This window comes from Sphingomonas sp. PSPC2-2 (genome assembly GCF_049897725.1).
Taxonomy (GTDB): Bacteria; Pseudomonadota; Alphaproteobacteria; order Sphingomonadales; family Sphingomonadaceae; genus Sphingomonas.
Genome location: NZ_JAFCWU010000001.1, coordinates 674,284 through 731,776 on the forward strand (window position 1 = coordinate 674,284; position 57,493 = coordinate 731,776).

A 57,493-nucleotide genomic window follows, 5' to 3' on the forward strand; every position below is an offset into this window, starting at 1 on the left:
TCGTGCGTCGCAGCAGGCTCGGGTGCCGAGACCGTAGGTGCCGCCGGGGCGATGTCGGCCTCGGGAGCCGCCAAGGGCGCCGGTTCCTCCGTCTTTTTCGCAGCCGTGAAGCTGAACGCGCGCGACGTTGGGGCCGGAGCAACCGCCGGGCGCGCCTCGGCCTCGATCCCGGTCGCGACGACCGAGACGCGGATCTTGCCCTCGAGTTCGGGGTTGAACGCCGAACCCCAGATGATGTTCGCGTCTTCATCGACCAGTTCGCGAATGTGGTTCGCGGCTTCATCGACTTCGAGCAGGCGCATATCGTCGCCACCGGTGATCGAAACGATGACGCCCTTGGCCCCCTTCATCGACACGCCGTCGAGCAGCGGGTTGGCGATCGCCTTCGACGCCGCCTCGATCGCGCGATTGTCGCCCGAGGCTTCGCCCGTGCCCATCATCGCCTTGCCCATTTCCTGCATCACCGAACGCACGTCGGCGAAATCGAGGTTGATGAGGCCGGGCATGACCATCAGATCGGTGATGCCGCGAACGCCCTGCTGGAGGACTTCGTCCGCCATCTGGAACGCTTCCTTGAAGGTCGTGTTCGCATTCGCCACCAGGAACAGGTTCTGGTTGGGGATGACGATCAGCGTATCGACGTACTTCTGCAGCTCCTCGATGCCCGCTTCGGCGCTCTTCGCGCGACGCGTGCCTTCAAAAGCGAACGGCTTGGTCACCACGCCGACCGTCAGGATGCCCATGTCGCGCGCCGCCTTGGCGATGACCGGTGCCGCACCGGTGCCGGTGCCGCCGCCCATGCCAGCCGCGATGAAGCACATGTGTGCGCCTTCGAGCATCTTGGTGACTTGCTCGATCGTTTCCTCTGCCGCCGCGCGGCCGATTTCGGGACGACTGCCTGCGCCGAGCCCTTGCGTGATCTTCGCGCCGAGCTGGATCTTATGGCTGGCGGTCGATTGCTTCAGCGCCTGCGAGTCCGTGTTGGCGACAAGGAAGTCGACGCCCTGCACATCGGCGCGCATCATGTTGGCGATGGCGTTGCCGCCGGCACCACCGACGCCGATCACGGCGATGCGCGGGCTGAGTTCGTCAACTTCGGGTGGCAAAAATTCGATGCTCATAGTTCGTCTCCACCGTGCGCCCACACCCCGGCGCGAAAAATCTGCTTGAACCTGTTCTGCACCATCGCTTGCGGTCGTTCCAGCGCGAACAGCTAAATCCTGTCGTAATTCTTTAATAATTCGCCCGCGCCGCCGCCAGCAAACGGCGGAACAGCGCAAATCCCTTCGGGCGATGCACCAACTGCTGCTTGCTCGACAAGGCCCGCAGGTCGACCGGGTCCGCCGCCGCATAAAAAGCCAGCCCCGCAAGCGTGGTAAACGCCGGCGTCGCATGCGCTTCCGGCAGGCCGGTGAGGCCGCGCGGCCGCCCAATCCTGACCGAGCGGCCCAGCGCCTGCTGTGCGTAATCGGCGATGCCCTTCAGTTCGGCACCACCACCGGTGAGCACGACTTGACGTCCGACTGGCCCTTCAAACTTCAATTCGGCCAGCGCCTTGCCGACTTCGCCGATCAAATGGTCGAGCCGCTGGCGGATGACGGCGATCAATTGCGCCTTGGTGATGCGCGTGCCGTCGCTGGCATCTTCCTCCGCCGATATCGGCGCGACGTCGATCATCTCGTGATTGTCGCGTGGGCTTGCATTGGCGGAGCCGTGAACGCACTTCATCCGCTCGGCCTGCGCGCGGCGCGTGCCGAAAGCAGACGCGATGTCGTCGGTAATGTCCTGCGCGCCGATCGGGATCGACATCAGCCCGACCAGCATTCCACCCGCGAACAGCGAAACGTTGGTGATCCCCGCCCCCAGTTCGACCAGGGCGACGCCAAGCTCACGCTCTTCGTCGCTCAGGCACGCCATGCCCGTCGCCACTGGCGAGGCGATGATCGACTTCACTTCGAGATGCGCGTTCGCGACGCACAAACCGAGATTGCGCACCGGCGACCCATCGGCGGCGACGACATGGATATGGACGCCCAGCCGGTCGGCGTGGAGCCCGAGCGGTCGCTTCACGCCCGTCAGCCCGTCGAGCGTATAGAGCGCTGGCTGCGCATGCAGCACCATGCGGCCCGCCGGATCGATCGAATCGCGCCCCGCCTGCAACAGCGCATCGATATCGGATTGCTCGACGCGGTGGCCGCCCAGCTCAAACTCGATCGAGGCGACATCGGACACCAGCCCGCCCGCCGAAAAGCTGACCCAGACATTCTCGATATTGGTGCCGGCGATGCGTTCGGCCTGTTCGACCGCTTCGCGCACCGCAACTTCGGTCGCGGCGGCATCGGCGATATAGCCGCGTTTGACGCCCTTGCTCTCGCGCTGGCCGGTGCCGAGCACGATCAGCTCGCCGCCATCGCCCTTCTGCGCGATCATCGCCGACACCTTGGAGGAGCCGATGTCGAGTGCGGTGATCAAACCTTCCGGTGCTGCCTTCGCCATTACGCCATACCCCTGTTGTCCGGCTTCGATACCCTATCCCTCACCGGCTGGCCCCGATTGTTTCGCTTCGATTCGCACTGGCTGCGCGGCCGCCCCGGTTGCCCCCGCCACGGGAGCCGCCGGATCGGTGATCGCCCGGTTCGAAACCGTGCCCGGCTTGCGCGCGACCAACCGCGTCGGATCGCGCATATCGAAGCCAAGCCACCCCTTGCCGAGCAATGGCTTGACGCCGTCGAGCTCGGCAAACTTCACCAAAGCCTTGCCCGCTGCGTCCGCACCCTCGGGCAGTGCCAACGTCTCGCCGGTCTCAAAGGTCAGCGTCCAGCGACGATTTCCGACCCAGGTCGCCGCCTTCACTTGCCCGCGCAGCGCCGGTGCCACGTCGAGCAATTGGCGATAGGCCGGCTCCTGTTCATTGGCGTGCGCGCCGATGACGAGCGGCAAATCGGGCATCGCCTGCGGATCGACCGGCTCCAGCCACGTCCCGTTGGCCGCGATCAGCGCGAGTTGTCCGTCCTTCTGCCAGATCGCGCTCGGTTCACGCTCGACGACATGCACGATCAGCGTGTCGGGCAAGCGCCGCGAGACATGCGCATCCTCGATCCAGCCGCTATGCGCGACCAGATCCTGCCGGATCTTTTCGAGGCTCACCAGCGGCATCGCCATTGACGGCTGGTTGGCCGCGATCTTGTAGATGACATTATGGTCCATCCGGTTGAGCCCGGTGATCTGGATATTGGTGACGCGGAAACCCGCTTCACCGATCGCTTCGCCCAGCGCCGAGCCGACCGCGCCCGGCACCCCGAAATAGGAGGCCGTCGCCAGCCCGACCGCACCGACCACGCCCATGATCGTCCACGTTGCGATGCGGCGCAGCGTCGCTTCGCTGACCGGCAGCATCGCGATCACCCGGTCGATCGTCGAGACCTTGGGCGGGGGACGCCGCTTGGGCTGCACCGGTCGGCGCACGGTGCCGCGCTTGATCGTGGCGCTCATTCCGCCACCCCCTTCAGCGCCTCGTCGAGCAGCGTCTGCACGAGCGCCGGATAGGAAATGCCGCAATGCCGCGCCTGTTCGGGCAGCAGGCTGAGCGGCGTCATGCCCGGCTGGGTGTTGACCTCGAGCAGGAACAGCCCGTCGACACCCTGTTCGTCATCCCAGCGGAAATCCGACCGCGACGCGCCTTTGCACCCAAGCAGCCGGTGCGCGTCGAGCGCGATGCGCTTGCAGGCCGCCGCAATCTCGTCGGGCACATCCGCCGGGAAGACGTGTTCGGTCAGCCCGTCGGTATATTTGGCGTCATAATCGTACCAGCCATTCTTGGGCTTGAGCTCGGTGACGCCGAGCGCTTCGCTGCCCAGCACCGCCGTGGTCAGCTCGCGCCCGCGAATATAAGGTTCGGCGAGCAGCTCCTCGAATTCCAACCACGGCCCCGGCGTGCTGCGCGCGATCGGGCTGCCGTAATTGCCTTCGTTGGTGACGATCGCCACCCCGACCGAGGAGCCTTCGTTGACGGGCTTGAGCACGTATGGGCGCGGCAGCGGGTCGCCAGCGTACAGGGTCTCGCTCTTGACGATGCGCCCGCCCGGCATCGGAATCCCGGCGGGAACGAGCAGCAGCTTGGTCAATTGCTTGTCGATCGCGATGACCGAGGTGGCGAGGCCGGAATGGGTGTATTTCAACCCCATCAGGTCGAGCATGCCCTGCACCGAACCGTCTTCGCCCGGCGTTCCGTGCAGCGCGTTGAACACGATGTCGGGTTTGGCTTCGGCAAGCTTGATCGCGACGTCGCGCCCCATATCGATCGCGGTGACGCGGTGGCCGAGCGACTCCAGCGCCTTTACGACGTCGGCGCCGGTCATCAGCGACACGTCGCGCTCGGCCGACCAGCCGCCCATCAGGACTGCGACGTGCAAACTCACTTTTCGACCCCCACCCGCTGAATTTCCCACTCGAGGGTCACGCCCGAATGCGCCCTGACCCGCGCGCGCACCTCTTCGCCCAGCGCCTCGATCTCGGCGCTGGTCGCCGAACCGAGGTTGAGCAGGAAATTGCAATGCTTCTCGCTGACCTGCGCATCGCCGATGCGCAGGCCCCGGCACCCGGCGGCATCGATCAACGCCCAGGCTTTATGGCCGGGCGGGTTCTTGAAGGTCGATCCTCCCGTCTTCGAGCGCAGCGGCTGCGATTCCTCGCGCGCGGCGGCAATGCGGTCCATTTCGGCCTGGATGACGGCGGGGTCCTCGGCATGGCCGTGGAAGGTGGCGCTGACCACGACACAGCCTTCGGGCAAGGTCGAATGACGATAGGTGTAGCCCAGCTGCTCGACCGCCAGCACTTGCCGCGCGCCCGAGCGCAGCACGACCTCGCACTCCACCAGAATATCCTTGGTCTCGCGGCCATAGGCCCCGCCATTCATGCGGACAAAACCGCCGACAGTGCCGGGGATCGCGCGCAGGAATTCCACACCGCCAATCCCAGCATCGCGCGCGGTGGAGGAGACGAGGATCCCGCTCGCCCCACCGCCGCAGCGCAGCGTGGTGGCATCGAGCAGCTCGACCTTGGCGAAGGGTTTGCCGAGACGGATGACCACGCCGGGAACGCCGCCATCGCGCACGATCATGTTGGAGCCGAGGCCGAGCGCCATTACCGGCGTCGCCGGGTCGAGCGCGGCGAGGAAGGCGCTGAGGTCGGCGACATCCTTCGGTTCGAACAGCCACTGCGCAGCGCCGCCGGACTTGAACCAGACTAGGGGTGCGAGGGGTGCGGCGGGGGTGATGCGCCCTTCAATTCCCCTCCCGCTTGCGGGAGGGGTTAGGGGAGGGAATGACCTGGACGCGTGCGGAACGCCTCCGACAGGCCCTCCCCCAGCCCCTCCCGCAAGCGGGAGGGGGGAAGAAGGGGCAAGGCTGCTCATCGCGCCGCCTCGATGCCAGCCGCCAAGCCAGCCGCCCACTTCGTAATATCGCCCGCCCCCAGGCACACCACCATGTCGCCGGGCTGCACCACCTTCGCCAGCGCCTGCGCCAACGCACCCGCATCGCCAATCGTCGCGGCCGAGCGATGCCCGCGCCGCTTTAGCCCCTCGACCAGCGCCTCGGCATCGACCCCCTCGACCGGAGCCTCGCCGGCTGCATAAACCGGCGCCACGAACACCATGTCGGCATCGTTGAACGCGCCCTGGAATTCCTCCATCAGATCGCCGAGGCGCGAATAGCGATGCGGCTGCACCACTGCGATCACGCGGTTCTGCACGCCCTCGCGCGCCGCCGACAACACGGCGCGGATCTCGACCGGGTGATGGCCGTAATCGTCGATGATCGTGACCCCATTGGTCTCACCCACCTTGGTGAAGCGCCGCTTCACGCCGCCAAACTTGGCGAAACCCTGCTGGATCGTCGCGTCATCAATACCGAGTTCGAGCGCCACGCCGATCGCGGCGAGCGCGTTCTGGACATTGTGCCGCCCCGGCATCGGCAAATCGATGCCTTCGATCGAGCGCGTCGTGCCGTCGCGGTGGCGGATGATCACCTCGAAGCGGTTGCCGCCGGGCGTGGGCGTGACGTTGATGCCGCGCACGTCCGACTGCGCCGAGAAACCATAGGTCACCACGCGCCGGTCGCGCACGCGCGGGATGATGTTCTGCACCTCGGGGTGATCGAGACAGAGCAACGCCGCGCCATAAAAAGGCACGTTCTCGACGAACTCGACGAACGCATCCTTCACCGCATCGAACGAGCCATAATGGTCGAGATGTTCGGGATCGATATTGGTGACGACCGCGATCGTCCCGTCGAGCCGGAGGAAGCTACCGTCGCTCTCATCGGCTTCGACCACCATCCAGTCGCTCGCGCCCAAACGCGCGTTGGAGCCGTAGCTGTTGATGATGCCGCCGTTGATGACGGTTGGATCCACGCCCCCGGCGTCGAGCAGCGCCGCGACCATGCTGGTCGTCGTGGTCTTGCCATGCGTGCCCGCGACCGCGACGGTCGATTTCAGGCGCATCAGCTCGGCGAGCATTTCCGCGCGGCGCACCACCGGAATGCGCCGTTCGAGCGCCGCTTCGACTTCGGGGTTGCCGCGCTTGATTGCGGTCGAGGTGACGATCACCGCCGCATCGCCCAGATTTTCCGCACGGTGGCCGATCGCGACCGGAATGCCCTTGGCGCGCAAGCCCTCCACGACATAGCCCTCGGCCACGTCCGAACCCTGCACGGCATAACCGAGATTCTTCATCACCTCGGCAATGCCCGACATGCCGATGCCGCCAATGCCAACGAAGTGGATCGTCCCGATGTCGGTTGCGACACCCCTCACGCAAAAGCCTCCCGTTTCCCCAGTTTTACCGCGCGCGGCGCGCCGATTGGCATGTCGCCCGGCGTGTCGCCCAGGCTTTCGACCAGATCGGCGAGATCGCGCACCGCATCCGGCCGCCCGCACGACCACGCCCGCCCCGCCGCATTTTGCAACGCTGCGGGGTCGAGCCCGAGCCGCTGCATCTGCTTGGCCAACTCAACCGGCGTAAAATTGCGCTGGTCGATCGTGCGCGCGCCGCCCGCCTGCGTCATTTCGCGGGCATTGGCGGTCTGGTGATCGTCGGTGGCCGTCGGCAGCGGCACCAGGATCGCCGGGCGGCCCGCACAGGTCAGTTCCGCCAGCGTCGAGGCCCCCGCGCGCGCAATCACCACATGCGCCCAGGCGAGTTGTTCGGGCAGGTCCGGCAGATAGGTGGCGAGGTCGGCCGCAATCGACAGTTCGGCATATTTCGCGCGACACGCATCGATATCCTCGATCCGCGCCTGATGCGTCACTTGCAGGCGACGGCGGAAGGCGACGGGCAGCAGCGACAGCCCATCGGGCACAACCTGGCTCAGCACGCTCGCGCCCTGGCTGCCACCCGTGACCAGCACGCGGAAGATGCTGTCCTCTTCCAGCAGCGGATAGGGTTTGGAGCGCAGCGCCAGCACCGCATCGCGCACCGGATTGCCGACCAGATGCGTCTTCACGCGCAACTTCGGGGCCAGCCGCGCCACGTCTTCATAAGAAGTCGCGATCGCATCAACTTTGTTCGCGACCAGCCGGTTGACCCGGCCGAGCACGGCATTCTGCTCATGCACTGCGGTCGGGATGCCCTGATTGAACGCCGCCAGAAGGGCGGGCAGCGCGGGGTAGCCGCCGAAGCCGATCACCGCATCCGGCCGGAAGCTCTTGTAAAGCTCGATCGCCATCGCGCGGCCCTTGAGCATTGCCGACGCCGCCTTGATATAGCCGATCGGGCCGCCGCTCAGCCGCCCGGCGGGCAGGATGTGCGTCTGGATGCCCTCGAACAGGCCGGGAAAGCGCACCCCGCGCTCATCGCTGATCAGCGCGACATAATGCCCGCGCTTGATGAGTTCCGCCGCCAGCGCTGCCGCCGGGACCATGTGCCCGCCGGTGCCGCCCGCCGCCAAAACGAAATGCCGTGCCGTGCTCATACCCCGCTCCGATGCCCGCGGCCCCGCTGGGCGATGTATTTTGATCGCGTGACGAAGGGATTGCGCCGGGTGAACGCCAGCAGCAAGCCCATCCCGATCGACAAAGCGATCAGCGAGGATCCGCCATAACTGATAAAGGGCAAGGTCATGCCCTTGGATGGCGCAAGCCCGGTATTGACCGCCATCGAAATCAGCGACTGCACACCAAATTGCGTAGCAAGCCCTGCCGCCGCGAACAGGCGAAATTCGTCCTCCTCGTCGAGCAGCTTCACGAACACCCGCACCACGATCGCCAGAAACAGCAACGCGATCACCATACATGCGAGCAGCCCGAACTCCTCGCCGATGACCGAGAAGATGTAATCGGTATGTCCCTCGGGCAGACGGAACTTCATCGATCCGCCGCCCGGCCCGGTGCCACGCCAGCCGCCTGCGGTGATCGTGTCGTGCGCCGCATTGGTCTGGAAATGGTCGGCGGCCCCCACCCCTTCCGTCCCCGGAAACAGGAAGGCGTTGATGCGCGCGCGCGCCGTACCATAGAACAGATAGGCGGCGACCAGACCGGCGGGCACCGCCGCGATCAATCCAACGATCACTTTGGGCGATGTGCCCGAAATCATCAGCAGCGCCATCCACACCACGCAGAAAACCACGGTCTGCCCGAAATCGGGCTGCAGCATCAACAGCACCGCGACCAACGCGGTCATCGCGCCGGTGATGAACACGACGGGTAACGCCTCATCCTGCGCGCGCATCGACAGAATCCACGCGACCGTCACGATGAAGAACGGCTTCAGAAACTCGGATGGCTGGAGCAGCGACACGCCAAAATTCAGCCAGCGCGTCGCGCCGTTCTTCTCGACCCCGACCACCGGCACCAGCATCAGCAGCACCAGACAGGCGATCGTCCCGATCAACGCCATCCGCCGCGCAATCGCCACCGGCAGCATCGAAACGACCAGCAACACCGGCAACGACACGCCGACCCACGCCAGCTGCCACCACAGATAATAAAACGGCGGGACATGGTGCTTGTCGTCCGAATAGCGCGTCGCCGCCGCTGGCGACGCCGCGCCAACCGCGACCAGCCCGACCGCGATCAGCAGCAGCGTCAGCAACAGCAGCATCCGGTCGATATCCCAGAACCACATGCCCAGCGCCGAGCGGTCGCCACGTCCGCCGCGCCCCTTCATGCTCCGCCACAATTTCGGGGTCGGCCCGCGCGCCTCGCTCATGCCAGCGCCTCGACCAGGCGGCGGAACTGCTGCCCGCGATCCTCAAAATCGCGAAACTGGTCGAAGGAGGCGCAGGCGGGCGACAGCAATACGGTGTCACCCGGCTGTGCATTGCGCGCGGCGGCGGCAACAGCGGTGGCGAGATCGCCGCTTTGCTCGACCGGCACCCTGCCTTGCAGGATTTCGGCGAAGCGCGGGCCCGACTGCCCAATGGTGTAAGCCCGCACCACATGCCCGAAGTGCGGCGCGCACGCGTCGAGATCATCGGCCTTGGCCTTGCCGCCGAGAATCCAGTGAATGCGCCCAAAGGCGGCGAGCGCGGGCGCGGTCGATTCGGGGTTGGTCGCCTTGCTGTCGTTGACATAGGTCACGCCGAGCAGGACGCGGACGCGCTCCATACGGTGCGCCAATCCCACAAAACTTTGCAGGCCGGCATCAATCGCGGCCTCGGGCACGCCGAGCGCCTGCGCGACCGCAATCGCAGCCAGCGCATTCTGGGCGTTATGCGGCCCCTGCAACGATGGCCAACGCGATTGGTCCATGCACACGCCAGGCGCGATCTTGGTCAGATACCCAGCCCGCGCCGACAGGCTGCGCGCGATGAGCGCCGAGGGGGTATCGCCAATGCCGATGATCGCTTCGTGCGCTGGGGACTGCATCGCGAACAAGCGGGCCTTGGATGCGGCATAAGCATCGAACCCGTCATAGCGATCGAGATGGTCGGGGGTGATGTTGAGCAGCACCGCGATATCGCAGTCGAGGCTCTGCGTCAGGTCGATCTGATAGCTGGAAAGCTCGAGCACATAGACGCCCCCTTCGGGCAACGGCTCCTGCTCCAGGATCGGCAAACCGATATTACCGCCCAAGCGCGACGGAGCGCCGGCCGTTTGCAGGATGTGATCGATCAACGAGACCGTGGTCGATTTACCGTTGGTGCCGGTGACGCCCACCACCTTGTGCGGCGGCAAAGCGGGCCGCGCCTGCGCGAACAGCTCGATATCGCCGATGATCGGCACCCCTGCCGCTCGCGCCTTGGCCGCGACCGGATGGCGGTTGAGCGGCACGCCCGGCGACACGACAAGCGCGTCGAAACCGGAAAGATCGATCGTTTCGGGATCGGCGAACGTCAATCTCTCCCTCTCCCCATCAGGGGAGAGGGCCGGGGAGAGGGGCTGTCCTGGAGTGCCGAACGTGCCGCCTGTTGCAGGCTCCCCCTCTCCCCGACCCTCTCCCCGCAAGCGGGGAGAGGGAGACGAAAGCGCTTCACGCCGCGCCGCATCCGAATCCCACGCCCTCACCGCCGCGCCGCCCGCCAGCAGCGCGCGCACGGTCGCGGCACCAGAGCGCGCAAGCCCCAGCACAGCGTAGCTCTTGCCGCGCCAGAGGGGCGATACGATCACCGGAGCTTCAACGTCGACAGCCCTGCCAGCGCGAGCACGAGCGCGATGATCCAAAACCGGATCACCACGGTTGGCTCGCTCCAGCCGAGTTGCTCGAAATGATGGTGGATCGGTGCCATCTTGAACACGCGGCGGCCAGTTCGCTTGTAGAAGAACACCTGGATGATGACGCTCATCGCTTCGATCACGAACAGCCCGCCGATGATGCCCAGCACGATTTCATGATGCGCCACCACCGCGATCGCGCCAAGCGCGCCGCCAAGGGCTAGGCTGCCGGTATCGCCCATGAACACCGCCGCCGGCGGCGCGTTGAACCACAGGAACGCCAGCCCCGCGCCGACAATCGCGCCGCAAAAGATGGCCAGATCACCCGCGTGCGGCACGTGCGGAATACCGAGATAGGCCGCGAACTTGGCGTTACCCGCCAGATACACGATCAGCATGAACGCGACTGCGGCGATGATGACCGGCATGGTCGCCAGACCGTCAAGCCCATCGGTCAAATTCACGGCATTGCCGAACGCCACGATGGTGAAGGCAGCGAACACGATGTAGAAATAGCCAAGCTCGATCACCGGCCCGCTGTAAAACGGCAAATACAAATGCGTGCCGTTTTCATGCACGATCATCGTCGCGGCGATCCCCGCAATCGCAAATTCGCAGACCAGCCGCAGCCGTCCGGAAACGCCCGCCGTGCTCGCCTTGCGCACCTTGTCATAATCATCGAGGAAACCGATCGCGGCGAAGCCCAGCGTCACGAAGGTGCAGGCCCAGACGAACGGGTTCGACAAATCCATCCACAACAGGATCGAAAACACCATCGAGGTCAGGATCATCAGCCCGCCCATGGTCGGCGTGCCACGCTTGGCGAGGTGCGTTTGCGGGCCGTCGGTGCGGATCGGCTGCCCCTTGCCCTGCCGCACGCGCAGCCAGCCAATGAAGCGCGGGCCGATCAGCAAACCCAGGAACAAAGAGGTTGCGACCGCGCCGCCGGTGCGGAACGACAGATAGCGAAACAGGTTCAGCACGCTCGGGAAGCCGAGATAGGCGGCGATGAAATAGAGCATTAGTGTTCCCCGCTCCGCAGGCCAGCGACAACCGCCGCCAGCCCCACGCCGTTCGATCCCTTGATGAGCACCGCATCGCCCGGTGCCAGCATCGTGGACAGGCTGGCGCGCGCCGCAGCGGCGTCGGCGACATGGACGAAATCGCCCTTGCCCTCAAGCGCGTTCAGCAGCGGGCGCGACCGTTCACCGACCAGAATGCCCGCTTCGACGCCAGCGGCCAGCACCGGTTCGGCGAGGCCCGCATGATAAGCATCGCTGCCCGCACCCAGCTCGCGCATTTCGCCCAGCACGACGATTTTGCGTGCGGCAGGCTCCGCTGCAAGCACCGCGAGCGTCGCACGCATCGAGGATGGGTTGGCGTTGTAGCTTTCGTCGATCACCAGCGCCTGCCCGTCGCCCACCGCGACGGTAAAACGCGCGCCGCGCCCGGCCAGACCGCCCAGTTCGGCCAGCGCGAGCCCCGCCAGCGCCAAATCTCCGCCAACCGCATCCACCGCCGCCAGCACGGCCAGACTGTTGGATACCCAATGCTGCCCCGGCTGGCTGATCGTGAAGCTCAGTTCGCGCGCGCCCACCACGGCGGTGACGAAGGTGCCGCCGCTTTCGGTGCGCATCGTTTCGATGGCGCGGACGTCTGCCCCCTTGTCAAGACCGAAGGTCACGATCCGTGCCGCATACGGCGTCGCCGCAGCGACCAGGCGATCGCGATGCGGGCTGTCGAACGGGACGATCGCGACCCCGCCCGGCTCCAGGCCCTGAAAAATCTCGCCCTTCGCATCCGCAATCGCCGCCTCGTCGCGGAAAAATTCGGTATGTGCCGGGGCGATGGTGGTGATGATCGCAACGTGCGGGCGCACCAACGTCGTCAAATGCGCCAGTTCGCCCGCATGGTTCATCCCCATTTCAAACACGCCGAAGCGCGTTTCGGCGGGCATCCGGGCGAGACTGAGCGGCACGCCGGTATGGTTGTTGTAGCTCTTGACCGAGCGGTGCGTCCGCGCCCGCGCACTCCGCTCCAGCGCGGCGTACAGCGCCTCCTTGGTGCCGGTCTTGCCCACCGACCCGGTGACGCCGATGATCTTTGCCGCCGTGCGCGCGCGGGCGGCGCGGGCAAGGTTCTCCAGCGCGGCCATCGTATCGGGGACGAGGACATGCGGGTGGACGCTCGGCTGCGATACCAACGCGCCCGCAGCGCCGCGTGCAAACGCCTGGTCGAGGAAGCGATGCCCATCGGTCGCAGCCCCGGTCATCGCGACGAACAGGTCGCCGGGGCCGACTTCGCGCGAATCGAACGTCACGCCGGTGGTGGTGAAGTCGCCCGATGCCGTGCCGCCGGTGGCAGCGGCGATCGCAGCGGAAGTCCACAGGCTCATAACTCCCCTCCCGCTCGCGGGAGGGGTTGGGGGAGGGAAGCAAGGGCGGGACAGCTTGCGCCTGTCCCCTCCCCTAACCCCTCCCGCGAGCGGGAGGGGAATAAGAAATGCCCGCTCATGCCGCCATCTCCCGCGCGACGCTGACATCGTCGAACGGCAGCACCAGATCGCCGACGATCTGCCCCTGCTCATGCCCCTTGCCTGCGATCAGGACGATGTCCTGTGGCCCGGCCATGGCGATCGCCGCGCCGATCGCCTCGCGGCGCGATCCGATTTCGGTGGCACCGGGCGCGCCTGCCAGCACCATCGCGCGGATCGCGGCAGGGTCTTCCGAGCGGGGATTGTCGTCGGTGACGATGACATGGTCGGCCATCGCCGCGGCGATGCGCCCCATTTCGATGCGCTTGCCCTGGTCACGATCGCCGCCCGCGCCGATCACCACGATCAGCCGCCCCGCCGCATGCGGCTTGAGCGCCGAAATCGCCGCTTCGAGCGCGTCGGGGGTATGCGCGTAATCGACATAAACGGGCGCGCCGTGGGCCGCGATCACCGCACGCTCCAGCCGCCCGCGCACTGGTTGCAACCGGCCCAGCGCAGCGATCGTCGTGGCGACATCGCCGCCGCACGCAATTACCAAGCCCGCCGAGGTCAGCGCATTGGCGGCCTGATAGGCACCGATCAGTGGCAGCGTAACCTTATAGCTCTTGCCTTCCGCCTCGATCACCAACCCCTGCCCCAGCAAGGTCGGCTCGCGCCCGACAAGCTTGAGCGTTTCGCCCGTGGTTCCGACCGAGAGCACGCGAAGGCCGCGCGCGCGCGCGGCCTCGGCGACGCGGGCCGAGGCGGGATCGTCCGCCCACACCACCGCCGTGCCATCATCGGCGAGCACTTCGCTGAACAGGCGCAGCTTGGCATCAAGATACGCCGCCATCGTACCGTGATAATCGAGATGATCGCGGCTGAGATTGGTGAAAGCGGCAGCCTGCACCGCCAGCCCCTCGGTGCGATATTGCGACAGGCCGTGGCTCGACGCCTCGAACGCAACATGGCTGACGCCTTCGCGCTTCAAACCGGCAACGTTGGACAGGAAAGTGACGATGTCGGGCGTGGTCAGCCCGGTCGAGACGCGGTCATCGGCGGTGGTGACGCCCAGCGTGCCGATCGAGGCGGCGTGGAACCCAGCCATCCGCCACACTTGTCGCACCATCTCGACCGTCGAGGTCTTGCCGTTGGTGCCGGTGACCGCGACCGCAACCTCCGGGAAGGGCGCGAAGAACTGCGCGGCGAGTTGGGCGAAGCGGCGGCGCGGGTTGACATCCGCAATGTGCAGCGCGCCGACGACGTGCGCCTCCGGGCGTGCCACCACCGCAATCGCACCTCCCGCGACGGCGGCGGCGATATAGTCCTCGCCATTGACGACCGCGCCCTGAAAGGCACCGAACACGACGCCCGGCGCGACCTTGCGATGGTCGATCGCAAAACCCGTGACCATCGCATCCGGCGCACCGCCGACCAGCGTTGAAAGCTTCACTGTTCCTCCGCGCCGCTCGGCGGCGTTGCCCCGGCGACGAGAGTCAGCATCGGCCGGAGATCGCTAATATCAACGTCGCGCCTCGCGTCGGGCATCACGCCCAGGATCGACCCGGTCCGCGCGATCACGCGCCCCACCACCGGCGCGGCGTTCCACGCCGCTGTCTTCCAGCCACCAGTTTCCCTGGTGCCTTCGGGCGAATCGAGCATGGCCAGCACCACATAGCGCGGCGCGTCCATCGGGAAAGCGGCAACGAAGGTGGCGACGTTGCGGTGATGGTCATAGCCGCCGTTCGACGCCGCTTCGGCGGTGCCGGTCTTGCCGCCGACGCGGTAGCCGGGCGCATCGCCCTTGCGCCCGGTGCCGTACAGGCAGACGAGCCGGAGCAACTGGCGCATCCGCGCACTTGTCTGCTCACTCAGTACGCGCCGCCCCGCAGGGGCCTGGCCGGGCGCGACCTTGAGCAAGGTCGTCGGCCGCCAGATCCCGCCATTGACCATCGTCGCATAAGCGTTCGCCAAGTGCAGCGGGGTCACTGCGATGCCGTGGCCGTAAGCCGTCGTCATCACCGTGGTGCGGCCCCAATAGCGCGGCCAGATCGGCCCGGCGCGCTCGCGCAGTTCGATCGACGGGCGCTCGCCAAAGCCCATGCCCGTGAACATCGCCGAAAGCTTGTCCTTGCCGAGCTCGTCAGCAATGCGGGCGGTCGCCACATTGGACGAATAGATCAGCGTTTCTGGGATGTTGAGCCAGCGCTTCGGGTCGCCGCGTTCGTCGTGAATCGTGAAGCCACCGACCTTGAGCGGCGCGGTGGCATCGAAGCGGCGCGCCATCGAGGTGATCGTGCCGCTCTGGATCGCGGTCGCCATGGTGATCGGCTTGAAGGTCGAGCCCAGTTCGTACACCGATTGCGTCACGTTGTTGCGCAGCGCATCGCTGGTCGTGCCGGTCAGCTTGTTGGGATTGTAGACTGGCAGCGAGGCCATCGCGATCACCTCCCCGGTGTGCACGTCCAGCACCAGTCCGGTCGCCGCCTTGGCCTGGAAGGTGACCATCGCCCGGCCGAGTTCGCTTTCCATCGCCGTCTGCACGCGCGCGTCGATCGACAGCGCAATCGGTTCGCCGCGGTGGCGCGGATCGGTCAGCCGCGCATCGAAGGCGCGCTCGATCCCGGCGCGACCCATGATGTTGGGGTCGGTCGCGGTCGGCCCGATATAGCCGAGCGCGTGCGCCGCCATCGTCGATTGCGGATAGAGCCGCTCGGGCTCGCGCGCGAAGACGATGCCGGGCTCGCCGAGCGCGTGGATCTCGTTCACCATCGCCGGGGAGGCGTGCTTGTCGAGATAGGTGAACTTGGCCTTCATCGTCAGGCGCTGCAGATACCAGGCCGAATCATGATCGGGCATCGCAGCCGCCAGTCGGTCGGCGAGGCTCTGGCGGTCGCCCAGCAATTCCGCCGGACGCACGCCGATCGTCCAGGCTTCGATGGTGCGCGCCAGTGGCTGGCCGTTGCGATCCAGAATGTCGGCGCGCACCACCGGATTGACGGTGAGCGTCGCCGCACCGGCTGGGGAACCGAGCAGACCCAGCAGTGCGATCCGCACTATCACCAGCAGGAAACCCGCGCCGATCAGCAGCATCAGCATCATCAGCCGCACATGCGCAACCGCGACCAGCGCGTGACGCTGATCGCTCGATCGCCTGGCCGGAAGGGGGCGCGCGACGAGTGTGCTCATCGCGCCGACCGGCTTTCCGCTCGAGCGCCGCTGCGCAAATCCCCGATCATGCTATCGTCGAGCAAAGCCCGGTCGAGCATCGCGACCGCAGCACGCGGCCTGGGCGGCGCGGCGGCTGCCATCGCCGCGCGCGGTGGGGGAACGGCGCGCTGGATCACCGCGCGCTCGTCTCGCGATGCGGGTGCCACGGCTGTGGCGGGTTGCGGGGCGGGAGACCGCTGGCTGGTCATCGCGGTAACGGGCGCTGCGGGCACGAACGAGGCCATCTGCACGGCGGGCGTTCCGGGCGCAGGGGCGCTGCCCGGTTCGATCGAAGCGAGCGCTGCTTCGTCCTGCACAAACTGCCCCTCGGCCGGTGCGACCAGCCCGAGCGTCTCGGCATTCCATTTGTCGAGCTGCGCGAGGTTGGCGCGGGTGTCGAATTCGGTCTCCAGCGCGCGGATATCCCGCCGCGCACGCTCGATCTCGCTCGCAGTGCGGTCAAGCTTCTTGCGTTCCGCCGCAACCTGCAACGGCACGAGCAGAAAGCCGAGCGCCACCGCGACGCCGGCCAGAAACCATCCGAGACTCTTCCACGCCAGCCCCAGCATTATAACAATCCCTCTGTCCCAGGTGTTTCCGGCCACGCCGCGGCACCGGTACGCCGTGCAGTACGCAAGGTGGCCGACCGCGCACGCGGGTTGCGCGCAATCTCATCGTCACTGGCGCGAACCCCGCGCCCGACCTGTTCGAAGCTCGGAGCGTGCTTCGCCGCCACTTCCGGCAAGTGCCGCGATCCCGATGGCAGCCCGCCCGAGCGCTCGCGCAGGAAACGCTTGACCATGCGATCTTCCAGGCTGTGAAAGGTCACCACCGCCAAGCGCCCGCCAGGAGCGAGTACACGCTCGGCCGCCGCCAACCCGTCGGCCAGCTCGCCCAGCTCGCGATTGATGTGAATACGAATCGCCTGGAAGGTCCGCGTCGCCGGGTCCTTCTTGTCATGCGGTTTGTAGCCGAGCGCACGGCGCACGACATGCGCCAGCTCGCTCGTCCGCGTGATCGGCCGCGCGGCGACAATCGCGCGCGCGACCCGTTTCGCGCGCGGCTCCTCCCCATAGGTCTTGAGCACGTCGGCAATCCGACCTTCGTCGGCTTCGTTGACGAAGTCGGCGGCGCTTTCGCCCTCCTGGCTCATCCGCATGTCGAGTGGGCCGTCCGACTGGAAGCTGAACCCGCGCTCGGCCTGGTCGAGTTGCATCGACGACACGCCGATGTCCATCGTCACACCCTGCACCGGCACGACCTCGCGCGCGGTCAATTCGGCATCCAGCGCGGAAAAAGTGGCAGGAACGAGCGTCAGCGCGCCATCGGCGTCGCGCACCAGCGCCTCGCCTGCCGCAATCGCATCCGGATCGCGATCAAAGGCGAACACGCGTGCGCCACGCGCCAGCATCGCCCGCGTATAGCCGCCCGCGCCGAAGGTCGCGTCGACATGGACCTCGCCGGGCGCAATGGCGAGCGCGTCGACCACTTCCTCCAGCAGCACGGGAATGTGCGGGGCGTCGCTCACAGCGCAATCCCCTTCACCTTGCAGTGATAGCGGCACGCCGCCTGCATCGCCGGATCGACATCGACCGCATCGACCAGCGTCTTTGGATCCCAGATCTCGATCCAGTCAAACGTGCCCCAGAAGAAGGCGTTCTCACCGATATTGGCGTAATCGCGCGGGAAACCCGGCATGATGAAGCGGCCCGAGCCGTCGAACGGCACGGGCTCGCCGCTCGCGCCGCGGCGCTTCAAATTGTAGTTTGGCTCACCCAGTTCATTGAGCTGGCGCGCCTGGATCGCCTCGATCTCGGCCTTCAGGATTTTGACATAGGCCGGGTCATAGGCGCGCAGGCATTTCTGTTGCGGATGGACGCCGACGATGACGGTGCCGCCATCCTTGCCGTCGGCACGCGGGCTGTTGGTCGCCAGCGCTTGTCGCAGCGATGCAGGAATCGCGACCCGGCCCTTGTCATCGACAAGACCGAGGCCGTCTCCCTGATATTCGCTCCGATCGTCCACGCTTACCCCGCACCCGTCGGGCAAGCCCCTCCCGTGCCCAGAATCGCGGGATCGCGACGCTAGGTGCCCGCATGGTCAGCGCATGATGCGCAGGCGAGATGAGTCTGCCCCTGATGGATCAGAAGTAACACGGGGCGAGCCGGGGATACAAGGGGAAACACGGGGATTTGAGGGGAGAGAGCCTCAATCGTCGCGTTTCTTCGGGGATTTTAGGCGTGCCATATCAGCTTGTTCTTGGTGCGTTCGCAGATCGAGGGGTTACAATCGGGGGATTAACCGGCAAAACCGGTCCCGGCGGGGCGTTTTCCCCGAAAATCCCCGGTGAAGGGGGCGTCACCGAACGGGTGCAGCAGCAGCCTTTGACGAAGCAGCATCGCTCTGATTGCTGGCGGGGGTAACGGCACTGGGCGCGACGCCGAGCTCGGCCAGCGGCTCCTTCGCCGAATCGGCGGTATTTCCGGAAACCATCGTCGCGACAACATCGGGACGCGCACTACCGATAGCGGCAACTTGCCGATCGCGACTGACCGTCGCGAAGATCGCGGCAGCGAGGCCGATGAGCAGCAGGACCGCGGCGAGGCCGATCATCCCGACTTTCGCACGCTGCATCGTCTGCGCTGGGTCTTGAGCAAGAATTTTCATAGGCTGTGGCATAAATGTAACGCGTTAACGCGTGCTTGTCGATGCCGACGATTCTCAGCCCCTAAGCCAGGGCGGAACCGCCAAGCCCTTCTCCTCCAGCCAGGCGCGATTATAGAGCGTTGAGAGATAGCGAAAACCGGTGTCGCACAGGATCGTCACCACGCGGCTGCCAGGTCCAAGCTGGCGCGCCAGTCGTACCGCCCCTGCCACGTTTATCCCCGACGACAGGCCGAGACACAGCCCTTCTTCCGCCAGCAGCCGCGTCACCCATTCCATTCCCTCCGCATCCGAAATGCGAAATTGCGTATCGATCGGCGCGCCCTCCAGATTGGCGGTGATTCGCCCTTGCCCGATTCCCTCGGCGACCGAAGAGCCCTCGGCCTTCAACTCGCCATGCGCATAATATTCATAGAGGGCAGCACCGTGCGGGTCGCTGAGCGCGATACAGACAGCCTCGTCCTTTGCCTTCAGCCCCATCCCGACTCCCGCGATCGTGCCGCCGGTGCCAGCCGCGCAGGTGAATCCATCGATTCGCCCGTCCATCTGCGCCCAGATCTCCTCGGCGGTGCCAACGATATGCGCTCGGCGATTGGCGATGTTGTCGAACTGGTTGGCCCAAACCGCGTTCGCGGTTTCCTCCGCGATCCGCCGCGACGTGTGGACGAAATGTGCCGGGTTCGAATAGGGCGCGGCCGGCACCAGCACGAGCTCGGCCCCGAGCGCGCGCAACGTGTCCATTTTCTCGCGGCTTTGCGTCTCGGGCATCACGATGATCGTGCGATAGCCTTTGGCATTGGCGACCAGCGCCAGGCCGATCCCCGTATTACCGGCGGTCCCCTCGACAAAACACCCGCCGGGCTCGATCAGCCCCCGCGCCTCCGCATCCTCGACGATGCCGAGCGCTGCGCGGTCCTTTACCGAAGCGCCGGGATTGGCAAATTCACATTTGCCGTAAATCTCACCCCCGGCCGCCTCGCTTGGCCCCTTGAGCAGGACGAGCGGTGTATTGCCAATAAGGGCGAGCGAGTTTGGGGTGACGTGCATACATCCTGAAATGCCGCGTGTTGGCGACCGGGGCAAGCGAGCGTTGCTTGGGCTCGTGCAAGCGCAAACGCTTAAAGCGACAGGACGGGCCGCCCATTACCCCAATCGGCGCAAAATCCCGGCGGAAAATCGGCGAAAATGTGGAGCTTGTGTTACGGAATTATTGCGGCGCAAAAAATGACGCACCTTACGGGAAACACCACTCTTGACGCCCCGTGCTGCGTGCGCGAAGAAAAATGCCATGACCAAGCGCATCCTCCCCACCGCCGCCCTTTTCCTGATGCTCTCGGCTTGCGAAAACAAGCCGACCGAAGTGTCGACGGTCGCGCCCGACCCGATGGCGTCGGTGCTGGCCAACAAGGCCCCGGTCGAATTGCCGCCCGCGATCCGGAAGGAAGTCACCTTCCGCTGCAAGGACAACAGCCTTGTCTACGTCACCTTCTTCCAGGGCGACAAGCAGGCGCTGGTCAAGGCGACCGAGAAGGGTACGCCTGTCAAGCTCACCGCCGAAAAGGCAGGCGATCCGCTCAAGGCCGATGGCTATGAAATGACCGGCAACGAAAAGGCGGTGACGCTGACTCAGCCGGGCAAGCCCAAGCAGCTTTGCGACATCTGATCTTCGCCACCGGTTGCACGCATCGTCGGCATTCGCCACGATAGGCCGTTCCTGAGCGAGGGGCTAAAACAGTGTCGACGATTGCGATCTACAGTTTGAAAGGCGGCGTCGGCAAAACGACGCTCGCCGTCAATCTTTCCTGGGCATCGGCGACGCTGTCCTCGCGGCGGACGCTGTTGTGGGATCTTGATCCGCAAGCCGCCAGCACCTTTTTGCTGTCGCAACGCGCCGACAACGGCAAGCTCAAGGATCAGGCGCAATCGGTTTTCGCCAAGGATGTCGAACCCGACAAACTGATCGAAAAGACCGCGACGCCCCGGCTCGACCTGATCGGCGCGGACGCCTCATTGCGCGGGCTCGATCTGCTGTTCCACGAACTCGACAAGAAAAAGCGCCTGCAAAAACTGCTGGTCGGGTTGCGCAAGGATTATGATCGCATCCTGCTCGACTGCCCGCCCGGCCTGACCGAGACCAGCGACCAGGTGATGCGCGCGGCCGATCTGATCGTCGTCCCGGTCATCCCGTCGCCACTGTCCGAACGGGCGCTGGCCGAGGTCATCAAGCACCTTGGCACCAAAGCGCAGATCATGCCGGTCCATTCGATGGTCGATCGTCGCCGCAAACTTCATGCCGAGGCACTCGCCCGCCATCCCGATTGGCCCGTCGTGCCAATGGCCAGCCTCATCGAGCAAGTCACCGCCAGGCGGGCCCCCGTCGGCAGCTTCGCCGCGCGATCAGCCGGAGCACAGGCGTTTGCGCACTTGTGGCAGGCGATCGAGCGCCGCTTGGCTGCGTGACCCGCGCCACGGACGACTCGCCCTCCCCTCGCCAAACGCTCGACCCGCAACTGGTGCTGGGGGCCTATTCGGTCGGCGTCTTTCCGATGGCCGACAGTCGCGACGCCGAAGAGGTCTACTGGGTCGAACCGCAAGCGCGCGCGATCCTGCCGCTCGATGGCTTTCATCTCTCGCACTCGCTGCGCAAGACCCTCGCCGCGGATCGTTATCGCGTCACTGCGGACACCGCCTTTGCGCAAACGCTGCGGTTGTGTGCGGAATCGGTCCCGAACCGGCCAGACACCTGGATCAACCCCGGGATCGAACGCGTGTTTATCCAGCTTCACGCGATGGGCTTTGCGCATTCGGTCGAGGTCTGGGACGGAACGACGCTGGTTGGCGGGCTTTACGGATTGGCACTGGGGCGCGCCTTTTTCGGCGAAAGCATGGTCAGCCGCGCCCGCGATGCGTCGAAAGTGGCGATAGCCTGGCTGGTGGCGCGGCTGCGCGTTGGCGGCTTCACGCTGCTGGATTGCCAGTTCATGACCGATCACCTCGCCTCGCTTGGCGCGATCGAGATCAGCCGTAGCGACTATCTGGTGGCGTTGTCGGCCGCGATCGCGGGAGCGGTCGGCTCGGGGGCCTCGGCGTCGGGGGTGGGCGACTTCTTCGCGCTGGATCGAGCGGCCTCGCCGGTGTTGGACAAACCGGTTCCCGCCACGGAGTTCGGTCCGCCTTCGGGGAAGGTCATCGCGCAACTCTTGACCCACACATCATAAATCGGGTGCTGCACAACGTTGAGCGCGGGTCGCTCCTTGAACAGCCACCCCGAAAAAACGCGTCGCCAGTTCTTGTCGCTGCCCGCGACATCAACCTGGACGAATGCCCCGGTATAATGTTCCTGCTCCCACGGCGCGGTTTGCTCGCACGCGCGCAACCGCACTACGACATCACCGATCCGCGCCGCCTTTCCGGGTTTCAGCACGATATCGCGCGACACGCCGTTACGCTTGTTCAACAGTCCCAAGGTCGCGACGCGTTCCGCCATCGGGGTCGCACCATAGCTCGGATCGACTCCGTCCCCGACATCCACCGTGACGATGTTGCTGGCGCTGGTGTCGGCGTCGAGCGCGGTTTCAGGGGTTTCCTTGGGTTCCGGCGCAACCGTTTTCGACGGGCTACACCCGGCCAGCACTGCGGCAAGTACCAGCGTCACGCCGCCCGGCGCGGGACGAATCACGCGTCGGGCGTCCACGCTTCGTAATCGCCGGTCGCGGGGGCACGCACACCGCCCTTTTCCAGCGCGCCGCTCGGGCGATAGGCGGCTACCGTGCCGGTCAAATTGGGCTCGGCCGGCTTTTGCCAAGCGCGCGGCGCAGGCAGCGCGCGCGACGGCACGTCATCGACTTGATGGTGGAGCCAACTGAACCACTCGGGCGCGACTCGGCTCGAATCATTGGGACCGTTGTAGATCACCCAGCGGCGTGGATTGCCCGCGGTATCGCGCCCGCCCTCATAATAGACGTTGCCAAGCGCGTCTTCGCCTACGCGCGCCTTGCCGCGCAGACCAAAGGCAGTGCCCCAGCTCGCGCCGGTCCACCAGGTGAAAGGATTGAGATTGATGCCCATGAAATGCGCTTAGCGCGACCCAGTGCTGCCTTCAACTGCGATCACTGGCTCTTCCGTCCGGCCCAGGCAACATGATCGCCTTCGGCGATGCCAAGGTCGAGCGCGCGGCCCCCGCGAAGTTCCAGCACCGCGCTGACCGGTTCGCCCGACGGGATCTGCGTTTCCGACTGCGGCGCGGTATTTTCGGCGATCCGCGCGATCGTGCCGTCTGCACGGATGAAAATAATGTCGAGCGGGCTCGGCGTGTTCTTCATCCAGAAATTCGCCTCGCGCGGGGGGCCACCCTCTGGCGGATAAGGGGCGAACAGCATCCCGCCATTTTGCGGAATGTCGGTGCGGAACATCAGCCCCCGCTCCTGCTCATCCTTGGTGCGGGCCGTCTCGACGAGGAAGGTATGTTGGCCGTTGGCGCTCTTGATGGTCACCGTGACCGTCTGCGCCGATGCCTCGACCGGATCGGATGCCGCAGTCGTGCCGCTGCAGCCACTTGCCACGCCCAGCGCCGCAACGGCCAACAGCGTTACCCATCGAACGCGCATGATACGGGATTCAGCCTTCCTGTTGCACGACCACTGCAAGGGGGCCTTTATCCCCTGCAACCATCCGCGCAAGCAATAGCTGCCCCGGCTCTACATCGGCCAGCCCAGACCGACGCAACGTCTCGACATGGACAAAAACATCCGCCGAATCGTCATTGCGCACCAGAAAGCCATAGTCTTTCAGTCGATTGAACCACTTGACCGTAACCGGTTCGAACGGGCCCGCTTTATCAAGACCGCAGTCGCGATCCTGCGCGATGGGGGCAGACAGCCGCAGGCGGTCGAGCGGTTCGGCGGCATCGGTCAAATCGATCGAAAGAATCTCGATGGCCTGCAGTCCACGATCTCGCAAAGCCGCCACGCATTCCAGACGCGCGCCTTCGGGAAGGCTGCGCCGCCCGTGCGGGCGCAACACCGAAAAATGAATGAGGATATCGCCCACGGTCGGATCGTCGGCGACCAGGAAGCCGAACCCGCGCGTGATGTCGAACCATTTTAAAACACCCGAATAGACGCGGGTCAACGCGCCGGTCGTAGTCGTCTCCGCCTTGGCCTGTTCCGCGCTTTTCGATCTATCGGGCAACAAAATCGTTTCGTTCAGCATGCCGATACCCCCCCACTCGCTGGCGTAGCACCGACCGCAGGCTAGAGAAAAATCAGACAAGTTCTGTGCGAAACTCCACAGACAGGAAGCGGAATCTATCGGTTTTCGAACAATCGATCGCAATCCTCATCGGGTGCCATCATGGCAATACGACGCGCGAGCGTGAAATCGTGGCCGCCGCGAATCATCGCCGCAATGTGCTTTTCGCGCTCCGTTCGATCCGCCTGTACGCGCGCGAAAGGCCCGATTCGACGGCGGCGGGCAAAGGCCAGCGCGGTCTCTACTGCCCGCGTGGCAACGTCCGGCACAATCGCCGCGCGGTCCTCCTCGGCGAGGCCAGCCTCGCGCAGCGCGCCCGTCACGCGGCGCATGCCCAGCCCGCGCCGCCCCATCGCCGCCGCCCGCGCCTCCCCAAAGGCACGGTCGTCAATATAGCCAAGATCGGCCAGCTTTTGGGCCAGCGCGGCAGGGTCAGCGTCTTCGCCTTCCCATCCACGCTCACGAACCTTCCGCAAAAGGTAGGCGGTCAACCGGCCCCGCGTCGTCGCGAAACGTTCGACATAGCGCAGCGCAAGGCGCTCCAATGCCGCTGCATCCAATGCGGGCGCAATGCGTATCTCTTTGGGATTTGACGGGTTACGGATGGGATCGCGCATGACGCCATCATTGTGCCACAGTCGAACCGGATTTTGAACGCTTGGCATAAGCAGGGGTGCATGCCGAAGGAATTAGAGGCGCAGCGGCCGCGTGCCGTTGCGATCAAGGGCACAAAGACACATGACTATCGATGTTTCGGGCGATCTTTTGGGCGATGCAGAAGTGCGAACCGTCGCAGTGGAAACACCCAAGGCGATCGCGACACCGACCGAGGACACACTGGCGCGACGGTTCGCCGATTTCGACACGCTGGGCGAAGCGCTCGATTATGCGGCAAGCGGACAACGCGGGCTGAATTTTCACGATGCGCGGGGGTCGCTGACGCGGCCCTACCGGTTCGCCGAGCTGCGCGACGATGCGCTGGCGATGGCGCGCCGACTGATCGCAGCAGGGATCGAGCCCGCCCAGCGGATCGCGATCGTCGCCGAGACCAGCCCGGAATTCGCCGCCCTGTTCTTCGGCGTTATCTATGCAGGGGCCTGGCCCGTGCCTTTGCCGCTGCCGACATCGTTCGGCGGGCGTGATTCCTATATCGAGCAGCTGCGCGTTCAATTGACGAGCTGCGATCCGGTGATGCTCATCTATCCCCCGGAACTATCTCAAATGGCGGGCGATGCAGCGGGATTGGCCGGAGTCGCAGGCATGGATTGGTCCACCTTTGCCACCCGTGCAGCGCCTGATGTGGCCCTGCCCCAGCCGCGCGGCGACGACATCGCCTATCTGCAATATTCAAGCGGGTCGACACGCTTCCCGCATGGCGTGGCGATTACGCACCGCGCCCTGCTCAACAACCTCGCAGCGCACGCCCATGGCATGCAGCTGATCGAGAGTGACCGCTGCGTGTCGTGGCTGCCCTGGTATCACGACATGGGCCTGGTCGGCTGTTTCCTGTCGCCCGTCGCCAATCAGGTTTCGACCGATTATCTGAAGACCGAGGACTTCGCGCGCCGTCCGCTCGCGTGGCTGGACATGATCAGCCGTAACCCCGGCACTTCGGTCAGCTATTCGCCAACCTTCGGCTACGACATTTGCGCCCGCCGCATGTCGAGCCAGACCAAGGCGTCCGACCGCTTCGACCTGTCGCGCTGGCGCATCGCGGGCAATGGTGCCGACATGATCCGGCCCGACGTGATGCAGAGCTTCGTCGATTCCTTCAGCGACGCCGGTTTCAAGGCCAGCGCCTTCCTGCCGAGCTATGGTTTGGCCGAGGCGACGCTGGCGGTGTCGATCATGCCGCCGACCGAGGGCATTCGCGTCGAACTGGTCGAGGAAACCCAATTGTCGGGCGTCCCCGTCGGGCAGGACCGGCCACAGCGGTTCCGCGCGATCGTCAATTGCGGCAAGCCCGTGCGCGACATGAAGGTCGAGATTCGCGAAGAAGACGGCACGCCGCTGCCCGAACGCGCGATTGGCAAGGTGTGGTGCTCGGGGCCGTCGGTGATGGTCGGCTATTTCCGCGACGAGGCGTCGACCAATGCCTGCCTGGTCGATGGCTGGCTCGACACCGGCGATATGGGCTATCTCAGCGACGGTTATGTCTACATCGTCGGCCGCGCCAAGGACATGATCATCATCAACGGCCGCAACCACTGGCCGCAGGATATTGAATGGGCGGTCGAGCAACTGCCCGGCTTCAAGGCGGGCGACATCGCGGCCTTCGCCATCACCACCCCCGGTGGGGAAGAAACCCCCGCCGTTCTTGTACAGTGCCGCAGCTCGGACGATGCCGAGCGCCTGCGCCTGCGCGATGAGATCCGCGAACGGGTGCGTTCGGTTACCGGGATGAACTGCGTGATCGAACTGATCCCGCCGCGCACATTGCCGCGCACCAGCTCGGGCAAGCTCAGCCGGGCGAAGGCACGCAACCTGTATCTGAACGGCGATATCAAGCCCTACGATCTGGCGGCGTAACGGCCCGCAAAAAAGTCGGGCGGCTATAACGATCCGCTAACGCTGCTTGCGGTAGTGTCGGTGTCGTGAGCACCGACAGCACCTCTCAATTCGCAACGCCGCGGATCGACGGCCGGGCATTGCTCGGCCTTTACGACCCGGCGGACACCACCGACTGGGGCCCGATTCGCGCGGCCCAGCTTCATGCCGGTGGGCAATTGGCGCTGTTCCTGCTTGGGGCGAATGTCGTCGGTGCAGCGCTCGTCACGCTGATCCTCGCCCATATCGCCCCGTTATGGGCACTGGCAAGTTGGGCGACGGTGGTCGCCGCCGTATCGGTGGCGGTTACCTTTCGCCGTCTCGCCGCGCGCCAGCGGGCGGGCAACGCGGCGGGATTGCGCGATGTACGCGATACCGTGCTGGAAGGCATCGCGCTCGCCGCAGTCTGGTCGGTGCCGCCGCTCGCACTCGGCATGCGGGCCGATGCCGGGACAGCGCTTGGATTGTGGATCGTTCTATCGCTGTTGATGACCGCGTCCGCCACCGCAATGGCTGCGCTGCCGCTGGCGACGCTCAGCTTTCTCGGTATTTTGGGTTCGGCGATTGCGGCGATGCTGTTTTTTGTCGGGGGGCCGCTCTTTGCCGCAGCGGTGCTGCTGTTTACCGCTTTGCTGATGATCGGCTGTTTCAGTCGCGCGCGCGCCCTGGTGCTGATCCGCGCGGGCGAAATTTCGCTGGCGGAGCGTGATGAAACCGTCAGCCTGTTGCTGCGGGAAGCGGAAGACCATGGCGCAGACTGGCTTTGGGAAACCGATGCCGGTCGCCGGGTGGTCCGCGCATCGTCCCGCTTTGCGCATTCGGTCGGGCTCGATCCGGTCTCGATCAACGGCAAGTCGCTGCTGCAGGTGCTCGCCGGGCCGACTTGGGAAGCAGGAAATTTCTCGGCTGGGCTGCGCCAACTGTCCGACAACCTGAAGGGACGTGAGCCGTTTCGCGGCGTTTTGCTGCCGGTGTTGGTCGGCGACACCGAACGCTGGTTCGAGATCGCCGCCAATCCGCGCCATGACGAACGCGGGGCGTTTATCGGCTTTCGTGGCGTTGGATCGGACGTCACCGAACAGCGGGCATCGGCCGACAAGATCAACCGGATGGCACGGCTCGACACCTTGACTGGCCTCCCCAACCGCTTGCTCATCAACGAAGCGTTGGTGCGTGCCATGGCGGATGCGGAAAAATGGGGCAGCCGCTGCGCCTTCATGATGATCGATCTCGATCGCTTCAAGGCGGTCAACGACACGCTCGGCCACCCGGTCGGAGACCGGTTGCTCAGTCGCGTTTCGGAACGACTCGCGAGTTTGATGAGCGACAACGAAATTATCGGCCGCCTGGGCGGCGACGAATTCGCCGTCGTCGTCCGCGACGCCAGCGACACGTTGCGCCTCGAACGCCTTGCCCAGATGATCGTGGACACGCTGTCGCGCCCGTATGAGATCGATCAGCACACGCTCTACACCGGGGCCAGTGTCGGCTTGGCGACCGGACCACGCGACGGGCGGACCGCTGAAATGTTGATCCGCTCCGCCGATCTGGCGCTGTATCGTTCCAAGGACGCGGGCGGAGGCAAGTTCACCAGCTATGAACCGCAATTGCACGTCGCGGCCGAAGAGCGCCGCTTGCTCGAACAGGCGTTGCGCAAGGCGCTGAGCAATAACGAGCTCCATCTCAACTACCAGCCGGTGGTAAACTCCGACACCGGGCTCCTGACCGGCTTCGAAGCTCTCGTACGCTGGACGCACCCGGAACTGGGCGTCATTTCGCCCGCAAAATTCATCCCGCTCGCCGAAGATGCGCGCCTGATCGCCCCGATCGGGGAGTGGGTCTTGCGCACGGCTTGTGCCGAAGCTGCCGGCTGGCCGGGCGAGACGCGGGTCGCGGTCAACGTGTCGCCCGAGCAACTGCACAACCCCGGCTTCGTGTCGATTGTCGCCTCGGCTTTGGCCAATAGCGGCCTGCCTGCCCACCGCCTCGAACTCGAAGTCACCGAAAGCGTCTTCATGCGCGACGACACCGGTGCCGTGAAGGTGCTGGAACGGATTTTGGCGCTCGGCGTGCGGCTCAGCCTCGACGATTTCGGGACAGGCTATTCGTCGCTCGGTTACCTCAGCCGCACGCGCTTCTCGACCATCAAGATCGACCGGAGCTTTGTTATCGGTGCAGCCAAGGGTGTGGCCGAGCCGATCGCGATTATCCGTGCGGTCGTGGTGCTTGCGCAGAGCCTGGGCATGACGACCACCGCGGAAGGCGTAGAAACGGCCGACCAGCATCGCATGGTTCAAGATCTGGGCTGTACCAAGGTGCAGGGCTATTATTTCAGCCGCCCCCTGCCCGTCGCCGAAGCCCGCGCGCTCGCCCATCGTGACGGCCACGAACGCGCCGTTGCATGAGGCATCTTGCGGACTACGCAACCGCTCGCTAAACGGCCCGTCTGATAGGGGTGTAGCTCAGTTGGTTAGAGCGTCGGTCTCCAAAACCGAAGGCCCTCGGTTCGAGTCCGAGCTCCCCTGCCACCTTCCATGCCATAGCAGCTTTGGACAATTCCCGACACTCTTGAGAACTTTCGCCGCGTTAAGCGACTGATATCGCGATTCGGTTTTACAGTAGAATCGTGTTATGCCTCCCACAACTTCGGGGGAGGTTCTTATGGCATCGGGCATCCGGACTTTCGGAATTGACGTTTCCCACTGGAACGGCAAGGTTTCGTGGGATGTGGTGCTGAAACCGGACGCGCCGGTTACGGTCCATTTCGCCTACGTAAAGGCGAGCCAACTGTATCTTGGCGCATCGGGGCATGCCGTCCATCAAAAAGACAGCGAATTTGATGAAAATTGGGCGGCGCTGAAACACCATGGGCTGAAACGCGGCGCTTATCATTATTGTATGCCGGAGTTCACCGCGCAGGACATGGCCGATCTGTTTCTGAGCGTCTACCATCCCAGCAAGGGTGATCTTCTGCCGACGCTGGATGTGGAGGACGAGTATGTCCGCGCCATTCAGGCGGGCACCAAAACCCGGTCGCAACTGGTCGCGCAGATCGTTGAATTCGGCAAAATCCTGGTGACGGCGACGGGGCACCAGCCGTTCCTGTACATCCGCAAGGACATCGCCGATTTCCTGGGCAACCCACCGGAATTTGCCGCGTTTCCGCTCTGGCTCGCCAATTATAACCATCCGCCGACGCCGCCGGTGCCGAAACCGTGGACCGCCTATACGCTGTGGCAATATTCCGAGCAGGGCCACCTCGCGGGCGTACCGGGCAATTGCGATCTCGATTATCTGAACGGCCCGCCCACCTTGCTCGACTCGTTCGTGATCTGACGCGAATGCGGCGGCGATGGCGGTTCCGATCTTCAGGCCGTTGTCGCCCAATCGTGAGGCGAGTTGATTTCGCCTGCCGCCCGCGCTAATGCTTGTCTATTCCGAAATCGGGAATTCTCGTCATCGGGCCTTGGCAGGCCCGGACGGCGGGCCCATGTCCTGATCTTGGCCAAGAAAACATGAGTGCACAGCCCGTGGCGAAGACGACCCCCCTCGAATTCATCCGACAGGTTCAGGCCGAGACCAAGAAGGTCGTGTGGCCGACCCGGCGCGAGACGATCATGACCGGCGTGATGGTCGTCATCATGACGACGCTGCTCGGCCTGTTCTTCTTCGTGGTCGACACCGGCTTCGAGGCGATCGTCAAGCTGCTGCTCAGCCTCGCCAAATAATCTAGGTAAACGAACACATGGCACGCTGGTACATCATCCACGCTTATTCGGGTTTCGAGGGCAAGGTCCGCGATTCGATCATGGCCGAAGCGACCCGCATGGGGCTCGAGCAACTGGTCGAGCAGATCGAGGTTCCGACCGAAACCGTCACCGAGGCGCGCCGCGGCAAGAAGATCTCGGTCGAGCGCAAGTTCATGCCGGGCTATGTGCTCGCCAAGCTCAACATGAACGACGACGTCTATCACCTCGTCAAGAACACCCCCAAGGTGACCGGCTTCCTTGGCCCGAACGGCAAACCGCAGGCGATCCCCGAGGCGGAAGCTGCGCGGATGCTCAACACCAAGGAAGAAGCCGCCGCTGCGCCCAAGCAGAAGATCAAGGTCGATTTCGAAATCGGCGATTCGGTCAAGGTGCTCGACGGCCCGTTCGCGAGCTTCAACGGCATTGTCGAGGAACTCGATTTCGACCGCAGCCGCGTCAAGGTGTCGGTGTCGATCTTCGGTCGCGCCACCCCGGTCGAGCTGGAATTCGAACAGGTCGAACGCAGCAAATAAGCGTTTTTGCCGGGCGCGGCGTCGCAACCGCCGCGCCCGCATTTTACAAAAAGCTGGCGCGCCATGCGCCACGCTTTAGGACCGTCCTTCACGCCCGCCGATTACGGCGGCTGACCGAGAGGGACCATGTCGATCCACCCCGCCCCCACGCCCGCGCACGGCCCCAGCCCCTTTTACTACCATCTCTATTTCCAGGTGCTCACCGCGATCGTGCTCGGCGCGCTGGTGGGACATTTCTGGCCAACGACGGGCGAAGCGCTGAAACCGCTGGGCGACGGCTTCATCAAGCTGGTCAAGATGGTGATCGCGCCGGTGATCTTCCTGAGCCTGGTCAGCGGCATCGCCGGCATGCGCGAGTTGAAGTCGGTGGGGCGCGTCGCGCTCAAGGCGTTCGGTTATTTCCTGTTTTTCTCGACGCTGGCGCTGATCCTTGGTCTGGTGGTCGCCAATGTCGTCCACCCGGGCGCGGGCATGAACATCAATCCGTCAACGCTCGATGCCGGTTCGGTGGCCGGTTATGCGCATCAGGCGCATGAAACGACCTTTGTCGGCTTCCTGATGTCGATCATCCCTAATACGATGGTCTCGGCGCTGACCGAAGGATCGATCCTGCAGACGCTGTTCGTGGCGGTGCTGTTCGGCATCGCGCTGACTTTGGTCGGCGAAGCGGCCGAGCCGGTGCTCGATCTGATCGAGCGGCTCGCCCTGATCGTGTTCCGCATCGTCGGCATCCTGATGCGCGCGGCCCCGGTCGGCGCGTTCGGCGCGATCGCCTTCACCGTCGGCAAATATGGCGCGAGCAGCCTGATCAATCTCGGCGGGCTGGTCGCGACCTTCTATTTCACCTCGATCGTATTCGTGCTGGTCATTCTCGGCGCAGTGGCGCGGCTACACGGTTTCTCGATCCTGCGCTTGCTCGCCTATTTGAAGGCCGAGTTGCTGCTGGTGCTCGGCACCTCTTCGTCCGAGGCGGCCCTGCCCAACCTCATCACCAAGCTGGAGGCGGCGGGGTGCGACAAGGGCGTGGTCGGGCTGGTCGTGCCGACCGGCTATTCGTTCAATCTCGACGGCACCAATATCTACATGACGCTGGCCGCCTTGTTCATCGCGCAGGCCTGCAACGTGCCTTTGTCGATCGGCGACCAGTTGCTGCTGGTCGGCGTGGCGATGCTGAGTTCGAAGGGCGCGGCCGGGGTGACCGGGGCGGGCTTCATCACGCTGGCCGCCACGCTGTCGATCGTGCCGTCGGTGCCGGTCGCGGGCATGGCGCTGATCCTGGGCGTCGATCGCTTCATGAGCGAATGCCGCAGCCTGACCAACTTCATCGGCAATGCCGTCGCCGCGATCGTCGTCGCGCGCTGGGAGGGCAAGCTCGACCGTGCCAAATTGGAGGAGGTGTTGTCGGGCGGGGCGCACCGTTTCGGCTGAAATAGACCGCACCCCCTCCCGTTCGGGCTGAGCTCCCTCCCACTGCGGGGCGCTCGCAAGGGGAAAGCAGCCCTTCGACAAGCTCAGGGCGAACGGGAGGTATGCATGCGCTCGATCTACGCCCGAACCGCCCCCGCTTGCGCCAATCCCCCCAAACGCTACGCTCGCGCTTTACCCGCCCCCCGAGGACCTTCCAGTATGCGCATCTTCGCCCTTCTGCTTGCCGGCACCCTCCTGACCAGCGCTGCGCAAGCGGCCACTCCAGCGGCGGACGAAGCGCTCGATCTGGCGAAGAAGGCGATCGCGCTGCGTTCGGTCAAAGGCCCCGGCAATCAGACTCCGCAGGTCGCCGCTCTGTACAAGGCGGCGCTGGTCGCGGGCGGCTTTGCCGACAAGGACGTCGAGATCGTGCCGGTCGACGACACCGCCTATCTCATCGGCACCTGGCCGGGCAGCGACCCCAAGCTCAAGCCGCTGGTCATTTCCGGCCATATGGACGTGGTCGAGGCCAAGCCCGCCGATTGGCAGCGCGACCCGTTCACCGCCGTGGTCGAAAATGGCTATCTCTACGGGCGCGGTGCGACCGACATGAAGCTCGACGGCACCATCGCCATCGCCGCGCTGAATGACCTGCGCCGCACCGGCTACAAGCCCAAGCGCACGATCATCATCGAGTTTTCGGGCGACGAAGAAACCGCGATGAAGACCTCGGCGCTGATCGCCGAGCGGCTGAAGAACGCCGAACTCGTGCTCAATATCGATGGCGGCGGTGGTGTGCTCGACGAGACCACCGGCAAGCCCAAATATTGGACCTGGAACGGGGCTGAGAAAACCTATGCCGATTTCCGGCTGACCGTCACAAACCCCGGCGGCCATTCGTCCATGCCGCGCCCGGTCAATGCGATCGTCGAGCTGTCCAGGGCGCTCGAAAAGGTCGGTGCCTATCACTTCACGCCCGAACTGAGCCCACTGACGCGCGAGGCGCTAGCCAAGGCCGCGCCGTTCGAGGAACCCGAAATCGGTGCCGCGCTGAAGGCATTCGTCGCCGACCCGACCGACAAGGCCGCAATCGCGACGCTGACCGCCAACCCGGCGACGGTCGGCAAGATCGGCACGACCTGCGTGCCGACGTTGGTCAGCGGCGGCCATGCCGAAAACGCGCTGCCGCAGCGCGCCACCGCCAACATCAACTGCCGCATCTTCCCCGGCCACAAGCCCGCCGACATCATGGCCGAGCTCGGCCGCGTGATCGATGATCCGGGCGTGAAGCTGGAGGATGTCAGCGAAGGCTCGGTCCCCAACGATGCCTCGCCGATGCGCCCCGATTTCATTGCCGCGATCGATCGCGCGATGGGCAAGGTCTATCCGGGCGTGCCGGTGTTCCCGGCGATGGCGTCGGGCGCGAGCGACAGCATGTGGTTCCGCTATCACCATGTGCCAAGCTATGGCGCGAGCCCGACCTTCATCAAGCCGTCCGAGGATTTCAGCCACGGCCTGAACGAACGCACCCCGATTTCGACGATCGAACCGGGAATCCGTTATTACCGCCTGCTCTTCGCCGATCTGTCGAAATAACTTTCCAACTGCCGCTCGGCGAGGACACGCGCCTCGCCGGGGGTGAAATTGCCCGGCGACAGGCACAGTTCCAGCCATAGCCCGTCGACCAACGCGGTGATCGCGATCGCCGCCAGCCGACGGTCGGCCGCAGGCAGCCCGCAGGCGGCGAGCAACGCTTCGAGATCGTCGCGATACGATTGGTACAGTGCATCATGCCGCGCGGCGATGATCGGCTTGGCCGACAGGCTCCAGAACGCGATCCAGGTCGCGAACAGCGCGCGATCGGCGATCGGCGGCGCGAAACTGGCGGTGACATAGGCCACCACCCGCGCACGCGGGTCATCGCCCGCCGCCGCGACCGCGGCCGCCAGCGCGACATGCACCTGCTGCCCGACCGCGGCATAGGTTTCGGCGACAAGGCCATCGATCCCGGCGAAATAATGCCCGACCAGCCCCGGCGACACCCCCGCCTCCAGCGCGATCGCACGCACCGATGCGCCAGTCGCGCCGTCGCGCGCCAGCACGCGCGCGGTCGCCTCGATCAGCGACTGGCGGCGCGCATCGGGTTCGGCGCGGGAGAAAGCGGGTTTGCTCATGATCCGTTCCTGTTGCAGTCGGCGAATTCCTATTATACGATCGTACAACAAGCAACCGGAGCCACGCATGCCCCCCTCGGCCGATCACGATCCCGACGCCGACTGGAGCTTGCCCGGCTGGCTCTACACCGACCCCGAATATTATGCGGTCGAGATGGCGCGGGTGATCCGCCCGTCCTGGCAGATCGTCTGCCATCAGAACGATCTGGCCGAACCCGGCGCGTTCCACACGCTCGACTATCTGGGCGAGAGCATCATCGCGGTGCGCGGCGACGACCATGAGATCCGCGCCTTCGCCAATGTCTGCCGCCACCGCGCGATGCGGCTGGTCGAGGGGCCACGCGGCTGCGCCAAGAAGCTCGTCTGCCCCTATCACGCCTGGACCTATGAGACCGGCGGACGGCTGACCGGCGTGCCGATGCGGCGCGATTACCCCGCGCTCGATTTGGCCGAAAACGGCCTCGCGCGCGTCGATCTGGAGATCTGGCGCGGCTTCGTGTTCGTCCGGCTGGAGGGCGACGGCCCCTCGGTCGCCGAGATGATGGCCCCGTATGACGCGCAGATCGCCCCTTATCGCTTCGAGGAGATGCAGACGCTCAGCCCCGTCCGGCTGCGCGACCGTGCGGTCAATTGGAAGAATGTCGGCGACAATTATTCGGACAATCTCCACATCCCGGTGGCGCATGACGGCCTCACCCGACTGTTCGGCAAGAGCTATGCGATCGAGGCCGAACCCTGGGTCGACAAGATGTCGGGTCGCCTCGTCGATCGCCCCTCCGACAACCCGTGGGAGCGCTTCTACCAGACGCATCTGCCACCAGTCCCACATCTGCCCGAGGCGAACCAGCGGCTGTGGCTCTATTTCAAGCTGTGGCCCAACATGGCGTTCGATCTCTATGCCGATCAGATCGATTTCATGCAGTGGCTGCCGACCTCGCCGACGACGTGCGTGCTGCGCGAAATGGCGTTCGCTTTGCCCGATGACCGGCGCGAGATGAAGCTGGTGCGCTACGCCAATTGGCGCATCAACCGCGTCGTCAATGCCGAGGACACCTGGCTGATCGAGCGTGTCCAGCAAGGCATGGCCTCGCACAGCTACACCGCCGGGCCAATCGGCGCGAGCGAGGTCTGCCTGCGCAGCTTCGCGCGGAAAATTCGCGAGCGGATTCCCGAGGCACGGCTGCACCGCGCGCCGGCACCGGGGTGGTCAAAATCCCCCTCCCGCTTGCGGGAGGGGCTAGGGGAGGGAAGGAATGCGGGCGCGGGGGGTACGAATCCCCTCCCCCAACCCAGTTTGGGGTCGGATGTGCCCCCGGCACATCCTCGACAGCGCGGGGCGCTGTCGACCCCAAACTCGCAAGCGGGAGGGGAGCAACAATGACGAAACGTTACGACGCGCTCATCATCGGCGGCGGCCATAACGGCCTGGTCTGCGCCTTTTACCTGGCGCGCGCGGGGCTGAAAGTGCGCGTGCTCGAACGCCGCCATGTCGTCGGCGGCGCGGCGGTGACCGAGGAATTCCACCCCGGTTTCCGCAATTCGACCGCAAGCTACACCGTCAGCCTGCTCCGCCCCAAGGTGATCGCTGACATGAAGCTGCACGATCGCGGCTTTCGCATCATCGAGCGGACGATCAGCAATTTCTTCCCCTTCCCCGATACCTATCTGACGCTCGGCGGCGGCACCGCCCGCACCCAACAGCAGTTCGCACGCTTCAGCCAGAAGGATGCCGACGCTTACCCGGCTTATGACGCCGCGCTGGAAAAGGTCGCGCAAGTGTTGCGCGATCTGGCACTCAAGACCCCACCCAATGTCGGCGGCGGCCTCCGCGCGCTTCTCTCGGGCGCGACGCAAGGCTGGCCGATCGCCAAGATGGAGATCGAAGCGCAGCGCGACCTGCTCGACGTGTTCACCAAATCCGCGCGCGATTTCCTCGATGGCTGGTTCGAGGACGATCACGTCAAATCGGCCTTCGCCTTCGATGCCGTGGTCGGCAATTATGCCGGCGTATCGACACCGGGCAGCGCCTATGTCCTGCTCCACCACGTCTTTGGCGAAGTGAACGGCAAATATGGTGCGTGGGGCCATTCGGTCGGCGGCATGGGCGCGATCACCCAGGCAATGGCGCGCGCGTGCGAGGATGCAGGCGTCGAGATCAGCCTCGAGGCCCCCGTCGCCAGGCTGCTGACCGAAGGCGGCAAGGTCGCGGGCGTGCGGCTCGAATCAGGCGAGGAAATCGCCGCCACCACGGTCGCCGCCAATGTCGGCCCGGCCCTGCTCTATCGCCAGATGGTCGATTCCGCCGACATGCCCGCCGATTTCAAGCGCCGGATCAATGGGTTCAAAACCGGCAGCGGCACCTTCCGCATGAACGTCGCTCTGTGCGAACTGCCCGATTTCACGGTGTTCCCGGGCAAGGACAAGGCCGAGCACCACACCGCCGGGATCATCATTGCGCCGGGGATGGACTATATGGACCAGGCGTTCATCGACGCGCAGCAGCATGGCTGGTCGAAAAAGCCGATCGTCGAGATGAAGCTGCCGACCACGGTCGATGACAGCCTCGCCCCGCCGGGAATGCACATTGCCAGCCTGTTCTGCCAGCAATTCGACCCCAAGGTCGATTGGGACACGCACCGCGAGGAGGTAGCCGATCTGATCGTCGATACCGTCACCGACCATGCCCCCAATTTCAAAGCCTCGGTGATCGCACGGCAAATCCATTCTCCGCTCGATCTCGAACGCAAGTTCGGGCTGATCGGCGGCGACATCTTCCACGGCACCATGGGGCTCGACCAATTATGGGCGGCGCGCCCAATGCTCGGCCACGGCGATTATCGCGGGCCGATCAAGGGGTTGTACATGTGCGGATCGGGCACGCATCCCGGCGGCGGCGTGACCGGCGCACCGGGGCACAATGCGGCGCACGAGATTTTGCGGGATCGGAGCTTGGTGGGGCGGCTGTTCGGGTAGGGGGCCGCCTCCCCCGTCACCCCGGGCTTGTCCCGGGGTCCACGGTGCCGCACGTCCTGAAGCCGTAGAACGCAAACCCCGGTAGACCCCGGGACAAGCCCGGGGTGACGAAAAGGCTCAGGCTCCCGCGCCACCTCTCCCAAACCGCAACCAATAGAGCGGCAGCGCCGTCAGCATCAGCGCAACGCTCGAGCCCGCCGCCTCCAGCCCAGCCCCCCACATCGCCCAGAGCGCAAACACCAGCCCCGCCACCGCCGCCACCGGCGCGATGCGCTTGACCAAGGCGGTCAGGCACGCCCCGATATACAGCCAGATCGCCGCCGCCGCCGTCAGCCGCAGCATGAAATCGAGCAACCCGCCGAGCGAGCGCGTCGCATTGGATAGCACCAGCACGCTCGCCAGGGTGGTCGCCAGCAACAGCATCGGGATCGGCACGTCGCGCGCGCTGGTGCGCCCGACCCAGCGCGGCAGCAGCCCGGCGCGCGCCATCCCCAGCGGCACCTCGCCTTGCAGCAGCGTCCAGCCATTCAGCGCGCCGATCGCCGCGATCGCGGCAAAGGCAGCGGTGGCAAGCCCCGCCTGATGTCCCCAGAAGCGTTCGACGAACAAGGCGAACGGCGCTTGGGCATTGGCGACCTCGGCGGTCGGCAGTGCGAAGATAATCCCGCTGCACACCGCTATGTACAGCAGCCCCGTCAGCCCCAGCCCGAACAGCGTCGCGCGCACGACATTGCGCGCCGGATCGCGCACGCGCTCGGCGGCGACGCTTGCCGCCTCGAACCCGACGATCGCAAAGAAGGCCAAGGTCAGCGCCGGGGTCAGTTGCGACCAGGCAAAGGGCGGATGCGCCTCGGCATGGAATGCGCCCCCGCCGCTCAACGCGACGCCCGCGAGAATCAGCACGATCGCGGCGAGCGGCAGCAGTTTGAGCAAGGTCGTCACCACCTGAAACGCCCCGGCCAGCCGCGCGCCGCCGAGATTGAGCAAGGTCAGCAACCACAGCAGCACCGTCGCCGACAGCGCCTGCGCCAATGATGTCGCGCCGAGCACGGGCACGAATTGCGCGAGATAACGGATCGCGGTCAGCGCGATCACCGCATTGGCCGACCACACGCTGACCCAATAGCTCCAGCCGACCAGCACCCCCGGCAACGGCCCCAACCCCGCACCGCAGATCGCCACCACGCCGGTCGCCTCGGGCATTGCCGCGGTCAGACGCGCGAGCACCCAGGCGATCAGCAACGCGCCCCCTACCCCCGCAATCCACGCCGCGACGCTCGTCCAGCCATAGGGTGCCAGTTGCGCGGGCAGCACGAAGATGCCCGATCCGATCATCCCGCCCATCACCAGGGCGGTCGCGGTCCAAAAGCCAAAGGGGCGCGGTGCCGACTCCATGCATGTCTCCCGGGATCGGGCGGACCCCGGTCACGAATGCAGCACGCCCGGCGCGCCAACGCCATAGTTCCTTTTCGGCAACTCTGCGCTACCACCGTCCCATGACACAGACGGCAAGCGCGACGGACATGGACTGGATGGCGGCGAGCGGTCGCTATCCCCCGCGCCTGATCGCGGCGGCGCTGGCGCTGCACGACAATCGCCTGGGCGAGGCCGAGCCCTTGCTCAAAGCGCATCTGAAGGACGATCCGTTCGATGTCGCGGCGATCCGTATGCTGGCCGAACTGGCCGGGCGGATCGGGCGCTACCGCGATGCCGAAACGCTGCTGCGCCGCGCGGTCGAGCTGTCCCCCGCCTTCACCGCTGCGCGCGCCAATCTGGCGTTGGTGCTGTACCGGCTCAACCGCCCTGCCGAGGCGATTGCGGAACTCAACGTGGTCGCCGCCGAAGACCCCGACAATCCCGGCCATGCCAATCTCCAGGCCGCCGCTTTCGGGCGCATCGGCCAGTTCGACGAAGCGATCGCCTTGTACGAGCGCGTATTGGGCGACGCGCCGGAGCAACCGCGCGTGTGGATGAGCTATGGCCATATGCTCAAGACGGTCGGGCGGCAGGCCGATGGCATCGCGGCCTATCGCCGCGCGATCACGCTGCTGCCGACGCTGGGCGAAGCGTGGTGGAGCCTCGCCAATTTGAAGACGGTAACCTTCACCGAGGACGACATCGCTGCGATGCAGGCCGCGCTGGAGCAGCCCGGCATTTCCGACGAAGACCGCTTCCATCTCGATTTCGCGCTGGGCAAGGCGTTCGAGGATCGCCGCCACGCCGAACGCGCCTTCGCGCATTATGCGGCGGGCAACACGCTCCGTCGCAAGCACATCCGCTACAGCGCCGACGAGACCGAAGCCCTTGTCGACCGCAGCATTGCGCTGTTCACGAGGGGATTTTTCGCCGAACGCGCGGGCCAGGGCTTCGCCGCGCCCGACCCGATCTTCATCCTCGGGATGCCGCGCGCGGGATCGACGTTGATAGAGCAGATCCTCTCCAGCCACAGCCAGGTCGAGGGAACGAGCGAACTGCCCGATATCCCGGCGCTCGCCAGGCGGGATGCGGCCTATCCCGAGGGGCTGGCGACCTGGTCCGCCGAACGGCTTCGCGAAACCGGCGAAGAGTATCTCCAACGCACCCGTATCCAGCGCCGCACCGACCGACCGTTCTTCATCGACAAGCTCCCCAACAATTGGGCGCATGTCCCCTTCATCCACCTGATCTTGCCGAACGCGCGGATCATCGATGCGCGGCGGCATCCGCTCGGCTGCTGCTTCTCCAACTTCAAACAGCATTTCGCGCGCGGCCAGGGCTTCAGCTACGCGCTCGATGATATGGGCCGCTATTATCGCGATTATGTGCGGCTGATGGAGCATGTCGACACCGTCCTGCCGGGCCGAGTCCACCGCGTGCTGTATGAGGATATGGTCGAGGATACCGAGGCAACCGTGCGCGCCTTGCTCGCCGCCTGCGGCCTGCCGTTCGAGCCCGCCTGCCTCGCCTTTCACGAAACCGCGCGCGCCGTGCGCACCGCCAGTTCGGAGCAGGTCCGCCAACCGATCTTTCGCGAGGGCACCGAAGCGTGGAAGCCGTTCGAGCCGTGGCTTTCCCCGCTGCGACACGCGCTGGGCGACGTGCTCGACCGTTATCCTTCCGCCACCGTCACAACGTTGTAATTTCGCCACGCCCGCGTAAGATTGTTACACACCTGCGGCACCGTGCTTGACGGATGCTGCGGTCGCGAACACCTTGTTGAAACAATACAGGGGGAATCTGATGTCGTCGTTCGGGTATCGTGCCGCCATTCTCGCACTCTTGTCGTCGACCGCCTTCGGAGCCCCCGCGTTCGCGCAGAGCGCCCCGCCCGAACCGGCCCCGGCCACCGCACCGACCGATGGCGGCGACATTATCGTCACCGCGACCAAACGCTCCGAAACCTTGCAGAATGTGCCGATCAGCGTCCAGGCGCTGACCACCAAGAAGCTCGACGAACTCAATATTTCGAACTTCTCGCAATATGCGCAGCAATTGCCTTCGGTGTCGTTCCAGGCGCTGGGCGGGACGCCCGGCACCAACGTCATCTATATGCGCGGCGTCGCCTCGGGCGGCGATGGCAACCATTCCGGCTCGCTCCCCTCGGTCGGCGTCTATCTCGATGAGCAGCCCGTCACCACGATCGGCGGCAATCTCGACGTCCATATCTATGACATTGCGCGAATCGAGAGCCTGTCCGGGCCGCAGGGGACGCTGTACGGCGCTTCGTCCGAAGCGGGCACGATCCGCATCATCACCAACCAGCCCGATCTCTCGCATTTCTATGGCCGCGCCGATCTTGAGGGCAATAAGGTCAGCAAGGGCGGCTTTGGCGGCAAGGCCGAGGGGATGGTCAACATCCCGCTGTCGCCCTCGATGGCGCTGCGCGTCGTTGGTTTCTACCAGCGCGATGCGGGCTATATCGACAATGTGCCGGGCACGCGGCGCTTCTGCGGTGGCACCAACTTTGATGCCAATGGCAATTGCGTGAAGGACGGCCTGACCGTCAACAACAACGCCTTCGTGAAAAAGGACTATAACGACACCGAAATCGCGGGCGGTCGCGCGGCGCTGAAGGTCGATCTCGACAGCAATTGGACGGTCACCCCGACCGTCATGTACCAGGATACGCGCAGCCACGGTGCCTATGGCTATGATCCCAAGGTCGGCGACCTGCAGGTGCAGCATTTCTACCCCGAATATCGCCGCGACCGCTTCATCCAGGCCGGGCTGACAATCGCGGGCAAGATCGGCAATTGGGACGTGACCTATGCCGGGGCCTATCTCGACCGCAAGGATTTCTCGTCTAGCGACTATACCGATTACGCCGAGGCCTATGACAATCTCTATGCGTCGGTTGGCGGCATCGCGGGGTATTTCTACTTCAAGGACAATGCCGGCAAAACGATCGACCCGCGTCAACGCGTGATCGGCAGCGACCATTTCAAGAAAATGAGCCAGGAATTCCGCGTCGCCAGCCCGTCTAGCGAGCGGTTCCGCGTGGTCGCCGGTGCCTTTTACCAACGCCAGAGCAATGACATCCATCAGGATTATCAGGTGCCCGGTCTGGCCGACACGCTCTCGGTCAACGGCCACCCCGGCACCCTGTGGCTGACGCAACAGCATCGCGTCGACAAGGATTATGCGATGTTCGGCGAGGCCAGCTACGACATCACGCCGCGGCTGACCGCGACCGTCGGCGGGCGCGCCTTCATCTATGACAATTCGCTGATCGGCTTTTTCGGCTTCGGTCGCGATCCGGCCAATGGCTACAGCACCACGCCATACAATGCGGCGGGCAGTTCGCGCACCGGCGTCGCCGGGTGCTTCACCACCAACGGCACGCGCCTGCGCGATGCGGTGGCAGCGGGCGGATCGACCACGTTGCTTCCGGCTGCGGTGGCGGGTGGCCCCTGCACCAATCTTGGCGTCTATCGCGTCGGAGAAGGTGTCGTGCCCGTGCAGGCATCCGGGCAAGGCGTGACGTATCGCTTCAATTTGAGCTGGAAACCGGTTGAGGGCGTTCTGCTCTACGGCACCGCCTCGCGCGGGTTCCGCCCGGGCGGCATCAACCGCCGCGCCGACGTCGCAGCCTATGCCGCCGATTACCTGACCAACTATGAATTGGGGGCCAAAACGACGCTACTGGGCGGCGCATTGCGGTTGAACGGCGCAATCTACCAGCAGGATTGGGACAAGTTCCAATTCTCCTTCCTGGGGGCGAACAGCTTCACTGAAATCCACAACGGGCCCAATGCGCGCATTCGCGGCGCGGAGATCATCGCCAATCTCAATGTCGGTGCACTGTCGGTGAGCGCTTCGGGCTCCTATACCGATGCCAAGACGCGCAAGAATCTTTGCCTGATCGACGATCCGACCTTCACCTGCACCGGCGCGGGCAATCTCCTGTCGGCAAAGGCTGGAACCCGTCTGCCGATCACGCCCAAGTTCAAGGCGAGCGGATCGGCGCGCTACACGGTGCCGGTCGGAGCAGCCAAAGCTTATGGCCAGGCGGTCGTGTCGTACCAGGGCTCCGCCGCGTCCGACATTCGATCGGCGACCTTTGGACCGGGCGGCATCATCTTCAACCCGGCCGCACAGCTCGGGCCATTATCTGCCTTCACCACCGCCGATTTCGCGGCCGGTGTGCAGTTCCAGCGCTACAGCTTCGAACTCTTCATCCAGAATGCCTTCGATACCCGCGGGCAGCTCTCACGCTTCCAGGAATGCGGCAGTTGCGGTCAGCGGCCCTATATCGTGCCCGTCACACCCCAGACGATCGGCGTACGACTGCATACGGACTTTTAGCGCGATACGAGTAGCGCCGCCTGGCCCTTCGTCAGGCGGCGCAGGCCGATCCGTTACCCGCCGCGCCTTGCCTTTGACGAAACCACCACTCGAAATCCTGTTGCTCCAGCGGGCGCGCATAATGATAGCCCTGCGCCTCGTCGCATCCCAGTGCATCGAGAATTTCCGCAGTTCGGGGCGTTTCGACACCCTCCGCGACGACGCGATGGCCAAGGCCATGCGACAATTGGATCATGGTCCGCACCAGAATGCCGGCCTGGTCCACCTCACGATCGAGCGATTGTACGAAGGACCGGTCGATTTTCACGACGCTGATCGGGAAACGTTGCAAATGGGCCAGGCTGCTATGGCCCGTACCGAAATCATCCAGCGCGATCCGGATACCGAGGTCCGCCAGCGCCCGCAGCCTGGCGAGTGCAACCACCGGATCGCACATCATCGCACTTTCGGTGACTTCCAACTCCAGAAATTCGGGCCGTACGCGGTGCTTCAACAGGTATAACTGCACCCGCTCGACGAAATCCGTCTCATCCAGGTTTGCCGCTGACACATTGATCGACAATTGCAGGTCAATCCCGCTCGCGTGCCACACGGCGAGTTGCTCCAGCGCTTTGTCCAAGACCCAGGTGGTCACCGGCCGCATCAGCGCGGTCTGCTCGACGATCGGGATAAACTCGTTCGGCGAGACGTCGCCCAGTTTCGGATGCGTCCAGCGTAGCAGCGCCTCCGCCCCACAGCATTGGCCCGATGCGAAATCGATTCGCGGTTGGTAGACAAGGCGCAACTCGCCCGGCAGATCGAAGGCGTCGCAAAAGTCCTTCAAAAGGCTGAAACGGCGCGCTTGTTTCCCGTCACTGGTCGATGAGTACAGGCTGATTTGCCCCCCGGCGAGGCGCGCGTCCTGCGCCGCGCTATAAGCCATCCGCAGCACGTCGCTGCCCGGAGTTTGCCCCGCGACAAAGGGCGCGACGCCGATCGTATTGGTTAACACGAACCGCTCGTGTGCCCCCCGTCTGCGGGCATCGTTCAATGCGATTTTCAGGCGCGCCACAAACGCCGCGTCTTCCATCTCCGGCAAGGCAAGAAAGGCGAACTGCGTCGCTGCGACATGATAGGCGATGCGGCCTGGACCGAGTCCCGCGCGTAAGCCCTCCGCTGCTGCCTGGACGATCTGGTCGATGAACGTCGGGCCCATGACGCTCATGCCTTGACTGAGCTGTTCGCTGGGTGCCAGATCCACCAAAGCCAGAAGGCGGCGCTCCCCCGGGGTATTGCGGCCCAAATCCTCCAGATCTTCCAGCAATTGGTTTCGGTTGAGCAGTCCCGAAACCGGATCGACACGACCGATCGCGTGCTGCAGCTCGATTTGCGACATCACCATGTCGGCAAGATCGGTCAAAGCCGCCATCTCTGCCTCGGAAACGGTGCGCGGCTCGTGACCAAGGACACACAGCGCGCCCAGCCCAAAACCGTTCCTCGTCGTAAGCGGAGCACCGGCGTAGAAGCGAATGCCGTCGCGTGCGAGGGGACAGTCGCTATAGGCAGGATCCGACAGCAGATCCGAGATGACCACAAATCCGGTGGATTCCGCGACCTGTGCGCAGGGCGCTTGCTCGCGCGGGATGAAAGTGTGCTCTACCCCGACGCGCGACTTGAACCATTGCCGGTCGCGATCGGTCAGCGACACTGCGGCGATCGGCAGCCCGAAAAGCATCGCTGCCATCCGCGTGATCCGATCGAAGCTGTCGCTCGGCGGCGTGTCGAGCAAATTGAGCTGCCGCAATGCGTCGAGGCGGGCTTGCTCGGGACACATTGACGAACTCTCCTTCGTAAGACGCAGCACTGCGCCACCTTACAATATAGGATTCGTTTTCAGGTGGATCGGGCTTGCGAGCCGAAATTGTCGCAAGATATAACGGCGATTGCACCCGATTGCCGTTTGCGCTATGCGCGCCAGCTTCCTGCACACAGCTGTCGGAATATGCGGGAGGGTGCCTCGGCACCCGCTTGAACCGCTAAACTTGAACCGGGCGTCGTGGGTTCCCCTCGCCGCCCCTTACAGAGTGAGTACACATGGCAAAAAAGATTACAGGCTATATCAAGCTGCAGGTGCCGGCCGGCAAGGCCAACCCGTCGCCCCCGATCGGCCCGGCGCTGGGTCAGCGCGGCGTCAACATCATGGAATTCTGCAAGGCGTTCAACGCCTCGACCGGTGACCAGGAAGTCGGCACGCCGCTCCCCACCGTGATCACCGTCTATGCCGACCGTTCGTTCTCGTTCGAAACGAAGACCCCGCCGGCATCGTATCTGATTAAGAAGGCCGCCAACCTGAAGTCGGGCTCGAAGGAGCCGGGCAAGGTGTCCGCCGGAAAGATCAAGCGTTCGCAGCTCGCCGACATCGCGACCGCGAAGATGAAGGATCTCAACGCCAACGACCTCGAGTCGGCAACGCGCATCATCGAGGGTTCTGCCCGCGCGATGGGCCTCGAAGTGGTGGAGGGCTAAGATCATGGCATTTGTCAGCAAGAAGCAAAAAGCCGTCACCATCGACCGTCAGAAGCTGCACGGCGTGGACGAAGCCATCGCGCTCGCCAAGGCCGGTGCAACCTCGAAGTTCGACGAGACGATCGAAGTCGCGCTGAACCTCGGCGTCGATCCGCGCCACGCCGACCAGATGGTCCGCGGCGTCGTCACGCTGCCCAAGGGCACCGGCAAGACCGTGCGCGTCGGCGTGTTCGCCAAGGGTGCGAAGGCCGATGAAGCCCGCGCCGCTGGTGCGGACGTGGTCGGTGCGGAAGACCTGATGGAAATCATCCAGGGTGGCACGATCGATTTCGATCGCTGCATCGCGACCCCGGACATGATGGGCATCGTCGGTCGCCTCGGTAAGGTGCTGGGTCCGAAGGGCCTGATGCCGAACCCGAAGCTCGGCACCGTCACCATGAACGTCGCTGAAGCGGTCAAGGCAGCCAAGGGCGGCCAGATCGAATATCGCGTCGAAAAGGCCGGCATCATCCACTCGGGCATCGGCAAGGCGTCGTTCCCGGCAGAAGACCTGCGCGCGAACTTCGACGCGCTGGTCGATGCCGTGGTCAAGGCCAAGCCGTCGGGCGCGAAGGGCAAGTATGTCCGCAAGGTCGCGGTCAGCTCGACCATGGGCGTCGGCATCAAGGTCGACGTGGCCGAGGTTTCGGCGGCGTAAGCCTCCGCGATTTGCTACGGAATGGAGGGCCGGGGGAAACCCCGGCCCTTTTTTCATGCGCACGCCTCTACGCCGTCACCCCGGGCCTGTCCCGGGGTCCACCGTGCCGCACAATTCCGGACGATAGATCTGGCGAGCGGTAGACCCCGGGACGAGCCCGGGGTGACGATAAACACCCGCCATTTGCTATTCCCCGCAAATGCGCCTAGGCGAGTGCTTGCTACAGTCGCAAATCGACGGTCTCTGGTGCTTTGCGGCCCCATCTTCCTTCTTTCACTGCTGATCTAGGCACGGGTTGGCGCGACTCTCGCGTCACCCAACAAGAAGGACGACCATCATGACCATCGGCACCGTAAAATTCTTCAACGCAGACAAGGGCTATGGCTTCATCGCGCCGGAAGGCGGCGGCGAAGACGCGTTCGTGCACATCACGGCCGTTGAGCGCGCCGGCATGGGCACGCTCGATAAGGACCAGCGCGTCCAGTACGAGCTGGAGCAGGACAAGCGCGGCAAGATGAGCGCCGTGAACCTGCAGCAGGCCTAATCGCCCGCGCAAGCGAATGACCAAGGGCCCGGCGAGCGATCGCCGGGCCCTTTTTCTATGCGCTCACCGCAGCGCAGCCGCCACCGCCGACTCGCAGTCGAAATGGGCGGGCGGTGGAATAACGACGGCGGGTGGCGTCTTTTCGAGCCCGAGTGCCCGGCCGAGCGAGCGCCCGAACACCTTCAGCAAATTGCTGTTACTCGGTTTGTCGGCGGTGCCCAGGCCCGCCACGGTCACCGTCGGCTTGCTCAGCGTGCCGCCAATCTGGATCGGATCGGCGATCTTCAACAGCGCGCGGCTCTTGCTCGTCCCAGCCAGCGTAAGGGCGATCCGTTCGCCATCCATCACGATCCGGCCCGCCCCTCGCCCCACCGAACTACCGGTATCGATGCCCAGCGGACGCGGCACGAGCACGCCATCGGTCGCACGGAAATCCGCGACGAGGCAGCGCAGCGGCACCATCCGGCTCGGCGAACCGAGCGCATGCACCACCGCCCCGCTCAAATTCTGGCCGAGCACATCCGCGACCATGCGGCGCACCTCGCCATCGGTCGCGACCATTGCTGCCTTGCCGTTGGCGCGCGACAGCGCCTCGCGCACCGTGTCGCCCTGCCCGGCCAACACGATGCGCCCCCGCACGCGTCCAGATACCATATCCGGCTCTCCAATCAGCGAATCGAGCGTCAGCCCGGCCAGTCGAAGATCGATCGACAGCTTGGGCCGCCCACTCCGGTGATCGACTTTCAGCGTGCCGACCATGCGCCCGGAGGCGAGGGTCGCCACGACGTCGCTGACCGTCAACAGACGATGGTCGAGCGTCAGCGTACCCGACAGCGTGCGAAACACCGTGCCCTTGCCCGCCAGAATACGGTCTACGCGGAATGCAATCGTACCGTCGGTCTTGCCCAGCTTGCTAAGGTTGATCCGCGTTGGTGGTATCACCCGCGGGCCGATCGCCGCCGATCGCGCGGCCGAAGCGGCATGACCGCGCGCATCCGCCAAATCATCGAAATCGAACTGCGACGCACGCAGCCTGGCATCGATCTTGGTGCGGCCATCGATCTTGTGGACCGTCGCCAGCCCGGCGAAGCGCGATCGCCCGACGCTGCCGCCGATCCGGTCGACATACCAGTCATGCCCGTCATGGCGGATCGCCCCGGTCAGGTTGATCGGCTGGGTGCCAAACAGCCCGGCCTCGATGATGCGATCGAGATTCTTGAGCGTGGGTGCCTGGGCGGTGATGGCCGCCGTAAAGTGGCGAGTATCGAGCACGCCCGCCATCTGGCCCTTGGCACTCATGTGCAACGCGGGCGAGACGAGCGTGGCGCTGAACGGATAGGGCGCAGCAGGGTCGATCCCGGTGATACGTCCGCCGGTCGCATCGAGCCGCACTGGCGTATCGAGGAACGTGCCCGTCGCGGAGAGGCGCAACCCGTTCCTCGCATCGACCGAAAGCGGTCCGGCGACCACCAATTGCCGCTTGGCATCGCGCAACACGAGTTGCGTGTTGGTGACCGTCAGGTCCGACAGAGTCGGGCGACCGCCCTGTCCATCGCCTTGCTTGCCTTCGCGCTTCCAGTTGGCGCGTCCGGTGGCGTCGCGCACCAGCGCGATGCGCCCGCCGTCGATGGTCACGCGGTCGGGCTGGAAATGGCCGAACAGCAACGCGAACACCGGTACACGCACGCTGGCCGACGACAAGCGAACGAAATCGCCCGGTCCCACCCAATCGGGCTGGGCGATATGGACGTCGCGCACCGAGATGACCGGCGTATAAGAAAAAATGCTGTCACGCGTCACCGCGCCCACCCGCACGGGGCTGCCCCAGGCCGATGAGATACGGCTTTCGACCAGGCCCCGCATCATTCCCACCGGAAAGGCACCGAGCGCCAACACCAGCAGGGTCACCACGCCAAAGATGGCGAGCACCGTTCCCAGCAGGATTTTGCGCCAGCGCGGTGCGCGAGGGGCGGGAGCGGCGGTTTCGGAAGCAATCACCCCACTACAACCCGACGCGTCCCCGATTGTTTCACCCGCGCAGCGAAATCCCGCGCGTTACTGCGCCCTTGGGATCGTCACCGCTCGAAACCGCTGGGTGCGGGCGAGATCGTCACCGTGGTGCCGCCGCGAATTTCCTGCACTTCCAATGCGCGTTCAGCGACATTGTCGCGACCGAACCGGAACGCGCCATCGATCCCGGCAAAGCCGCCGCGATCCTTCAAGCGATCTTCCGGAAAGGCTGCGCCCATCGGCCAGTCGCGCATGATGCGGATCGTCAGCAACACTGAATCATAGCCAAGGCTCGACAAGCGGAACGGTGCCGCGCCGAAGCGCGCCCGATAGCGCGCGGCATATTGGCGATAGAGACCGTCCGATACGCTCGCGAACCACGCGCCTTCCAGCGCGGCCTTGCTCGCAATCGCACTTTCCGAATTCCACAATTCGGTGCCGAGCACGCGCGCGCCGCCCATACCGTTCTTGCGCAGCACCGGCACCGCCGCCGACGCCGCATTGCCGCCATCGGCGATGAGGATCGCCTGATAGGGTGCGCTCTTGCTCATGCGGACAATCGCGCTGGTGATCGATCCGGGGACACGATCATAGGTCTGCAAGGACGCAACTTGCCCCCCGGCGGATTCGACCGCACGCAGGAAGGCGGTCGACGCCCGCTGCCCATAGGTGCCGTTGGGCACCAATCCGCCAAAGGTGGTGACGCCCTGTTCGCGCGCATAATCGACCACCCGGCCAATCGACTGGGCGGGCACATAGCCCATCAGATAGGCACCGTTTCCGGCTGCGGTCGCATCGTTGGAAAAGCTGACCACCGGCACGCCCGCGCGATGCGCAATCGGTGCCACTGCGCGCACGTCGTCCGCCAGCAACGGCCCGAGGATCAACTGATTGCCATCCGCCAGCGCCTTTTGCGCGGCCAGCGCGGCACCGGTGGCGGTGTCGTAGCTGGTGATGCGGATGCGCTCATTCTTCGAATCGAGCAGCGCCATCTGCGTGGCGTTGGCGAGACTCTGGCCGACCCCGGCATTGGGGCCGCTGAGCGGCACCAGCAGCGCGACGCGGTGGCGTTGGGTATCGGTCGGGATGCCCTGTTCGACGACGGGCTGCTGCGGCTGCACCGGGCGGGTGACCGGGGGGCGTTTTACCTGCGCGGGGCCACGCGGGACGACCGTCTGGCACCCGGCCAGCGCCACCGCCCCCGCAATCGCCGCCAACCGCAAAAGTCGTTTAAAGGCGATGGGCCGTTGCCCTGTCGTATCCCGCTCTGCCATGACCGCTCCTGATGACCCCTGATCTTTCGCCCGGCCTCTACATCGTTGCCACCCCCATCGGCAATCTCGGCGATCTTTCGCCGCGGGCCGCGCACATCCTGACGCATGCCGCCGTAATTGCCGTGGAAGACAGCCGCGTGACGGCCAAACTTCTGCATCATATCGGCGTGAAGCGGCAAATGGTTCCCTATCACGACCATAATGCCGAAGAAGTCCGCCCCGGCCTTATCGCGCGCATGGGGAGGGAGGCGGTGGCCTTGGTGTCCGATGCGGGCACGCCGCTCATCTCCGACCCCGGCTACAAGCTTGTGCGCGATGCGCGCGCGGCTGGGCATACCGTGTGGACCATTCCCGGCCCCTGTGCGGCTGTGGCGGCGCTGACGCTCGCCGGGCTGCCGACCGACCGTTTCCTGTTTCTAGGCTTCCTGCCCTCCAAGGCCCAAGCACGTGCCGCCGCCATTACTGAAGTCGCCGCGATCCGCGCGACTCTGGTGCTGTACGAATCCGGTCCGCGCCTGGCCGCGCTGCTGGCCGCGCTGGCCGAAGGTCTGGGCGACCGCGAGGCTGCGGTAACCCGCGAAATCACCAAGCATTTCGAGGAAGCGGTAACCGGCACGCTGTCGCAGCTCGCCGCGCGCTATGCCGACGCACCTCCCAAAGGCGAGATCGTCGTGGTCGTCGCCCCGCCCGGCGCGCCCGAGGCCGCCAGTGCCGACGATGCCGATGCCGCCCTCACCGAAGCACTGACGCGGCTGTCGACGGGCCAGGCGGCGAGCGAAGTCGCCAAGAAACTCGGGCTCGACCGCAAGGCGCTCTATGCAAGGGCGCTGGAGTTGAAGGCGTAAAACTCCCCTCCCGCTTGCGGGAGGGGCTGGGGGAGGGCATGTTTGGTGACGTGCCGCGCTTCGAAAGCCCCTCCCCTAACCCCTCCCGTAAACGGGAGGGGAATATAAAGCGCCGCCTCGCCGAAGCCTCCGGCCGCCGCGGCGAGCGCCTCGCCGGCTGGTGGCTCCGCCTCAAAGGCTGGCGCATCCTCGCCCGCCGCGTCCGTACCCCCGCAGGCGAAGTCGATCTGATCGCCAAGAAAGGTACCCTCGTCGCCTTTGTCGAGGTCAAGCTGCGCGCCACCGCCGCCGAGCTCGATTTCGCGATCGACGAGCGCCGCCTCGCCCGCGTCGCGGCGGCGGCCGAATATCTGATGCCAAGCTATGCCGATCCGGGCGACGACATTCGCGTCGATGTCATCCTGCTCGCGCCGGGCACGCGGCCCCGCCATATCGAGAATGCCTGGATCGGGTGACTTTGGCGGCGGACGCCCCTAGAGGTCGCTCGCATCCAAACCCGTCGCCAGCGATCGGGTATCGAGACGGAGAATCTCATGTCGCTCACCGTTGCCGTCCAGATGGACCCGATCGCGCATATCAACATTGCCGGGGATTCGACCTTCGCGTTGATGCTCACCGCGCAGCAGCGCGGGCACAGGCTGTTCCACTATAATGCCGAAGACCTGAATTATGCCGATGGCCGGGTGTGGACCAAGGCTGATCCGGTCACCGTGCAGCGCGTCGTCGGCAATCATTACAGCTTCGGCGAAGCCATCAACCTCGATCTGGGCGAGGACGCCGATGTCGTGCTGATGCGGCAGGATCCGCCCTTCGACCTCGGCTATATCACCGCGACGCATCTGCTGGAACGCATCGCGCACAAGACGCTGGTGGTGAATGACCCGGCCAGCGTGCGCAACGCACCCGAAAAGGTGTTCGTGCTCGATTTCCCGCAGTTCATGCCGCCGACGCTGGTGACGCGCAGCCTTGACGAAGCGCGCGCCTTTCTCGCGCAGCACGGCGAAATCGTCATCAAGCCGCTGCATGGCAATGGCGGCAAGGCGATCTTCAAGGTCGGGCAGGATGGCGCGAACCTGTCGGCGCTGATCGAGGTGTTCAACACCATGTGGCGGGAACCGCACATGATCCAGGCGTTCCTCCCCGCCGTTGCCAAGGGCGACAAGCGCATCGTGCTGGTCGATGGAGACGTCGCGGGCGCGATCAACCGCTTACCTGGCGAAGGCGAGATCCGCTCCAACCTCGCGGTCGGCGGGTCGGCGGTGAAGACCGAACTGACCGAGAAAGAGCGCGAAATTTGCGCGGTGCTCGGGCCGGAACTCAAAAGGCGCGGGCTGCTGTTCGTCGGCATCGATGTGATCGGCGGCGAGTGGCTGACCGAAATCAACGTCACCTCCCCCACCGGCATCGTCGCGATCGAACGCTTCGACGGCACCGATGTCGCCGCCCTGATCTGGGATGCGATCGAGCGGAAAGTTGCGGCATAGCCATCGTCACCCCGGGCTTGTCCCGGGGTCCACCATGGTATCAGCCACCGGCCGGAGGCGCGCGGCACGGTGGATGCCGGGACGAGCCCGGCATGACGGAGTGATGCGTGACCGAATTCATCATCAACCTCACGGCGTGGGGCGGCTATTTCGGCATTTTCCTGCTGATGGTGCTGGAGAACGTGTTCCCGCCCATCCCGTCCGAAGTGATCATGGGGCTGGGCGGTATCGCGGTCGCACGCGGGCAAATGGAGATGGTTCCGCTGATCGTCGCGGGCACGGCGGGGACGGTGGTCGGCAATTATTTCTGGTACTGGATCGGCTGGCACCTCGGCTATCAGCGGCTGCGCCCGTTCGTCGATCGCTATGGCCGCTGGCTCACGCTCGATTGGGAGCACGTCCTGCAGCTCGAACGCTTTTTTCAGCGTCACGGACAATGGGTGGTGTTCGTGTTCCGCTTCATGCCCGCCTTTCGCACAATGGTGTCGCTGCCCGCGGGCATGACGCGGATGCCGCGCGCACGCTTCCTGGCCTGGACGGCGGGCGGCGCGGCGATCTGGGACACCTTTCTGGCGAGTGCAGGCTATTATCTCGGCACCAACTTCCGCGAGCTGGATGCGTTCATCGGCCCCGCGACGATGGCGACGATCGGGGCGGTCGGCGTGTTTTACGTCTGGCGTCTGCTGCGCTGGCAGCCGCGTTGCTAGGCACGCGGATGCGCGTTGCGGTACACATCCAGCAAATGCGCCGCATCGACCTGGGTATAGATTTGCGTGGAGCTGAGGCTCGCATGGCCGAGCAATTCCTGCAGCGCACGCAAATCCGCCCCGCGCCCCAGCAAATGCGTGGCGAAGCTGTGGCGAAGCGCGTGCGGCGTGGTGCAATCGGGCAAGCCGAGCCGCACGCGCGCGCGCTGCACCGCCAGCCGGACGAGGCGCGGCGATAGCGGCCCGCCCTTTGCCCCGCGAAACAGCGGCGCGTCACGCGCGGTGCCATAGGGGCTGAGTGCGACATAGGATTCGATCGCCGCCCGCACTTGCGGCAGCAGCGGCACGATCCGCGTCTTGTCGCGCTTGCCCGTCACGCTCAGCGTCGCGCCCAGCGGCAGAATTGCCCCCGTCAGCCCCAGCGCCTCGGCCACGCGCAGCCCCGCGCCATACAGCAGCAACAGCACTGCCAGATCGCGCGCACCGATCCACGGTTCGGCGGCGTCCTCCGCGACATCCTCGGCCAAAGCGACCGCCTCGTCGGGCGAAACCGGGCGCGGCACCCCCTTTTTCACGCGCGGCCCCTTCAGGCGCGGCGTCGTCCCCTCGCCCACCGCAAACGCCAGGAACCCGCGCACCGCCGACAATTCGCGCGCCGCCGAGGCATTGCCGATGCCGCCTTCGCCCCGGCGCGCGGCAAGAAAGGCGCGCAGATCGGCCGCGCTCACCTTGGCCAGCATGTCGCGCTCCACCGCCGCGCCCCAATGCGCCTGCAGAAACGTGCACAGCCGCACCGCCGTCGCCTCATACGCGCGCACGGTATGCACCGAGCGCCGCCGGTCGCGCGCGAGATGGGCGGCATAAAGGCCGGGGAGTTCGCTCATCGCTGCGGTGTAGCGCATCGAATGGGGCAGGTAAGCCCCTCGCCTTCTGCCAAGCGGCGCATGGCCCCCCTTTGCCGCACGCCCGCAACCCGCCATATGCTCCCCATGTCCCGCGCCCGCGTCCTCGTCATGAATTCCGCGCTCGGCCCGCTCGATTACCGCGTGCCGCACGGAATGCAGGTCGAGCCCGGCTCGATCGTGATCGCACCGCTCGGCCCGCGCCAGTTGGTCGGCGTGGTGTGGGAGCCGGAGCGGATGCCGTCCGATGCCGAGGTCGGCGACAATCGCTTGCGCAACCTCATCGGCGTGTTCCCCGCCGCGCCGCTAACCGCGCCTTTGCGTAGGCTGATCGAATGGACCGCCGATTATTATCTCGCGCCCCCCGCCGCCGTGGCGCGGATGGCGCTCGCCTCCAGTTCGGCGCTGGAGGGGGCGAAGACCGTCACCGAATATCGCGCGACCGGGCTGTTGCCCGACCGCGTGACGCCGCAGCGCGAGCAGGCGCTCGAACAGATCGGCACCCATCAGGGCCTGATCCGCGAACTGGCGGCGATCGGCAATGTCTCCGACGCGGTCATTCGCGGTTTGGCCAAGGTCGGCGCGCTGGAAGCGGTCGAGGTCGATATCGACAGCCCGTTCACGCTGCCCGATCCCGATTTCGCAGCGCCCGCTTTGTCACCCGACCAGCGCGCCGCCGCCGCCACGTTGGTGGCGGGCGTCACCGCGCGCGCCTTCGCGCCGACGCTGCTCGATGGCGTCACCGGCTCGGGCAAGACCGAGGTTTATTTCGAGGCGGTCGCCGCCGCGATCCGCGAGGGACGGCAGACGCTCGTGCTGCTCCCCGAAATCGCGCTGACCGAACCCTTCCTGACGCGCTTCGCCGCGCGCTTCGGGGTGAAGCCCGTCGCTTGGCACTCAGGATTGCGCCAATCGCAACGCCGCCGCGCGTGGCGCGCCATCTCCAGCGGGCAAGCGCTGGTCACCGTCGGCGCGCGCTCCTCGCTGTTCCTCCCATACGCCAATCTCGGCCTGATCGTGATCGACGAAGCGCACGAGACGAGTTTCAAGCAGGAAGAGGGCGTGCATTATCACGCCCGCGACGTGGCGGTAATGCGCGCCAAGTTCGAACAGATTCCGGTAATCCTGGCGTCCGCCACCCCCGCGATCGAAACCCGCCAGCAAGTGGCGCTCGGCCGCTATGCCGAGGTGAAATTGCCCGGCCGCTGGGGTGCCGCCGAAATGCCTGCGATCGAAGCGATCGACCTGATCGCCGAGCCGCCGGAACGCGGCCACTGGATCGCCCCCCGTCTGGTGGTGGCGATGCGTGAAACACTGGCGCGGCACGAACAATCTTTGCTGTTCCTCAACCGGCGCGGCTATGCCCCGCTGACCTTGTGCCGCACCTGCGGTCACCGCTTCCAATGCCCCAATTGCACCGCCTGGATGGTCGAGCATCGTCTGGTCCACCGCCTCGCCTGCCACCATTGCGGCCATACCGAGCCAGTCCCGACAGTTTGCCCAGAGTGCCAGAGCGAGGACAGCCTGGTCCCCGTCGGCCCCGGCGTCGAACGCATCGCCGATGAAGTAAAGGCGCTCTTCCCCGACGCGCGTACCGCCGTCATCACCTCCGACACGATCTGGTCGCCCGCCAAGGCCGCCGAATTCGTCGCGCGGATGGAGGCGCATGACATCGACATTATCGTTGGTACACAATTGGTTACCAAGGGTTATCACTTCCCCAATCTGACGCTGGTCGGCGTGATCGACGCCGATCTCGGCCTCGACGGAGGCGATCTGCGCGCGAGCGAGCGCACCTTCCAGCAAATCTGCCAGGTCGCCGGGCGCGCCGGGCGCGGTGCCAAGCCCGGCCATGTCTATATCCAGACGCACAGCCCCAAAGCGAGCGTGATGCAGGCGCTCGTCTCGGGCGATGCCGAGGCCTTTTACGCCGCCGAGACCGAGCATCGCCGCGAGGCAGGCGCGCCCCCCTTCGGCCGCTTCGCCGGGATCATCGTGTCGAGCGAAGACCAGAAGGCCGCGCTCGAAACCGCCCGGCTGATCGGCCGCAGCGCGCCGCATCATGAGGCGATGGAAGTCTACGGCCCCGCACCCGCCCCGCTGGCGATGCTGCGCGGGCGACACCGCTTCCGCTTGCTCGTCCATGCCAAGCGCGCGCTCGACGTGCAGGACATCATCCGCGACTGGCTCGGCGGACTCGACTGGCCGAGCAAGGTGCGCGTCGTCGTCGATGTTGACCCGTACAGCTTTGTATGAGGCCCCCCGTCCCTTCTGACCCGTAACGTCGCTATCGTCCTCGATTCGACGGATTTTAACCCAATGGACTGCAACGTGGCTTGACTTGCCACGCCGCGCATCTATGCCACGACGCACTGCCAGCTTTCCGTTTACGTAAATGTTACCGAGGCGGAATGACACCCAGGCCACCCTGGGCACGCAGTTCACGACCGTAAGAATACGGCGCTGGATAATAATTTCCGCCTGGTCGCGGGTGTTGGAGAGTGAAATATGTCGCTATTGATTCTTGGTGCGCTGTTAGCTGGTGCCCCCGTCGCCGCCGATACCGCCCTTGGACGGTGGAAGACCGAAACCCACAACGCCATCGTCGAGATCACACGCTGCGGCGAATCGATCTGCGGCAAGATCCTCACCTCGGATATGATCCGCAGCAATCCCGCCTTGAAAGACGCGAAGAACGCCAACGAAAAGCTGCGTTCCCGCCCGCTCCAGGGCCTGTTGATGTTGAGCGGCTTCAAGTCCGAAGCAGGCGGCGTGTGGAGCGATGGCCAAGTCTATAATGCCGAAGACGGCAAGACCTATAGCGGCAAGATCACCCCTGTCGGCACGGACCAGTTGAAGCTGCGGGGCTGCGTCTTCTTCCCGCTGTGCAAAACCCAAACCTGGACCCGCGTGCGCTAACGCCACGCCCGTTCTCTACCCCCCAACGATACTCAGGAATTTTCAATGTCGTTTCGTATCAAAGCTCCGCTGCTGGGCGCGACCGCGCTCGTCTCCGCTTTCGGCTTCCAGGGCATCGCCCATGCCGATGCCTTTTACCTGGAGGCGCAGTCCGCCATTGGCGCGGGTCGCGCCTTTTCGGGTGAAGCGGCC

52 protein-coding genes, 1 tRNA gene and 1 pseudogene (2 of these 54 running past the window's edge) are annotated in these 57,493 nt (G+C 65.1%); 25 read left to right on the forward strand and 29 right to left on the reverse strand.

Features of this window, described 5'->3' with window-relative positions:
* The 18 genes from ftsZ to ACP7BY_RS03415 form a co-directional block, all read right to left on the reverse strand.
* Window positions 1-1,121: the 5' portion of a cell division protein FtsZ gene (gene ftsZ / locus ACP7BY_RS03330; RefSeq protein ID WP_033966105.1), read on the reverse strand. It extends 346 nt beyond the left edge of the window; only the first 1,121 of its 1,467 coding nucleotides appear in the window; its start codon is at window positions 1,119-1,121; the stop codon falls past the left edge of the window.
* Between the two features lie 112 nt (window positions 1,122-1,233).
* Entirely contained in the window at window positions 1,234-2,496 is a 1,263-nt protein-coding gene (gene ftsA, locus ACP7BY_RS03335; RefSeq protein ID WP_033966106.1) for a cell division protein FtsA, read from the reverse strand.
* Window positions 2,497-2,529: 33 nt separating this feature from the next.
* Window positions 2,530-3,492 (reverse strand): cell division protein FtsQ/DivIB, encoded by a 963-nt coding sequence (locus ACP7BY_RS03340; protein WP_033966107.1) that lies wholly within the window; start codon window positions 3,490-3,492, stop codon window positions 2,530-2,532.
* Window positions 3,489-4,418 carry a D-alanine--D-alanine ligase gene (locus ACP7BY_RS03345; RefSeq protein WP_171010514.1) on the reverse strand — a complete coding sequence of 310 codons (930 nt, stop codon included), beginning with the start codon at window positions 4,416-4,418 and terminating at the stop codon, window positions 3,489-3,491. The genes ACP7BY_RS03340 and ACP7BY_RS03345 overlap by 4 nt, the downstream gene beginning before the upstream one ends.
* Complete coding sequence (gene murB / locus ACP7BY_RS03350; protein ID WP_081988789.1) at window positions 4,415-5,287, reverse strand: UDP-N-acetylmuramate dehydrogenase; 873 nt, start codon at window positions 5,285-5,287, stop codon at window positions 4,415-4,417. Before murB ends, ACP7BY_RS03345 begins: the two co-directional genes overlap by 4 nt.
* 122 nt (window positions 5,288-5,409) lie before the next feature.
* A complete protein-coding gene (gene murC / locus ACP7BY_RS03355; protein ID WP_137902772.1) occupies window positions 5,410-6,813 on the reverse strand; it encodes a UDP-N-acetylmuramate--L-alanine ligase in 1,404 nt (467 codons plus the stop codon).
* The gene (gene murG, locus ACP7BY_RS03360; protein WP_033966939.1) at window positions 6,810-7,970 is read right to left on the reverse strand and encodes an undecaprenyldiphospho-muramoylpentapeptide beta-N-acetylglucosaminyltransferase; all 1,161 of its coding nucleotides are present in this window, start codon (window positions 7,968-7,970) and stop codon (window positions 6,810-6,812) included. The genes murC and murG overlap by 4 nt, the downstream gene beginning before the upstream one ends.
* Complete coding sequence (locus ACP7BY_RS03365; RefSeq protein WP_033966937.1) at window positions 7,967-9,205, reverse strand: FtsW/RodA/SpoVE family cell cycle protein; 1,239 nt, start codon at window positions 9,203-9,205, stop codon at window positions 7,967-7,969. Before ACP7BY_RS03365 ends, murG begins: the two co-directional genes overlap by 4 nt.
* Window positions 9,202-10,605: a UDP-N-acetylmuramoyl-L-alanine--D-glutamate ligase gene (murD, locus tag ACP7BY_RS03370; protein WP_249340844.1), complete on the reverse strand. Its 1,404-nt coding sequence runs from the start codon at window positions 10,603-10,605 to the stop codon at window positions 9,202-9,204. Before murD ends, ACP7BY_RS03365 begins: the two co-directional genes overlap by 4 nt.
* Window positions 10,602-11,672 carry a phospho-N-acetylmuramoyl-pentapeptide-transferase gene (gene mraY / locus ACP7BY_RS03375; protein ID WP_033967285.1) on the reverse strand — a complete coding sequence of 357 codons (1,071 nt, stop codon included), beginning with the start codon at window positions 11,670-11,672 and terminating at the stop codon, window positions 10,602-10,604. Before mraY ends, murD begins: the two co-directional genes overlap by 4 nt.
* Entirely contained in the window at window positions 11,672-13,045 is a 1,374-nt protein-coding gene (locus ACP7BY_RS03380) for a UDP-N-acetylmuramoyl-tripeptide--D-alanyl-D-alanine ligase (protein WP_033967284.1), read from the reverse strand. Before ACP7BY_RS03380 ends, mraY begins: the two co-directional genes overlap by 1 nt.
* Before the next feature lie 115 nt (window positions 13,046-13,160).
* Window positions 13,161-14,576, reverse strand: a complete 1,416-nt coding sequence (locus tag ACP7BY_RS03385; RefSeq protein WP_137902773.1) for a UDP-N-acetylmuramoyl-L-alanyl-D-glutamate--2,6-diaminopimelate ligase — start codon at window positions 14,574-14,576, stop codon at window positions 13,161-13,163.
* Window positions 14,573-16,312, reverse strand: a complete 1,740-nt coding sequence (locus ACP7BY_RS03390) for a peptidoglycan D,D-transpeptidase FtsI family protein (protein WP_033967286.1) — start codon at window positions 16,310-16,312, stop codon at window positions 14,573-14,575. The genes ACP7BY_RS03385 and ACP7BY_RS03390 overlap by 4 nt, the downstream gene beginning before the upstream one ends.
* Window positions 16,309-16,902, reverse strand: coding sequence for a hypothetical protein (locus tag ACP7BY_RS03395; protein ID WP_137902774.1), 594 nt, complete (start codon window positions 16,900-16,902; stop codon window positions 16,309-16,311). The genes ACP7BY_RS03390 and ACP7BY_RS03395 overlap by 4 nt, the downstream gene beginning before the upstream one ends.
* Complete coding sequence (gene rsmH / locus ACP7BY_RS03400) at window positions 16,902-17,861, reverse strand: 16S rRNA (cytosine(1402)-N(4))-methyltransferase RsmH (RefSeq protein ID WP_137902775.1); 960 nt, start codon at window positions 17,859-17,861, stop codon at window positions 16,902-16,904. Before rsmH ends, ACP7BY_RS03395 begins: the two co-directional genes overlap by 1 nt.
* Window positions 17,858-18,358: a division/cell wall cluster transcriptional repressor MraZ gene (locus tag ACP7BY_RS03405; RefSeq protein ID WP_033964889.1), complete on the reverse strand. Its 501-nt coding sequence runs from the start codon at window positions 18,356-18,358 to the stop codon at window positions 17,858-17,860. Before ACP7BY_RS03405 ends, rsmH begins: the two co-directional genes overlap by 4 nt.
* A gap of 333 nt (window positions 18,359-18,691) precedes the next feature.
* The gene (locus tag ACP7BY_RS03410; RefSeq protein ID WP_310065588.1) at window positions 18,692-19,000 is read right to left on the reverse strand and encodes a hypothetical protein; all 309 of its coding nucleotides are present in this window, start codon (window positions 18,998-19,000) and stop codon (window positions 18,692-18,694) included.
* 54 nt (window positions 19,001-19,054) lie between these two features.
* Window positions 19,055-20,044: a cysteine synthase A gene (locus tag ACP7BY_RS03415; protein ID WP_033964888.1), complete on the reverse strand. Its 990-nt coding sequence runs from the start codon at window positions 20,042-20,044 to the stop codon at window positions 19,055-19,057.
* 241 nt (window positions 20,045-20,285) lie between these two features.
* Here ACP7BY_RS03415 and ACP7BY_RS03420 point away from each other — a divergent pair, with 241 nt between their 5' ends.
* From ACP7BY_RS03420 to aat, 3 genes are all read left to right on the forward strand, one after another.
* Entirely contained in the window at window positions 20,286-20,660 is a 375-nt protein-coding gene (locus ACP7BY_RS03420; protein WP_137902776.1) for a hypothetical protein, read from the forward strand.
* A 71-nt stretch (window positions 20,661-20,731) separates the two neighbouring features.
* The gene (locus ACP7BY_RS03425) at window positions 20,732-21,457 is read left to right on the forward strand and encodes a ParA family protein (RefSeq protein ID WP_033964886.1); all 726 of its coding nucleotides are present in this window, start codon (window positions 20,732-20,734) and stop codon (window positions 21,455-21,457) included.
* The gene (gene aat / locus ACP7BY_RS03430; protein ID WP_137902777.1) at window positions 21,454-22,215 is read left to right on the forward strand and encodes a leucyl/phenylalanyl-tRNA--protein transferase; all 762 of its coding nucleotides are present in this window, start codon (window positions 21,454-21,456) and stop codon (window positions 22,213-22,215) included. The genes ACP7BY_RS03425 and aat overlap by 4 nt, the downstream gene beginning before the upstream one ends.
* Before the next feature lie 35 nt (window positions 22,216-22,250).
* Here the strand turns inward: aat and ACP7BY_RS03435 are convergent.
* The 5 genes and pseudogenes from ACP7BY_RS03435 to ACP7BY_RS03455 form a co-directional block, all read right to left on the reverse strand.
* A pseudogene (locus tag ACP7BY_RS03435) lies at window positions 22,251-22,484 on the reverse strand (DUF2155 domain-containing protein); the annotation flags it as partial.
* A gap of 188 nt (window positions 22,485-22,672) precedes the next feature.
* The gene (locus ACP7BY_RS03440) at window positions 22,673-23,065 is read right to left on the reverse strand and encodes an NADH:ubiquinone oxidoreductase subunit NDUFA12 (protein ID WP_126846878.1); all 393 of its coding nucleotides are present in this window, start codon (window positions 23,063-23,065) and stop codon (window positions 22,673-22,675) included.
* 41 nt (window positions 23,066-23,106) lie between these two features.
* Window positions 23,107-23,604, reverse strand: a complete 498-nt coding sequence (locus ACP7BY_RS03445) for a DUF192 domain-containing protein (protein ID WP_033964884.1) — start codon at window positions 23,602-23,604, stop codon at window positions 23,107-23,109.
* Between the two features lie 10 nt (window positions 23,605-23,614).
* On the reverse strand, window positions 23,615-24,208 hold the full coding sequence (locus tag ACP7BY_RS03450; RefSeq protein ID WP_033964882.1) for a cold-shock protein: 594 nt from the start codon (window positions 24,206-24,208) through the stop codon (window positions 23,615-23,617).
* Window positions 24,209-24,303: 95 nt separating this feature from the next.
* Window positions 24,304-24,864, reverse strand: a complete 561-nt coding sequence (locus ACP7BY_RS03455) for a regulatory protein RecX (RefSeq protein ID WP_249340845.1) — start codon at window positions 24,862-24,864, stop codon at window positions 24,304-24,306.
* Window positions 24,865-24,985: 121 nt separating this feature from the next.
* Here ACP7BY_RS03455 and ACP7BY_RS03460 point away from each other — a divergent pair, with 121 nt between their 5' ends.
* The 8 genes from ACP7BY_RS03460 (at window position 24,986) to ACP7BY_RS03495 (ending at window position 34,079) form a co-directional block, all read left to right on the forward strand.
* Entirely contained in the window at window positions 24,986-26,776 is a 1,791-nt protein-coding gene (locus tag ACP7BY_RS03460) for a fatty acyl-AMP ligase (RefSeq protein ID WP_137902778.1), read from the forward strand.
* 65 nt (window positions 26,777-26,841) lie between these two features.
* Window positions 26,842-29,199, forward strand: a complete 2,358-nt coding sequence (locus tag ACP7BY_RS03465) for a putative bifunctional diguanylate cyclase/phosphodiesterase (protein WP_137902779.1) — start codon at window positions 26,842-26,844, stop codon at window positions 29,197-29,199.
* 46 nt (window positions 29,200-29,245) lie between these two features.
* Window positions 29,246-29,322: transfer RNA gene (locus ACP7BY_RS03470), tRNA-Trp, on the forward strand.
* A 133-nt stretch (window positions 29,323-29,455) separates the two neighbouring features.
* Window positions 29,456-30,130, forward strand: coding sequence for a glycoside hydrolase family 25 protein (locus ACP7BY_RS03475; protein ID WP_052192514.1), 675 nt, complete (start codon window positions 29,456-29,458; stop codon window positions 30,128-30,130).
* Window positions 30,131-30,324: 194 nt separating this feature from the next.
* Window positions 30,325-30,522, forward strand: coding sequence for a preprotein translocase subunit SecE (gene secE, locus ACP7BY_RS03480; RefSeq protein WP_029622476.1), 198 nt, complete (start codon window positions 30,325-30,327; stop codon window positions 30,520-30,522).
* Window positions 30,523-30,539: 17 nt separating this feature from the next.
* Window positions 30,540-31,076: a transcription termination/antitermination protein NusG gene (gene nusG / locus ACP7BY_RS03485; protein ID WP_033966826.1), complete on the forward strand. Its 537-nt coding sequence runs from the start codon at window positions 30,540-30,542 to the stop codon at window positions 31,074-31,076.
* Window positions 31,077-31,202: 126 nt separating this feature from the next.
* A complete protein-coding gene (locus tag ACP7BY_RS03490; RefSeq protein WP_033966827.1) occupies window positions 31,203-32,504 on the forward strand; it encodes a dicarboxylate/amino acid:cation symporter in 1,302 nt (433 codons plus the stop codon).
* A 198-nt stretch (window positions 32,505-32,702) separates the two neighbouring features.
* Complete coding sequence (locus tag ACP7BY_RS03495) at window positions 32,703-34,079, forward strand: M20/M25/M40 family metallo-hydrolase (protein ID WP_033966828.1); 1,377 nt, start codon at window positions 32,703-32,705, stop codon at window positions 34,077-34,079.
* Here ACP7BY_RS03495 and ACP7BY_RS03500 read toward each other — a convergent pair.
* Window positions 34,046-34,657: a TetR family transcriptional regulator C-terminal domain-containing protein gene (locus ACP7BY_RS03500; RefSeq protein ID WP_033966829.1), complete on the reverse strand. Its 612-nt coding sequence runs from the start codon at window positions 34,655-34,657 to the stop codon at window positions 34,046-34,048. The two genes, ACP7BY_RS03495 and ACP7BY_RS03500, sit on opposite strands and share 34 nt — an antisense overlap.
* 67 nt (window positions 34,658-34,724) lie before the next feature.
* On the opposite strand from ACP7BY_RS03500, the gene ACP7BY_RS03505 reads away from it, so the two are divergent.
* Together ACP7BY_RS03505 and ACP7BY_RS03510 are read left to right on the forward strand one after the other, a co-directional pair.
* On the forward strand, window positions 34,725-36,038 hold the full coding sequence (locus tag ACP7BY_RS03505; RefSeq protein ID WP_249340846.1) for an aromatic ring-hydroxylating oxygenase subunit alpha: 1,314 nt from the start codon (window positions 34,725-34,727) through the stop codon (window positions 36,036-36,038).
* A complete protein-coding gene (locus ACP7BY_RS03510) occupies window positions 36,035-37,630 on the forward strand; it encodes a phytoene desaturase family protein (RefSeq protein WP_033966830.1) in 1,596 nt (531 codons plus the stop codon). The genes ACP7BY_RS03505 and ACP7BY_RS03510 overlap by 4 nt, the downstream gene beginning before the upstream one ends.
* A 117-nt stretch (window positions 37,631-37,747) precedes the next feature.
* On the opposite strand, the gene ACP7BY_RS03515 is transcribed toward ACP7BY_RS03510, so the two are convergent.
* Entirely contained in the window at window positions 37,748-39,025 is a 1,278-nt protein-coding gene (locus ACP7BY_RS03515; protein WP_033966435.1) for an APC family permease, read from the reverse strand.
* Between the two features lie 128 nt (window positions 39,026-39,153).
* Between ACP7BY_RS03515 and ACP7BY_RS03520 the strand changes: the two genes are divergently transcribed.
* Both ACP7BY_RS03520 and ACP7BY_RS03525 read left to right on the forward strand, forming a co-directional pair.
* Window positions 39,154-40,749: a tetratricopeptide repeat-containing sulfotransferase family protein gene (locus ACP7BY_RS03520; RefSeq protein WP_171010522.1), complete on the forward strand. Its 1,596-nt coding sequence runs from the start codon at window positions 39,154-39,156 to the stop codon at window positions 40,747-40,749.
* Window positions 40,750-40,849: 100 nt separating this feature from the next.
* Complete coding sequence (locus ACP7BY_RS03525) at window positions 40,850-43,414, forward strand: TonB-dependent receptor (RefSeq protein ID WP_033966446.1); 2,565 nt, start codon at window positions 40,850-40,852, stop codon at window positions 43,412-43,414.
* Window positions 43,415-43,445: 31 nt separating this feature from the next.
* Here ACP7BY_RS03525 and ACP7BY_RS03530 read toward each other — a convergent pair whose 3' ends face one another.
* Window positions 43,446-45,227: a sensor domain-containing phosphodiesterase gene (locus tag ACP7BY_RS03530; protein ID WP_137902804.1), complete on the reverse strand. Its 1,782-nt coding sequence runs from the start codon at window positions 45,225-45,227 to the stop codon at window positions 43,446-43,448.
* A gap of 260 nt (window positions 45,228-45,487) precedes the next feature.
* On the opposite strand from ACP7BY_RS03530, the gene rplK reads away from it, so the two are divergent.
* The 3 genes from rplK to ACP7BY_RS03545 all read left to right on the forward strand — a co-directional run bounded on the left by rplK (window position 45,488) and on the right by ACP7BY_RS03545 (window position 47,160).
* The gene (rplK, locus tag ACP7BY_RS03535) at window positions 45,488-45,919 is read left to right on the forward strand and encodes a 50S ribosomal protein L11 (RefSeq protein WP_033966441.1); all 432 of its coding nucleotides are present in this window, start codon (window positions 45,488-45,490) and stop codon (window positions 45,917-45,919) included.
* Between the two features lie 4 nt (window positions 45,920-45,923).
* Entirely contained in the window at window positions 45,924-46,616 is a 693-nt protein-coding gene (gene rplA / locus ACP7BY_RS03540) for a 50S ribosomal protein L1 (protein WP_010404067.1), read from the forward strand.
* Window positions 46,617-46,953: 337 nt separating this feature from the next.
* Complete coding sequence (locus ACP7BY_RS03545) at window positions 46,954-47,160, forward strand: cold-shock protein (RefSeq protein ID WP_010404074.1); 207 nt, start codon at window positions 46,954-46,956, stop codon at window positions 47,158-47,160.
* Window positions 47,161-47,223: 63 nt separating this feature from the next.
* Here the strand turns inward: ACP7BY_RS03545 and ACP7BY_RS03550 are convergent, their stop codons facing one another.
* The gene (locus ACP7BY_RS03550) at window positions 47,224-49,158 is read right to left on the reverse strand and encodes an AsmA family protein (protein WP_052192477.1); all 1,935 of its coding nucleotides are present in this window, start codon (window positions 49,156-49,158) and stop codon (window positions 47,224-47,226) included.
* 77 nt (window positions 49,159-49,235) lie between these two features.
* Entirely contained in the window at window positions 49,236-50,444 is a 1,209-nt protein-coding gene (locus tag ACP7BY_RS03555; protein ID WP_033966442.1) for a penicillin-binding protein activator, read from the reverse strand.
* Window positions 50,445-50,455: 11 nt separating this feature from the next.
* On the opposite strand from ACP7BY_RS03555, the gene rsmI reads away from it, so the two are divergent.
* The 4 genes from rsmI (at window position 50,456) to ACP7BY_RS03575 (ending at window position 53,480) form a co-directional block, all read left to right on the forward strand.
* On the forward strand, window positions 50,456-51,289 hold the full coding sequence (gene rsmI / locus ACP7BY_RS03560) for a 16S rRNA (cytidine(1402)-2'-O)-methyltransferase (protein WP_033966444.1): 834 nt from the start codon (window positions 50,456-50,458) through the stop codon (window positions 51,287-51,289).
* A 104-nt stretch (window positions 51,290-51,393) separates the two neighbouring features.
* Window positions 51,394-51,744 carry a YraN family protein gene (locus ACP7BY_RS03565; protein ID WP_126849110.1) on the forward strand — a complete coding sequence of 117 codons (351 nt, stop codon included), beginning with the start codon at window positions 51,394-51,396 and terminating at the stop codon, window positions 51,742-51,744.
* 78 nt (window positions 51,745-51,822) lie between these two features.
* Complete coding sequence (gene gshB / locus ACP7BY_RS03570; RefSeq protein ID WP_033966364.1) at window positions 51,823-52,773, forward strand: glutathione synthase; 951 nt, start codon at window positions 51,823-51,825, stop codon at window positions 52,771-52,773.
* 107 nt (window positions 52,774-52,880) lie between these two features.
* On the forward strand, window positions 52,881-53,480 hold the full coding sequence (locus tag ACP7BY_RS03575; RefSeq protein ID WP_033966363.1) for a DedA family protein: 600 nt from the start codon (window positions 52,881-52,883) through the stop codon (window positions 53,478-53,480).
* Here ACP7BY_RS03575 and ACP7BY_RS03580 read toward each other — a convergent pair.
* Window positions 53,477-54,382, reverse strand: a complete 906-nt coding sequence (locus tag ACP7BY_RS03580) for a tyrosine recombinase XerC (RefSeq protein WP_249340847.1) — start codon at window positions 54,380-54,382, stop codon at window positions 53,477-53,479. The genes ACP7BY_RS03575 and ACP7BY_RS03580 overlap by 4 nt on opposite strands.
* Before the next feature lie 87 nt (window positions 54,383-54,469).
* Between ACP7BY_RS03580 and ACP7BY_RS03585 the strand changes: the two genes are divergently transcribed.
* The 3 genes from ACP7BY_RS03585 to ACP7BY_RS03595 form a co-directional block, all read left to right on the forward strand.
* The gene (locus ACP7BY_RS03585) at window positions 54,470-56,638 is read left to right on the forward strand and encodes a primosomal protein N' (RefSeq protein WP_081988806.1); all 2,169 of its coding nucleotides are present in this window, start codon (window positions 54,470-54,472) and stop codon (window positions 56,636-56,638) included.
* A 252-nt stretch (window positions 56,639-56,890) separates the two neighbouring features.
* On the forward strand, window positions 56,891-57,301 hold the full coding sequence (locus tag ACP7BY_RS03590) for a DUF2147 domain-containing protein (protein ID WP_033966360.1): 411 nt from the start codon (window positions 56,891-56,893) through the stop codon (window positions 57,299-57,301).
* A 45-nt stretch (window positions 57,302-57,346) separates the two neighbouring features.
* A protein-coding gene (locus ACP7BY_RS03595) for an OmpP1/FadL family transporter (protein WP_033966359.1) crosses the window boundary here: on the forward strand, window positions 57,347-57,493 show its 5' portion. 1,158 nt of this gene lie beyond the right edge of the window; only the first 147 of its 1,305 coding nucleotides appear in the window; the start codon lies at window positions 57,347-57,349; its stop codon lies beyond the right edge, outside the window.

Bases quoted from the DNA above. Each gene is read 5' to 3' on its own strand.
- ftsA (WP_033966106.1), bottom strand. From the start codon at position 2,496: ATGGCGAAGGCAGCACCGGAAGGTTTGATCACCGCACTCGACATCGGC.
- ACP7BY_RS03340 (WP_033966107.1), bottom strand. From the start codon at position 3,492: ATGAGCGCCACGATCAAGCGCGGCACCGTGCGCCGACCGGTGCAGCCC.
- murG (WP_033966939.1), bottom strand. From the start codon at position 7,970: ATGAGCACGGCACGGCATTTCGTTTTGGCGGCGGGCGGCACCGGCGGG.
- ACP7BY_RS03365 (WP_033966937.1), bottom strand. From the start codon at position 9,205: ATGAGCGAGGCGCGCGGGCCGACCCCGAAATTGTGGCGGAGCATGAAG.
- mraY (WP_033967285.1), bottom strand. From the start codon at position 11,672: ATGCTCTATTTCATCGCCGCCTATCTCGGCTTCCCGAGCGTGCTGAAC.
- ACP7BY_RS03380 (WP_033967284.1), bottom strand. From the start codon at position 13,045: ATGAGCCTGTGGACTTCCGCTGCGATCGCCGCTGCCACCGGCGGCACG.
- ACP7BY_RS03390 (WP_033967286.1), bottom strand. From the start codon at position 16,312: ATGAGCACACTCGTCGCGCGCCCCCTTCCGGCCAGGCGATCGAGCGAT.
- ACP7BY_RS03395 (WP_137902774.1), bottom strand. From the start codon at position 16,902: ATGCTGGGGCTGGCGTGGAAGAGTCTCGGATGGTTTCTGGCCGGCGTC.
- ACP7BY_RS03410 (WP_310065588.1), bottom strand. From the start codon at position 19,000: ATGAAAATTCTTGCTCAAGACCCAGCGCAGACGATGCAGCGTGCGAAA.
- ACP7BY_RS03415 (WP_033964888.1), bottom strand. From the start codon at position 20,044: ATGCACGTCACCCCAAACTCGCTCGCCCTTATTGGCAATACACCGCTC.
- ACP7BY_RS03420 (WP_137902776.1), top strand. From the start codon at position 20,286: ATGACCAAGCGCATCCTCCCCACCGCCGCCCTTTTCCTGATGCTCTCG.
- ACP7BY_RS03440 (WP_126846878.1), bottom strand. From the start codon at position 23,065: ATGGGCATCAATCTCAATCCTTTCACCTGGTGGACCGGCGCGAGCTGG.
- ACP7BY_RS03445 (WP_033964884.1), bottom strand. From the start codon at position 23,604: ATGCGCGTTCGATGGGTAACGCTGTTGGCCGTTGCGGCGCTGGGCGTG.
- ACP7BY_RS03450 (WP_033964882.1), bottom strand. From the start codon at position 24,208: ATGCTGAACGAAACGATTTTGTTGCCCGATAGATCGAAAAGCGCGGAA.
- ACP7BY_RS03455 (WP_249340845.1), bottom strand. From the start codon at position 24,864: ATGCGCGATCCCATCCGTAACCCGTCAAATCCCAAAGAGATACGCATT.
- ACP7BY_RS03460 (WP_137902778.1), top strand. From the start codon at position 24,986: ATGACTATCGATGTTTCGGGCGATCTTTTGGGCGATGCAGAAGTGCGA.
- ACP7BY_RS03475 (WP_052192514.1), top strand. From the start codon at position 29,456: ATGGCATCGGGCATCCGGACTTTCGGAATTGACGTTTCCCACTGGAAC.
- nusG (WP_033966826.1), top strand. From the start codon at position 30,540: ATGGCACGCTGGTACATCATCCACGCTTATTCGGGTTTCGAGGGCAAG.
- ACP7BY_RS03490 (WP_033966827.1), top strand. From the start codon at position 31,203: ATGTCGATCCACCCCGCCCCCACGCCCGCGCACGGCCCCAGCCCCTTT.
- ACP7BY_RS03495 (WP_033966828.1), top strand. From the start codon at position 32,703: ATGCGCATCTTCGCCCTTCTGCTTGCCGGCACCCTCCTGACCAGCGCT.
- ACP7BY_RS03500 (WP_033966829.1), bottom strand. From the start codon at position 34,657: ATGAGCAAACCCGCTTTCTCCCGCGCCGAACCCGATGCGCGCCGCCAG.
- ACP7BY_RS03505 (WP_249340846.1), top strand. From the start codon at position 34,725: ATGCCCCCCTCGGCCGATCACGATCCCGACGCCGACTGGAGCTTGCCC.
- ACP7BY_RS03510 (WP_033966830.1), top strand. From the start codon at position 36,035: ATGACGAAACGTTACGACGCGCTCATCATCGGCGGCGGCCATAACGGC.
- ACP7BY_RS03515 (WP_033966435.1), bottom strand. From the start codon at position 39,025: ATGGAGTCGGCACCGCGCCCCTTTGGCTTTTGGACCGCGACCGCCCTG.
- ACP7BY_RS03520 (WP_171010522.1), top strand. From the start codon at position 39,154: ATGGACTGGATGGCGGCGAGCGGTCGCTATCCCCCGCGCCTGATCGCG.
- ACP7BY_RS03525 (WP_033966446.1), top strand. From the start codon at position 40,850: ATGTCGTCGTTCGGGTATCGTGCCGCCATTCTCGCACTCTTGTCGTCG.
- ACP7BY_RS03530 (WP_137902804.1), bottom strand. From the start codon at position 45,227: ATGTGTCCCGAGCAAGCCCGCCTCGACGCATTGCGGCAGCTCAATTTG.
- rplK (WP_033966441.1), top strand. From the start codon at position 45,488: ATGGCAAAAAAGATTACAGGCTATATCAAGCTGCAGGTGCCGGCCGGC.
- rplA (WP_010404067.1), top strand. From the start codon at position 45,924: ATGGCATTTGTCAGCAAGAAGCAAAAAGCCGTCACCATCGACCGTCAG.
- ACP7BY_RS03545 (WP_010404074.1), top strand. From the start codon at position 46,954: ATGACCATCGGCACCGTAAAATTCTTCAACGCAGACAAGGGCTATGGC.
- ACP7BY_RS03555 (WP_033966442.1), bottom strand. From the start codon at position 50,444: ATGGCAGAGCGGGATACGACAGGGCAACGGCCCATCGCCTTTAAACGA.
- rsmI (WP_033966444.1), top strand. From the start codon at position 50,456: ATGACCCCTGATCTTTCGCCCGGCCTCTACATCGTTGCCACCCCCATC.
- gshB (WP_033966364.1), top strand. From the start codon at position 51,823: ATGTCGCTCACCGTTGCCGTCCAGATGGACCCGATCGCGCATATCAAC.
- ACP7BY_RS03580 (WP_249340847.1), bottom strand. From the start codon at position 54,382: ATGCGCTACACCGCAGCGATGAGCGAACTCCCCGGCCTTTATGCCGCC.
- ACP7BY_RS03585 (WP_081988806.1), top strand. From the start codon at position 54,470: ATGTCCCGCGCCCGCGTCCTCGTCATGAATTCCGCGCTCGGCCCGCTC.
- ACP7BY_RS03590 (WP_033966360.1), top strand. From the start codon at position 56,891: ATGTCGCTATTGATTCTTGGTGCGCTGTTAGCTGGTGCCCCCGTCGCC.